Below are 57,671 nucleotides of genomic sequence, written 5' to 3'. Positions count from 1 at the left end.
CTCCGATTCCGACTACGACCGCGAGAAGCTGCAGGAGCGCCTGGCCAAGCTGGCCGGTGGCGTTGCAGTCATCAAGGCCGGTGCCGCAACCGAGGTAGAGCTCAAGGAGCGCAAGCACCGCATTGAGGACGCAGTCCGCAACGCGAAGGCTGCCGTTGAAGAAGGCATCGTCGCCGGTGGTGGCGTTGCCCTCATCCAGGCCGGTGCCAAGGCATTCGCCAACCTGCAGCTCGAAGGCGACGAAGCAACGGGCGCCAACATCGTCCGCGTTGCCATCGACGCTCCGCTCAAGCAGATCGCTTACAACGCGGGCCTTGAGCCGGGCGTTGTCATCGACAAGGTCCGCGGCCTGCCGTCGGGCCACGGCCTGAACGCTGCAACCGGCGTTTACGAGGACCTGCTGGCTGCCGGCGTCAACGACCCCGTAAAGGTCACCCGCTCGGCTCTCCAGAACGCTGCCTCCATCGCTGGTCTGTTCCTGACCACCGAGGCCGTTGTTGCCGACAAGCCGGAGAAGAACGCTCCGTCTATGGGTGGCGGCGACGACATGGGCGGCATGGGCGGCTTCTAGCCCCCGCTGTAGCTCACCAGCCACACGCACGACGGCGGTCCCCACTTCAGGTGGGGGCCGTCGTCGCCGTTTAACGACGCTCGCTCACGTATGTCGGGTTTTGGGCGGACGCTCGCTCACGTATGTCGGGTTTTGGACGGACGCTCGCTCACGTATGTCGGGTTTTGGGCGGACGCTCGCTCACGTATGTCGGGTTTTGGACGGACGCTCGCTCACGTATGTCGGGTTTTGGGCGGACGCTCGCTCACGTATGTCGGGTTTTGGACGGACGCTCGCTCACGTATGTCGGGTTTTGGGCGGACGCTCGCTCACGTATGTCGGGTTTTGGACGGACGCTCGCTCACGTATGTCGGGTTTTGGGCGGACGCTCGCTCACGTATGTCGGGTTTTGGACGGACGCTCGCTCACGTATGTCGGGTTTTGGGCGGACGCTCGCTCACGTATGTCGGGTTTTGGACGGACGCTCGCTCACGTATGTCGGGTTTTGGGCGGACGCTCGCTCACGTATGTCGGGTTTTGGACGGACGCTCGCTCACGTATGTCGGGTTTTGGGCGGACGCTCGCTCACGTATGTCGGGTTTTGGACGGACGCTCGCTCACGTATGTCGGGTTTTGGGCGGACGCTCGCTCACGTATGTCGGGTTTTGGACGGACGCTCGCTCACGTATGTCGGGTTTTGGGCGGACGCTCGCTCACGTATGTCGGGTTTTGGACGGACGCTCGCTCACGTATGTCGGGTTTTGGGCGGACGCTCGCTCACGTATGTCGGGTTTTGGACGGACGCTCGCTCACGTATGTCGGGTTTTGGGCGGACGCTCGCTCACGTATGTCGGGTTTTGGACGGACGCTCGCTCACGTATGTCGGGTTTTGGGCGGACGCTCGCTCACGTATGTCGGGTTTTGGACGGACGCTCGCTCACGTATGTCGGGTTTTGGGCGGTCGCTCGCTCACGTATGTCGGGTTTTGGACGGACGCTCGCTCACGTATGTCGGGTTTTGGGCGGACGCCCGCTCACGTATGTCGGGTTTTGGGCGGACGCCCGCTCACGTATGTCGGGTTTTGGGCGGACGCCCGCTCAGTTCTGGGGTCAAGGAGTGTCGGGGTGGTCTGGCAGGATGGAAACCATGACGATTATTGCTGCCGCCGATGGTTCTGCCCTCGGCAATCCCGGGCCTGCCGGTTGGGCCTGGTACGTGAACGACTCTTGCTGGAGGGCCGGGGGGTGGCCGCACGGAACCAACAACCAGGGCGAGCTCATGGCGGTGCTGGACCTCTTCCGGTCCACGGCACATGTTCCCGATGAAGAGCTGAAGATTCTCTGCGACAGCCAGTACGTCATCAATTGCATCACCAAGTGGATGCCGGGATGGAAGCGCAAGGGCTGGCGCAAAGCGGACGGGAAGCCCGTCTTGAACGTCGATCTCCTCAAGGACATCGACCAGGCTATTGTCGGCCGCAAGTACTCGTTCGAGTGGGTCAAAGGCCATGCCGGCCACGACCTCAACGAGGCGGCCGACGATCGCGCGCGTGCGGTCGCCACAGCGTTCCAGCAGGGAATAGCCGCGCCTGCCGGGCCGGGCTATCCGGGAGCTGAAGCCGCACGGTCCTTGTCCCGCACGCTGTCAGTCGGCACACCATCAGTCGGCACGCCGTCAGCCCGCACGTCGTCAGCCCGGACAGCGCCTATGGAGGCGCCCTCGCTTTTCGACGACGACCACGACGACGCGGATGCCCAGGATGAAGACCTCACGTTGTTCGGCGGTCAGGACCTCTCAACCGGATCGTCCTTGCCGAACGCGGCGGGGGCGTTCACGGAGCAGGAGACGTTCATCGAGCCCACTTTGTTCGCCGGCGACGACGAAGGGGTCCTTGGCCAGGCCGGAGGGCGCTCGGACGAAGAAACGGTCATTCTCCTTGAGAGGGAGCTCCTGAGGCCCGACGTCAGGGGAGACCTCGGGCGCACAGGGATCCTGCTGCACCCGGACTTTACCGAGATTGGCAGCTCCGGACGCGTCTGGTCCCGGGACGAACTCATGATGGCGTTGGAGGGCGATCCCGGGGAAAACGCGGAAGTAGAAATAATTTCCGCTGAACGCCTCTCCAGTAACACCATGCTGCTCAGTTATAGAAGTTATGGGCGAACAGGCTCCGCATTGCGGAGCTCGATCTGGTTGCTCGACGACGGCCGATGGCGGTTGCGCTTCCACCAGTCGACGCCGGAGAAGTAACGGCTCAGAAGCAACCGGACCCTGGAAAGCGGCTGGACCCCGGCGGGACGGCGGATTGGCCGCACCGCCGGGAACCCGGGCCCAGCTGTCAGTAACTGAACCGCTGGGTGTTGCCTTGCTCGGTTTGGAGGTAGCTTGCCGCCGCGGAGGACAGCGCGAGGTTGATGGATGCGAGCGAAGCCTCCACCTTGTTCTGGGTCAACGTCCACTCCGAGACGAGGGCCTGGAAGTTGTTGGCCGCTGATCCCTTCCACGTAGCTTGGAGCTCGTCCAGGCCCCGTTTCATCGCTTGGACGTCGGCGCTGATCCGATCCACGGTGGCCTTGACGTTGGCGGACTTGAGCTGGAGCAGTTCAGTATCGACGGAGATAACGCTCATGGGGCGTTGCCTTTCAATCAAAGAGATCCGCAGGTGCGGCTGGCTTGTGGTCCACACCACGAGCCTAGAAGCCGTCACATGGCCCGGACAGCGCCGAGTCTCCCTATGTGGACAACTCGCTCAATCAAGCCGCCAGGCATAGAAAACTGCTAGTCGGAGATCTCCGCCTCGGCGATGCCCGCATCTTCGGGCATCTCGGACAGCTCGTCCTGGAAGGGGAGGCTGACAACCAGGGTGGCTCCGCCGCCGTCGGTCTCTTCGACCCGGACGGTTCCGCGGTGGGATCCGACAATTGCAGCCACAATCGCGAGACCGAGCCCGCTGCCGCCCGTTTCCCGCGTGCGCGAAGTGTCCGCCCTGTAAAAGCGCTCGAAAATCCGGGGCAGTTCCTCGGCCGGAATGCCGCTGCCGTGGTCCCGCACCTCGAGAACGGACAACGGGCCGGCGGGCGTGTTCCGGACCCCGACGGCGAGCTCAATCGGCGTTCCTTCGGGGGTGTAGCGCAAGGCGTTACCCACCAGGTTCCCCAGGACCTGACGAAGCTTGGCCTCGTCACCCTGGACCGGGGCGGGCGCTGCCGCTCCGCCGTCGAGCCCTGTGAGCGAAATCTTCCGCTCGCCCGACGTTGCGAGTGAGTCTACGACGGCGTCATTCGCCAGTAGGTGCAGATCCACCGGCTTGAGCTGCAAAGGCCGTTGTTCGTCCAGGCGGGCCAGCAGCAGCAGGTCTTCCACCATGGATCCCATGCGCTTGGCTTCGCTCTCGATCCTGCCCATGGCGGTACCAACGTCTTCCGGCGTGGCAAGGGCGCCGTGGCGGTAAAGCTCGGAGAAGCCGCGGATGGTGACCAAGGGCGTGCGCAGCTCGTGGGAGGCGTCGGCGGCGAATCGCCGCATCCTTGCCTCGGAGGCGGCACGCGCCGCAAAGGACGATTCAATGTGCGCGAGCATGGCGTTGAGGGAGGCGCCCAGGCGGCCGACCTCGGTGACCGGATTCTCGATATCCACGCGACGCGAGAGATCACCGGCAGCGATTGCGGCCGCCGTCTTCTCAACGCGGGCGAGGGGGCGGAAGGAACGTGCAACGGTCCATGTCGCGATGAAGAACGCGAGCACCAGGGTCAAGAGTCCGACGCCGACCACCACGAGCGTGGCGTGTTCCATGACTCGGTCCACGGGGGACAGCGGCAGGCCTACGATCACCACCGCGTTCTGCCCGGTCCGGTTGTCCACTACGTTGACCGCCACCACACGCCAATCGCCGCCAGCGGTGCCGTTCACCTGGAAGGGTGCGTAATTGCGGTTCTTGGCCTCAACCGGGGTGATGTTGGCGATGCTCGGCCGATCCGTCTTGCTTCCGCCGAACGGATAGGGCGGCTGGCCCTGGACGTAGAGCGTCAGGGAATAGTCCGTGGGCACGGCGGGGCTCGCCTCAGACAGGTTGGCAAAGGATTGCTGCTGCTGGGCGATCTGGACGGCAGCCCTGAGTTTGTCATCCACTTGCCCTTGGAGGTAGCTCTTGACGAGCGTCAGCGTCCCGGCGCCAGTGGCGGCCAAGGCAAGGAGCAGCAGCCCCATGATGATGGCGACCAGCTGCGACCTGAGGGAGGCCGACTTCCAACGGTTGAACAAGGTCAGCGCTTCTCGGCCGTCCGCAATACGTAACCGACGCCGCGCTTGGTCTGGATCAAGGCAGTGGCATCCGGATCAATGTCCACCTTGCGCCGGAGGTAGGAAATGTAGGACTCAACAATCGAGGCGTCGCCATTGAAGTCGTATTCCCAGACGTGGTCCAGGATCTGCGCCTTGGAAAGCACCCGGTTGGGGTTCAGCATGAGATAGCGGAGCAGCTTGAACTCGGTGGGCGACAGCTCGATGATGGTGCCGCCGCGGCGGACCTCGTGCGCGTCGTCGTCGAGCTCCAGGTCATCCACGCGGATGACGGCGTCGTCGTCTTCCATCGGCTGCGTGCGGCGAAGCACGGCGCGGATCCGCGCCACCACTTCATCCAGGCTGAAAGGCTTGGTGACGTAGTCGTCGCCGCCCACGGTCAGGCCCGTGACCTTGTCCTCCGTGTCGTCCTTGGCAGTCAGGAACAGGACAGGGAAGTGCTTACCGGCGGCGCGAAGGCGGCGGGTGACAGTGAACCCGTCCATGTCGGGGAGCATGACATCCAGGACCGCGAGGTCCGGGGCGTGAAGATCGGCGGCAGCGAGCGCTTCGCGGCCGTTCGACGCCGCAACGACCTCAAAGCCAGCAAAGCGCAGCGAGGTGGAGAGCAGCTCACGGATGTTGGGTTCGTCGTCGACGACGAGGAGCTTGGCTTCGGGGCCGTTCTTTTTCATACCATTCATGATGCTCCCAGTTTCTGGGAGTTGACTGGACGCTTGTTGTGAGAATTATCGGGGTGTCGTGGTTGTGGGCCCGGGCTAACTGCCGAGAGCCAGCCCGACGCCGAGTCCCACCATGGTGACAGCAATTCCGCCGTCAAGGATTCGCCAGGACGCCGGTCGCGCAAAGAATCCGCGCAGCAGTTTCGCGCCGAAGCCGAGGGAACAGAACCATAGGATACTGCCCAGCATGGCTCCGGCGCCGAACCACCACTGCAGCCCGGGTCCTTGCGCGTTCGCCACGGATCCCAGGAGCAATACGGTGTCCAGGTAGACGTGGGGGTTGAGCCATGTCAGCGCCATGACAGTCGCCAGTGCTGACGCCAGTCCGCTTCGGCCGGCCCCCGACGGTCCAGGTTCCGCGGAGACGAGCGCTTGCGGCCTTAGGATGCGCCGTGCCGCCATCACGCCGTATGTCACCAGGAATGCCGCACCGACATAGCGGAGAACGACGACGGCGGCAGGCGCCGCGGCGAGCAGGGCGCCTGTGCCGAGTACCCCGGCCGCGATGAGCACGGCGTCCGAGATGGCGCACACGGCAACGACCGCACCGATATGCTCGCCGCGGATGCCCTGCCGGAGGACGAAGGCATTTTGGGCGCCAATCGCGACAATGAGGGCCAGGCCTGTGCCGAGGCCCAAGCCGGCGGCGTGGAAGACGTCGGGGGAGTTCATTCTTCGAGGCTAAGTTCCACCTTCGTCATTAGTCCAGCTAATTATTCTTAAGCATCGTAAGATTGTCTTATGGCCAGATTCTCCTCCGAACAGTTGCACACCTTCGCCGCCGTGCTCACGGAAGGCACGCTCGACGCCGCCGCCCGGTCACTGAACATCACGCCGTCGGCGGTCTCCCAGCGTCTCAAGGCGCTTGAACAAGCGTCCGGAAGGGTATTGCTGCAGCGCAGCAATCCGGTCCAGGCCACGGAGTCGGGACATGTGGTGCTCAGATTGGCGCGGCAGCTCGCCCAATTGGAGGCCGACGCCGAACTTGAACTGGGCCTGCCCGGCGAATCCCCGATGGTCTCGGTTCCGATCGTGGTCAACGCGGATTCCTTGTCCGTCTGGTTCCTCAAGGCCCTGACAAGGGTTCCCGCGGAGCTGCACGCCGTCTTCGATCTTCACCGCGACGACGAGCAATATTCCACGTCCATGCTGCGCGCCGGAACTGTCATGGCCGCAGTGACCGCGACTCCTGAGCCGGTGCAGGGATGCCGGGTGGAGCCGCTCGGGAGCATGCGATACCGTGCCGTCACCACTCCGGGCTTCAGGGCACGGTGGCTTCCCGACGGCGTCGATGTCGCCTCGCTCTGCGCTGCTCCCGCCGTCGACTTCGACCGCAAGGACGAGTACCAGCACCGCTTCCTGGAACTCCTGGGCGGTGCGGCTCGTGGGATGGAGCCTGCAGGCCCGCGCCACTTTGTTCCGTCCAGCCAGGAGTTTGCCGAGGCCATTCGTTTGGGGCTCGGGTGGGGATTGCTGCCTGAACCGCAATGCGGCCGGGACATAGCCGATGGATCCCTGGTGGAACTCGCGCCTGAGCGGCCATTGGACGTGCCTCTGTACTGGCAAAGGTGGCGGACACCGTCGCGCATATTGGACGCTGTGACCGAGGCGGTCCGGAGCACCGCCGCGGAAGTGCTGCGCAGGGCCTGAATGGTGCTGCGCAGGCCTCGGCAATCCGGCCAAAAGCCAACACGCCGCGGGCACAGTCCTAAATTGTCGGACCCCGGATTCACACTTGAGCCATGGAAAACAAACAAGAATCACGCGTTGAAATTCAAGACGTCGAATTCCATGTCAGCTACCTGGACACACTCTCCGGACGCATCGAGCACGAGGACTTCAGCGACCGCCGCGCCGCCGAACGCTTCGCGGATGCGCAGCTCAAGGACGAGGAGTCCTGGGCTGTGGTCGACGTCGTCGTGCGGCAAGGAGCGCAGCCCCAGGAACACGCACAACAGCTGGTTGCCTAGCCAGAAAAAATGACGCGCCTTACCCGGCGGGTACGTCCTTGGCGTCCATGATCCGGTAGGCGTAGCCCTGTTCGGCGAGGAAGCGCTGCCGTTTGGCCGCAAAATCCTGGTCGAGGGTGTCCCGGGCCACCAAGGAGTAGAAGCGTGCCGCGCGGCCGTCCTGCTTGGGCCGAAGCAGGCGCCCCAAGCGTTGAGCTTCCTCCTGGCGGGAACCGAAAGACCCCGACACTTGGATCGCCACGGATGCCTCGGGTAGGTCGATCGAGAAGTTGGCCACTTTGGACACCACGAGGGTCTTGATGTCACCGGCGCGGAAGGCGTCGAAGAGCTTCTGCCGCACCTTGACTGTCGTATCGCCCTTGATCACGGGAGCGTCCAGGCGCTCGCCGATCTCATCCAACTGGTCGATGTACTGGCCGATCACCAGCAGCGGCTCGCCTTGGTGCAGGGCAACGAGCTGCTCCACCAAGTGGGTCTTGGTCTCGGACGTCGCGCAGAGCCGGTACTTGTCCGCATCCTCAGCCATCGCGTAGGCCACGCGCTCGTCCCTAGGCAGGTCTACCCGGACCTCCACGCAGTCCGCCGGCGCAATGTAGCCCTGGGCTTCGATGTCCTTCCACGGTGCGTCGTAGCGTTTGGGACCGATCAAGCTGAAGACCTCGCCCTCGCGGCCATCCTCACGCACAAGCGTCGCCGTGAGTCCCAGGCGCCGCCGGGCCTGCAGGTCCGCGGTCATCCGGAAGATCGGGGCCGGGAGGAGATGGACCTCGTCGTAGATGATGAGTCCCCAATCGTGCCCGTCCACGAGTTCCAGGTGCGGGTAAAGGCCTCCGCGCTTGGTGGTCAGGACCTGGTAGGTGGCGATCGTGACGGGCCGGACTTCCTTGACCGCGCCCGAATACTCGCCGATCTCCTCCTCCGTCAGCGACGTCCGCTTGAGGAGTTCGTCCTTCCATTGCCGGGCCGCGACCGTGTTGGTCACCAGGATCAGCGTGGTGGTGGAGCTCGTAGCCATGGCTGCGGCCCCCACCAAGGTCTTGCCCGCGCCACAGGGCAGCACGACGACGCCGCTGCCGCCCGCCCAGAAGTTCTCCATGGCAAGCTTCTGGTACGGCCGCAGGTGCCAACCGTCCTCGTTCAAGGCGATCAGGTGCGGCGTGCCGTCCACGTAGCCGGCGAGGTCCTCGGCCGGCCATCCGAGCTTGAGCAGCAATTGCTTGAGCTGTCCCCGCTGGGAGGAATGCACCACGACGGTTTCGCCGTCGATCCTGGGCCCCAGCAACGGCGCGATTTTCTTGGCCCGGCTGACTTCCTCGAGTACGGGGTAGTCGGTGGTCCGCATGACCAATCCGTGTTGCGGGTCCTTTTCCAGACGCAAGCGGCCGTAGCGGGACATGGTCTCTTCGATGTCGATCAGCAAAGAGTGCGGCACCGGGAAACGGGAATAGCGCAGGAGAGTGTCGAGGACTTTTTCGGCGTCCAGTCCCGCCGCGCGCGCATTCCACAAGCCCAAAGGGGTGAGCCGGTAGCTGTGGACGTGTTCGGGGGCGCGCTCAAGCTCGGCGAACGCCGCGATCGCATGCCGTGCCTCGGTGGCGAGCTCGTGGTCGACTTCCAGCAGGATGGTTTTGTCGCTCTGTACGATCAGCGGACCGTCGCTCACTATTGCTTCCTCACTTGTGCGGCTCGCCCGCAGGTTCCACATCGATGATGCGATGGATGGACAAGACCCTTTCGGTGTCCCTGGCGGCGTCGAACACCCGGACGCGCCCTCCGGACACCGATACCGGAACAACGGTTTCGGTGTTGGAATTCCCCAAGCCGTCAACCACGTTCATGGTGACCGCTTGCTTCAGCCGGATGGCCCTCTGCAGGGTTTCGAGGCCCAGTTGCGTTGCCGCCTCGCCGGTCACCTCGCCGTGGACCGCCCGATGGTGCCTCAACACCGCGAGCTGGGCGTCGACGTCGTCGTCCGGTGGTGCGGTGCGGGGCGCCGTATACACGGGACGGGCGCCAGCGGCCACCGACGCCGTCCTCTTATAGCGCACGACGGCGGTCTCCGCCTCCTGCACGGCAGGCGAGAGTCCCAGCTCGCGCAGCACCCTCACGGTCTCCCGGGGGCTCGCGCTGGAGGTCAGTACCGTGGGGGCGATCCGGACAAGCCCCAGGCTTGCGGCCCCGGGCTCGCGGACGAGCTCGGCGATGGCGGCCTCGTCGTCACTTTGGATGAAACTGGGGCTGCTCGCGACCCGCAGCCGGCCGTGCCTCGAGGCAATGTCCTTGATCAAGTAGCGGAGCGGCTGCGGAACGTCAGTGGCAGAGTGGGTGCGCAGGAACGCGAGGATGGTTTCGGCGTCCTGGCCGGCGTCCAGCGCGCGCCGGATCGAATCTCCGGAGAAGCGGAAGATCGTGGCCGGGCCCTGGCCTTCGGCGTCGGCGATCAAGAGCAGTTTTTCGCTCAGTTCAGGTGCCAGGTACCCCGGCGCGACGGCGGTCAGGTCCGCTTGGAGCAGGACGTGGTTGACGGCGGCGGGCAGATGTTCGCCGAGGATGCTGAGGGCCAACTCGGGCTGTTCGGTGGCGATCGCCGAACCAAGCTGGGTCAGGGCGCCGGAGCCCATGAGCCCCAGGAGTTCGGCTTCGTGCAGGATCCCGCGGACAAGGGAGCTGAACCGCCGCGACATCCGGGGCTGGGACCATTCCGCGCGTTCCATGACGGCCTCGGCGTTCAGCACTGGAGCTTTGCCGTCCGGTGCTTCCACCTCGAGGGTGAGCTCTTCGAGGATCTCCAGGATCCGTTTGCGGACCAGCGGAGCGTCAGGGCGTTGGGCCTCGGCGGACAGGGCATTGATGGGGGTTGCCGGAGAGCCGGATCGCGGTGCCGTGGCGGCGGGCCCGGGAAGGGTTTGGCCCACAAGGGAGGGGGCGCGCTCGCTCGCGAGCCAGGCGTTGACAAGCCAGAGCCACTGTTCCTGGCGGGGGAGCGTGAGCCATTCCAGCGATGGCGGCTGCACCCAGGTGGAACTGTCCACATCGAGCCGCAGCAATCCGGACAACGCGCTGAGCTCGAGGATCAGGGCGGTCTCGGACAAGCCCAGGCGGAGGCTGTCGGCAAGGCGTTTGAGCTCGCGCACGCCCACCCCTCCGCTGCGCAGGGTGACCACGGGCTGCTCGCGGACCGCGTAGAGGAGTTCACCCACCAACCGGAGCGCTTCTGCGATGGCACCCATGGCGGCGTTCCGGCGCAACGCGGCACTCGTCTGGCCCAGTTCAGGAACGGGAGGCTTCAAGGTGAAGTGGTCCACGATTGCGCCGCCGCGCAGGGACAGGCCCACGCTGTGCGGGAGCTCAACGTGGCCGGCGTCCAAGGGGACAAGCAGACCGCGGGCCAGGAGCCAGTCCACGGGACCGACGTCGCGGCCTTCATGGAGCACGGAAGCCTTGCGCTGGGCCTGGGGAACGGCCCCCATGGCCCAACTGCCGAACTTGTTCAAAAGGGGACGCGTCCGTACGGGTGCCTCGGACAGGATGTGCTGAAGGTTCTCCGGCGTCGAGGTCCAACGTTGCAGCGCCAACGCAGCATCCATGGGCGTCGTGGCGGCCAGGATATCGGCGCCGCTCTGGTGGAGTTCGGCAACGAGATGCACCACGCGCTGGGCGAAGGCCGGTTGCAGCCGAACCAACTCGGTGTAGCTGCGGCCCAAACCGGCCGGATAGATGCCGATGACGTCCTTGAGGCTGCCCACCGGCAAGTAGAACCGCTGCCGCCCCGGATTGTGGACCGTGGCCGGCGGATCGGCCCGGTGGATGAGGGCGAGTTCCTGGAGCTTGTTCAGGATCGGCTCGAGCGCGGCAAGGGTGGCGCCATTGATGCACTTCTTGAGTCCCGCCGCCGACACGCTGTGGCCCGTGTCCGTGTTGGTGCATAGGTGGAGTGTCTCCAGTACCTGCATCTCCGGTTTGTTGAGCCGTTCCAAGGCGCGCTGCACGCTGACGCGGGCGCTTGCCCGCGCCGCGAGCGCAGCGAAGTCCGGGACCACCGGGGAGATGAGGTCCGGCCGCGCGGCAAACAAGGCCCGCAGCGAATCATCGCTGCGCGCTTCCAGTTCCTTGCTGAGCGCGCGAATAAGGGACATCAATTCAACGTTACAGCCAGCCGGGTCCGCCGTCGGGCTTTCCGGCTGCTCATTGCCGACGCCGCGCCCACACAGCGTCCACCACCAGCGCGGCCATCAAAATAAAGGCGAGCGGCAGCCCGTAGAGAGCGGCGGACGTGACCCACACCGGTGCCACTCCGTTGGCGAAAGCGATCCCCATGACGGCGGCTACGGAAGCCAGGGACAGGACTGCGACGACGGCGGCAACGATCGTGAGCGGGCGGCGGAAGTCGTGGGGAATCATGGAAGCAACGCTAACAGTCCCGGGCCGCATCCCCTGTTCCAGGCGAGGGTGCAGCCTGGCCGCGGGCAAAAGGCGGCGGGACCTGCCTGCGGGGTCTCAAAGCGCGAATCGGTGGCCGGGCAGGATAACCTTGAAGCAATAGACCAACATGGTCCAGGCAGTCACCCCTATTCCCGCAGTCTCCTGCGGATGCGGTGGCGTGCCGGCTGTGTCTCGCAAGTAAGAACGAAGAAGGTTGATTACGTGCCCACCGGCAAGGTCAAGTGGTATGACAAGGAAAAAGGCTTCGGATTCCTCGCAGCAGAGGACGGCCAGGAAGTGTTTCTGCCCAAATCCGCACTGCCCGAAGGCGTAGCGGATCTCAAGGCAGGAACCCGGGTTGAGTTCGGCGTCGCCGACGGTCGCCGGGGCGCCCAGGCGCTGGGCCTCCGGGTCCTGGACAAGTTGCCTTCCATCGCCAAGGCCAAGCGCATGAACGCCCGCGAGCTCGCTCCGGTAGTCCAGGATCTCGTATCTGTACTGGACAACCTCTCCGGCACGTTGTCCGCCGGCAAGTACCCTGAAGGCGCCAAGGGCAAAGCCATCGCAGCAGCCCTGCGCAAGGTTGCCGACGAGCTGGAAGCCTAAACCTGCCATGACATCAACGGCGAAACCCCGCACCGGCATTCCTGTGTGGCGCGTCGGCAAGCCGGACGCTTTCCTGGCGGCCGCCGTCGACGTCGCCCGCAATGCGGTGGAGACCATTGCCAAGCCGGCAGAAATCGGGCCGCATATTGCCGCGCGCTCGGAAGGCGAACGCGTCGTCACGCACCTGTTCGAATCGCGGCTGGCCGGGTACGGCGGGTGGCAGTGGTACGCCGTCGTGACCCGCAACTCGCGCTCCAAAGTGGTCACCGTCAGCGAGCTTGGCTTGCTGCCGTCCGAGGACTCCATCCTCGCTCCTGAATGGGTGCCGTGGGCAAAGCGCGTCCGTCCGGAGGACGAGGCTACCGCGGCAGAGGAGGCGGAGGAAGCCGGCGTCCCCGTTGACGCGGACGACGACGGCGACCCTTCCCGTGAGGACGTCGCCGCCCCGGGTGACGAACAAGAGAGCGACGACGCCGACGACATCGAGGCTGACTAGCCCTTGGCGGACCCGGCGAGTGAATTTCGTGAAGGTGGCAACTGATGTCCACCTTCAAATCGCTCGGTGTCCTTAACTACCGCATTTGGTTCATCGGTGCGCTCGTTTCCAATATCGGCACGTGGATGCAACGGACTGCCCAGGACTGGCTGGTCTTCGCCCATCTGAGCAACCACGATGCCGGTGCGATGGGCGTGACCTTGGCCCTCCAACTGGGTCCACAGCTTTTCCTGGCGCCGTGGGCCGGACTGCTTGCCGACCGCTACAGCCGGCGCAGGCTCCTCGTCATGACGCAATCGGCCATGGCGGTCCTGAGCACGGGCTTGGGACTCCTGGTCCTAAGCGGTGCGGCCCAGTTGTGGCATGTCTACGTGTTCGCGCTCTTGCTTGGCGTCGTCTCGGCACTTGACGCCCCCGTCCGCCAGACGTTCGTGTCCGAGCTGGTCAAGGACGACTATCTTTCCAACGCTGTCGCGTTGAACAGCGCATCCTTCAACGTCGCCCGCATGATCGGTCCCGCGGTGGCCGGCGTGTTGACGGTGGCCGTGGGGCCGGGCTGGGTATTCATGATCAATACCCTGACCTTCCTCGCGATGCTTGGCGCGATCCGGGCCATTCCGCTTTCCTCCTTGCGCGTCCAACCCCGCGCCGCCGCTGGCAAAGGCCGCATCCGTGAAGGGCTTCGCTACGTCCGCAACCGCCCGGACATTGTGGTTGTCCTCGTCGCGATCTTCATCATGGGCACGTTCGGACTGAACTTCGTCCTCTTCATCGCGGCCATGGTCGGCACGGAGTTCGGCATGGACGCGGGGGCATTCGGGCTGCTCAACTCGGTCATGGCGATCGGCTCCGTCGCAGGAGCATTGCTTTCCGCCCGGCGAGGGAGGCCACGCATGCGGCTCATCTTCGCGGCGGCAGGCGGGTTCGGCCTCGCGAGCGGGCTGGCCGCCCTCGCGCCGAATTACACCATGTTTGCCTTGGCGCTGATTCCCTGCGGACTGTTTGCCCTGACCATGATCACGAGCGCCAACGGCTACGTGCAGTCCACCACCGAACCTGTCATGCGCGGCAGGGTCATGGCACTCTACATGGCCATCTTCATGGGTGGAACGCCCATCGGTGCACCGTTCGTCGGCTGGGTGTCCAACGTCGCCGGACCCCGGTGGGCAGTGGGAGTGGCCGCTGCCGCGGGCGCCAGCACCGCCGTCGTCGGCATCGTGTGGATCATCCGCGCGCGCCAGTTGCGGCTCCGCTTCGACCGCAGCGCCGGCGGGATGCGGTTCTTCCGGATTGAGTCCCAAGGCGCGGGTCCAGCTAATAGGGACGCCGTTAAAAGGGACAGCGCCGCCCGGGATCCCCACCCGGACGACGCTGACCAGCCCTGACCGCGGGAATGCGGCAGGCCCTTACTTCTTCAGTTCGCCCACCACGAAGTCGATGCTGGCGAGCAATGCGGAGACGTCGTCCGGCTCGATGGCAACGAAGGTAGCGATGCGCAGCTGGTTGCGGCCCAGCTTGCGGTAGGGCTCCGTGTCCACGATCCCGTTGGCGCGGAGCACCTTGGCGATGGCCGCGGCGTCGATCGAGTCATCGAAATCGATCGTGGCAATGACGTTGGAGCGGTCCTCGGCCTTTGCCACGAACGGGGTGGCGTAGTCGGAAGCCTCTGCCCAGCTGTAGATACGGCTTGCGGAGTCCGCGGTGCGTCCGGAAGCGAAATCCAGGCCACCGTTCTTGTTGAGCCACTGGACCTGGGCATCCAATGTCACCAAGGTGGACAGGGACGGCGTGTTGTAGGTCTGGTTGAGCTTCGAGTTGTCGATGGCCGTCTGCAGGTCGAGGAAATCGGGGATCCAGCGGCCGCTTGCCTTGATACGGGCGGCGCGCTCCAAGGCGGCGGGGGAGAAGAGGCCGAGCCACAGGCCTCCGTCGGACGCAAAGTTCTTTTGCGGGGCGAAGTAGTAGACGTCGGCTTCGGCAACATCAACATCCAGGCCGCCGGCTGCGGACGTCGCATCCACCAGGACCAAGGCGCCGTCGTCGCTGCCTTGAACCCGCTTGACCGGAGCGGCGACACCCGTCGAGGTTTCGTTCTGTGGCCACGCGTACACGTCCACGCCTGCTTCGGCCTGGGAAACCGGCCGGGTACCAGGCTCGGACGTGATGATGGAGGAAGCTTCAAGGAAGGGTGCCTTGTTGGTCGCCGAAGCGAACTTGGAACCGAACTCACCGAAGGAGAGGTGCTGGGCCTTCTTCTCGACCAGGCCGAAGCTGGCGACGTCCCAGAACGCGGTGGAGCCTCCGACGCCGAGGATCACCTCGTAGCCCTCGGGCGCACGGAAGAACTGGCTAAGTCCCTCGCGGACGGAGCCCACCAGGTTTTTGACGGGTGCTTGGCGGTGGGAGGTGCCGAGGATCGTTGTCGAGGCGGCGGAGAGGGCCTCGATCTGCTCCGGGCGGACCTTGGAGGGCCCGGCGCCGAAGCGGCCGTCCTTGGGCAGCAAATCGGCGGGGATGGTGATGCTGTTGTCGCTCACGGGATGCTCCAATGGTGAAGTAGCGGCCTAGATGGGTCGTGGCAGGTGGCAAGCTGCCCCTTCGACTCCCCAATTCTGCCTGACACCGCAGGCGGGGGCAGAACCGAAGGTGTCATAGTCCGCCACGTGGAAACCATTGTTCGGCCGGCTCAGGAGAGGACGGCGGACCGGGCGGTGGACAAGCGCCGGAATTATCCGGAGTAATTCCAAATAAGCTAAGCTTGGAGCTGGCGAAAATACGCAAGATACTGCGCTCGAGGAGCTGAGCTGGATGACGGATCTGATCGATACCACTGAGATGTATCTTCGGACCATTTTGGAGCTTGAAGAAGAGAACATCGTGGCTCTTCGCGCCCGCATCGCCGAGCGCTTGCGGCACTCCGGCCCCACCGTTTCCCAGACGATCGGGCGGATGGAGCGCGACGGCCTGGTGATTGTGTCCAACGACCGGCACCTTGAGCTGACTGAAACGGGCCGGAAACGCGCCACCGAGGTCATGCGCAAGCACAGGCTCGCCGAACGGCTCCTGGCAGATGTCATTGGACTGGACTGGGCCTACGTGCACGATGAAGCGTGCCGTTGGGAGCATGTCATGAGTGAGCGCGTGGAACGGCGGCTCTATGAGTTGCTGGACCACCCCACGGAATCGCCCTATGGCAACCCCATTCCCGGACTCGAAGCGCTGGGTGGAGCCGCGTCTCACGCCTTTACGGATGGCGTGGTCAACCTTCTTGACGCGATGAACGAATATTCACCTGAAAACCGGGTCACCGTCAGCCGGCTGGCTGAACCGATCCAGGTGGAACCGGAACTTCTGGTCCAGTTGGACGAGGGCGGAATCCGCCCGGGCGCCAGGGTGTCCCTGGAGCGCGTAGGGGAGTACATCTCCGTTCGCGTGCCCAATATCGAGGGCGCGCTGGAGCTGCCGCCTGAGGTCGCCTCGCACGTGTTTGTCACGGTCGCCTAGCCGGCCCGGCGGGGTCGCCCGCAAAGATAACGAAATTATTACCGTGGGGCTTAATCCCCTATAGTTAAATACTGGCGCCGATACCAAAGCGTTACCTGATCCGAAGCCGAGTTCTGCCAGCGGATCAGGTGGATTAGTCCATTCACTGGCAGAAACGGAGGAACCACCATCGGCTGTCGAAAGACGGCCTTGGGGTGAAGTCCGTAGCGGAAGTGCAAACAACGCAAGGCCCCTCCGGGTACCTTGCGTTTCGTGCGCTTCGCGCGGACCGGGTCCACGATCTCTCTGGCCCGAATCCGACAGCTAACTTCGCAGGCTTGCCAGAGAGGAAAACCTTGACCACGCAGAACACCAGGGGCCGCAGGCGCGCGTCCGGTCCTACTGCTGAGCTGCGGAGCACAAGCGCCGTCGAGCACGAGCGGCCGCGCGATCCCCATCGCGAACTTCGCCGCCGCAAGGGTCCTTTGCGGCAGATGGCCGAATTCGCCGCCGCGAGCGGAGCGGGACAGAAGGCCGGAGTGGCCCTCGCCACGACGGGCCTCATCCTGACAGTCGCCATGCCGGGCACCGGCGCCATGACGGCCACGGCGGATTCAAGCCAGGCCGCCTCGGCTGTGGGCACCCAGCCCGAGATTCCGGCCGCGGCAAGCGCCACGATCGACTTCAGCCGTGCCGCAGTGTCAACCACTGCGGATCCGGACAGCAAGCTCAAGCAGCTCTTGAGCGCACAGTCCGTCGGCACCATCAAGACCTCGTCCTCCAAGGGCACCCTGGGGGCGCCCCTGGACACCCTGACCACGGCCTCGCCTTTCGGCTACCGCGTGAATCCCATCACGGGCGGTTTGGGGGAGTTCCACCGCGGCCAGGACTTCGTGGCCCAGTGCGGCACCCAGGTCCATGCTGCCGCGGCCGGCAAGGTCACCTTCGCCGGCTGGCATCCGTATGGCGGCGGAAACCGCATTGTGGTGGACCATGGCAACGGCCTGGAAACCACGTACAACCATTTGTCGTCGTTCAACGTCCAGGTGGGCCAAACGGTTGGCCGAGGCGATGTCATCGCATTGAGCGGCACTACGGGCGCCTCCACGGGCTGCCACCTCCACTTTGAAGTCATGGTCAACGGCGACGTCGTTGACCCCCTGGGCTGGCTGTAGCCGATCCGATGGAAGTCTCTCGCATGCTTGTCACGCTCCGTGACCTGAATGTGACATTCAGCCAAAACTCATGTACCGTCTAACTCGCATCAACTTTTAGAGAGTTGATGCACTCGGGTGGATTGCCTAGCTCTGCCACTGCCCGAGGTTCCGTTCGCAAAACATCGTCTGGCAGAGGCGGGGGACCCACTTTTGGTCATCTTCACCGATGGCCTTGGGGTTAAGTCGCACGACTTCCGAGAGGGAGGAGTGTGGCCGGATGACTCCCATCCGAATCCGACAGCTTACCTCGCGGGCATAGGGAGAGGCCTCTTAACGTGTCTTCACGCTCTACTGTTGCGCGCCACCGTGCCGCGGTCACCAAGACCAACTCGCTTGCCGTTATCGCTAAGACTGTCGGCAGCAACGCCGGTGGCGTAGGCCGTCAGGCAGCCGTTATCGCAGCTGCTTCCGGTCTGGTGCTCACTAGCGGTATCGCAGCCAACGCTGCAGAAACCAACGTTCCCCGCGAGTCCACTTCGACCTCCGCCCTGGAAGTCCAGTCCATCGCCCAAGCCAGCATTTCGGCCGACTCCTCCGTCGCCATCAAGTACGAACGCCCGGTGGTTTCCACCGAAGCTGCTCCGGTTGTCGCAGCTCCGGTTGCCACCCAGGAAGCCGCTCCGGCTTCGCAGGCTGCCACGGGTGCCGCTACCGGCTCCTCGACGCTTTCTGTGACCGCTGCTGTTTCGCCCGCCACGAAGGTTGCCAGCGGCAAGGGCGCAGCGATTGCTGCCGCAGCTTACGCTCAGCTTGGCGTTGCCCAGGACTGCACTGCCCTGGCCTCGAACTCCCTGGCCGCTGTTGGCATCAACTTCCACGGCTGGCCGGCAGACTACCTCTCCCTTGGCCGTACGGTCAGCGCTGCTGAAGCGCAGCCGGGAGACCTGGTCTACTACCAGAACGGTGGCATGGGCATGGCCCACATCGCTGTTTACGTCGGCAACGGCATGGCAGTCCACGGCGGCTGGAACGGTGGCACCACCGCCCTTTACAGCGTCAATGTCGGCTCCGGCCCGGTCTTCATCCGCGTTGGTGGCTAAATAGCCCCGGTTACATAGCTTCACTGGAACATCCCCGCTGGTCCGCCGGTGGGGATGTCCTGTTTTAACGAGCGTGCGCTTACGTGTCCGGCACATGAACTTTGACCGACACTGCGCTGGAACCCCCGCATGGATTCGTTGATCTGGCCTTCTGGTGTTTACTCTTAGGTTGTCGATCCACAGCCCGTACATGCAGAGGGCAGCCGGCCCTCGCGCCCCTGACGGGTGCGGCCGTGAAGAGGTACGTGCATGCGCACACTCGTTCTGAATGCTGGATATGAACCGCTGGCGGTAGTAACCTTCCGCCGGGCGCTGGTCCTTGTGCTCACCGGAAAAGCGAGCGTAGTGGCCGAAGGCGACGAGCCTGTCGTCGGGCCACAAGAGATTCTCGGACGTCCTTCCGTGATTCTGCTCAATCGCTACATCCGGCCAAGGTACAACACCATCACGGCGGTCACACGCCGCGGCGTCTTGCGCCGTGACGGTCACCGTTGCGCCTACTGCGGGAAAGCAGCGCACACCATTGACCACGTCCACCCCAAATCCAGGGGCGGCGCGGATTCCTGGGAAAACCTGGTGGCAGCGTGCTTGCGCTGCAACAACGCCAAGAGTGACCACACCCCAGCCGAGATGGGCTGGAAACTGAGGTTCACTCCGGCGGCGCCCACCGGGACTATCTGGCAAATCAAGGAGCTTGAGAAACCTGCGCCCGCATGGGATCCCTTCCTCCTGCCCGAGTCGGCGGCCTGAACCGGAATTGAGCCCGCTTCCCGGGTAATCTGGGCGGGTGGACTTTGATGCGGTGATATTGGCGGGTGGCAAGTCCTCCCGCCTCGGCGGCGTGCCCAAAGCCCAGTTGAGATACGACGGCGCCACACTCCTTGAGCGCGCCGTGGCGGCCGCACGCGGTGCGGGAAGCGTCGTCGTCGTCGGCCCGGATCCCGGCACTCTGCCGGACGGCACATTGACCGCGCGGGAGGAGCCGCCCTTCGCCGGACCCGCAGCCGCGATCGCCGCCGGACTCCTCGCCCTGGGGCACGGAGGCGAAACGCAAAACGGCAAGGAGCCGTCCACGAAGCACGCGCCCTGGGTTCTCGTCCTGGCCTGCGATATGCCCCTGGCCGCCGCCGCGGTTCCGGTCCTGCTCCGGGAAGTTGCAGGCCACCAGGACACGGATGGGGCCATGTCCGTATCCGGCGACGGTAGGAAGCAGCCGCTGCTCGGGATCTACCGCGTATCTGCTTTGCAGCGCGAAGTGCAAGCTGCCGGAGAAGAACGTGGCCTGGTCAACGCCGCGGTTTTCCGCCTGCTTGCTAGGCTTGATCTGCTGGCCGTGCCTGTCCCCGCAGGGTCCACCGATGACGTGGATACCTGGGATGACGCCGCGGCGCTTGGAGTGGACGGCGACCTGCCGTGACAACAGCTGTACCGGACAGTGGAGGCGGATCGTGAAGAGCCAGGAAGAAACGCTCGAGGAATGGTGCAGGAGCCTGCTGCAAGCGTATGAGTTGGACGACGTCGAGATCGACATCAACGAGATCCTGTCCCTGGCGGGCGTTGCAGCCCATTCGGTGGTCCGGCCGGCGGCTCCTTTGACAACCTTCATTGCGGGCTTTGCGGCCGGGCTTGCCGCGGGGTCCGGACAAGCCACTCAATCTGAGTCGATGGATGCAGCCCTGGGCCTGGCACGCACGCTCGCGAAGGACTATACGAACCCCGGAACTGACGCCGGATGACGGAAGCCCCCGAGCATGTCCCGCATGCCGACCACTTGTGGGCCGAGGCGCGGCAACTTGCCTTCGATAGCGCCACGCCCATTCCCGCCGCACCCGTTGCCCTGAAGGACGCCATCGGCAGGACCCTGGCCTCGGATGTCCACGCCTTGCAGGACCTGCCGCACTACGCGTCCTCCGCGATGGATGGCTGGGCAGTCAACGGCAGCGGTCCATGGATCCTCGCCGAACCCGGCCATCGGCTGGCACCGCACCAAGCCAGCCCGATCGCCACGGGTGGCCTGATCCCGCCCGGGGCCAAGGCCGTTCTGCGGAGGGAGAGCGGGGTCCTGACCACGGACGAAGACGGCTTACCACTGCTCGCGCTCGGCGGGAACGCGAAGCCCGGCGAACCGCGCAACGGGCAACACATCCGCGACGCTGGAGAAGAAGCCGCGGCGGGCGAGCTGCTGATCAAATCAGGCGTCGTCCTGAACCCGGCCCATCTCGCCCTGGCCGCCCTGGCCGGACGTGATGAACTGGACGTCCTGGGCAAGCCCCTCGTGAAAATGGTGCTGACCGGCGCCGAGGTAGTGACCGCGGGTGTCCCGGCCCCCGGGCGCGTGAGGGATACTTTCGGTCCCCAGCTTGGCGCCGTCGTCGAGCTCCTTGGCGGGATCCGCGGCGAGCAAATCAAGGTGGGCGACTCCTATGACGAATGGCTCTCGGCCCTTGAGGAAGGTGAGCTGTCGCCGGACGCGCCACCCGCCGACGTCGTCATCACCACCGGGGGTACCGGCCGTTCGGGGACGGACCACTTCCGTCGGGCCATTGCGGAGCTGGGTGGCCGCTTGCTGATTGATGGAATTGCGATGCGGCCGGGACATCCCGGCGTTTTGGCCGAGTTGCCGGACGGTCGCTTCGTGCTGGGCCTCCCAGGCAATCCGCTCGCGGCCATGATGGTCCTCTTCACGATCGGCGCGCCGCTCCTCGCGGGTCTGGGTCACGGAACACTGCCCGAGGTGGGCGAGGTTCCTTGCGGTGCAATGCTCGACGCCGACCCCGGGCGCACGCGCTTGTTTCCCTTCAGGTTTGTGTACGGCTTGGCGTCGCCGGCCCAGCACGCGGGGCCCGGGATGATGCGCGGCCTCGCCAGTGCGGACGGAATCATGGTGGTGCCGCCGCACGGCGTACAACTTGGAGAGGCAGTGCCAGCTTTTCCATTGCCGTGGGGGCCGCCGCTTCCCCGGCCGAAGCCACCGGAGGACAAGGCCAAGAAGACTCCTGCCAAGCCAGCACGGAAGGTTTCGTCCGGTCCGGTGGACTGGAGCGCCCTGACGGGCTGAGAGTTTCAGGTGCGGGATGGACGCGGGTGGATTAGAGAGTCAGGCCTTGCAATGATGGGGACATGAACAGGCATGCTCCCGAGCAGGACATCAATGAAGATGACCTCCAGATCCACCCACCCAAGCGCTCCGCGGCGGGCGTCAAAGCTGTCACTGTGGCATTGGAACGGGGCTGGTCCCAAGCGGGTGTCAGCCGGACCGTCAAGTCAATGCTCCGCGTCAACCAGCGGGACGGTTTCGATTGTCCCGGCTGCGCCTGGCCGGAGTCCATCACGGGCAAACGCAGTCCCGCCGAGTTCTGCGAAAACGGGGCCAAGGCAATCGCCGAGGAGAGCACCACACGCGTGGTCGACGCGGAGTTCTGGGCCCGGCACTCCCTGGCCGAGCTTGGGGACAAGACCGAATACTGGCTCGGCAGCCAAGGCCGCATTGCCGAGCCCGTCGTCATCCGCCCTGGCGAGACGCACTATTCGCCGATCAGCTGGACGGATGCTTTCGCCCTGATCGGCGAGCACGTGAATGCCACCACGCCGGACCGCTGCGTTTTTTACACCTCGGGGCGCACGGCCAACGAGACAGCCTTCATGTACCAGCTGTTCGCCCGCAGCCTGGGCACGAACAACCTGCCCGATTGTTCGAACATGTGCCACGAGTCTTCCGGAAGCGCCCTCAACCCGACCATCGGCATCGGCAAGGGCACTGTCTCCCTGGAAGACATCCATGAAGCTCAGTTGGTGTTCGTTGTGGGGCAGAACCCCGGCACGAACCATCCGCGCATGCTCTCAGCCCTGCGTGATTGCAAGAACAACGGCGGCAAGGTCGTAGCCGTCAATCCATTGCCGGAAGCCGGGCTCCTGAACTTCAAGGACCCCCAGTCGCTCAACGGCGTGGTAGGCGGCGGCACGGACATCGCCGATGAATTCCTCCAGATCAAGGTGGGTGGCGACCTTGCCTTGTTCCAAGCGCTGGGCCATCTCCTGTTGGAGGAGGAGAAGCGGAAGCCTGGAACCGTGGTTGATCGCGCCTTCATCGAGGCGCAGACCAACGGTTTCGAGGCCTACGCCGAAGCCCGGGCTACCCTGGACTGGGCAGAGACGGAACGCGCCACGGGCCTGAGCCGTATCGAAATCACCAAGGTGGCCGGCATGCTCGCCGCGTCAAAGGGCACCATCATTTGCTGGGCGCTGGGCCTCACCCAGCAGCCGCACTCCGTGGACACCTTGCGGGAAATCATCAACCTGCTGCTCTTGCAGGGGAACTTCGGCAAACGCGGTGCCGGCGCCTGTCCCGTGCGCGGCCACTCCAACGTACAGGGCGACCGCACGATGGGCATCTGGGAGAAACCGTCCGAAGGCTTCCTGGCAGCCTTGGACAAAGAGTTTGGATTCACCACACCGCGGGTCCACGGATACGACTCCGTGGAAACCCAGCACGCCTTGGAGAAGGGCGAGGTGGACGTCTTCGTTTCCATGGGCGGCAACTTCGCCGCGGCAGGTTCGGACACCGTCGCCCTGGAGGAAGGGCTCAAGAAAGCCGGGCTGACGGTCCATATCTCCACCAAGCCCAACCGCGCCCATGTTGTACACGGCAAGACCTCCCTGATCCTGCCCACCCTGGGCCGCACGGACACGGACGACAAACACCCGGGCGGACGGCAGATCCTCTCCGTTGAAGACTCCATGTCCGTCATCCACTCCACGCAGGGCCGGTTGACTCCGATCTCGGAGCATTTGCTTAGCGAACCCGTCATCGTCGCACGCATGGCGCAGGCGGTCCTCGGGGACAACCACCCCGTTGATTGGCGGGCCATGGCCGAAGACTACGACGTCATTCGCGACCACATCTCCAGGGTGATCCCCGGCTTCGAGGACTTCAACGCGCGGGTGCGGACCAAGAACGGCTTCGTGCTGCCGAACCCGCCACGCGACACCCGCACGTTCGCCACGGACATCGGCAAGGCACGATTCACCGTGAGCCCACTGGAGTACCTCGAAGCCCCTGCCGGCCACCTGATCCTGCAGACAGTCCGCAGCCATGACCAGTACAACACCACGTTTTACGGGCTCGACGACCGATACAGGGGCATTTCCGAAGGCCGCCGCGTGATCCTGGTCCACGAGGACGATCTCGGCGAACTCGGCTTCGAAGACAGGGACATGGTGGACGTCATCTCCACTTTCCGCGGAACGGAGCGCCGGGCGGACAAGTTCCGGCTGGTTGCCTACCCAACGGCCAAGGGTTGCGCCGCCGCGTACTTCCCCGAGGCCAACGCCCTGGTCCACCGGGAGCTCGTTGCCCGTGAATCCAATACCCCCGGCTACAAGGCCATGACGGTGCGGTTCGTCAGACACGGGGAAGCCGCCGGGCATGCGGAACCCGCCGGGAAGGTGGGTAGCTGAGATGGGACGGGTGACCCAGCGCCGCAAGGTGCACAAATTCGTCCTGGACGGCTCCGCCCAGGCCCTGGAGCACCCGGTCCGCTACCGCGAGGACTTCCTGGCCGTCGAGGAACCGCTCGAGGTGCGTTTGGGGCACATGTCCTTCTCGGTGACCATGCGGACCCCTGGCGACGACTTCGACCTCGTGGCGGGCTTCCTGGTCTCCGAAGGTGTTATTTGGGACCCGGCCCAGCTCATTTCCCTGCGCTTCTGTGCCGGCGAGGACGAGAACGGCGTTCAGACCTTCAACGTGGTGGAAGCCCAGTTGCGTCCCGACGTCGTCCTGCCGGAGACCGGGCGCAACGTCTACACCTCCAGCTCGTGCGGGATCTGCGGCACCGACTCCATCGAGGCAGTGCGTAAATCCTCACACTTCAGCCCCGAGGACGACCCCCTGAATGTCCCGGTGGAGGTTCTGGCCGCGCTGCCTGACCGTCTCCGTGAAGCACAGGCGGTCTTCGACAAAACCGGGGGAGTACACGCCGCCGGACTCTTCCGGATCCACGACGACGGTGCTGCCGAGCTGCTGTGCCTGCGGGAAGACGTGGGGAGGCACAATGCGGTGGACAAAGTGGTGGGCTGGGCGCTGCGCGAAGGAATGCTGCCCCTGCGCGGCACCGTCCTGCAGGTCTCCGGGAGGGCATCCTTCGAGCTGGTCCAGAAGGCGGCGCTCGCAGGGATCCCGGTCCTGGCCGCCGTCAGCGCACCCTCCAGCCTCGCAGTGGAGCTCGCACAGGAGACCGGCCTGACGCTGGTGGGCTTCAGCCGGGGGACCAGCTTGAACGTCTACGCGGGCAGCGACCGGGTCGGAGTTCCGGCGGGAGCCGGCGAGGAATAGGGACCTGCAGGGATAGCCGCCAATCACTTGGCTATTGTTCGGGAACGACGTAGATTTTATCCATCGAATGGAATCTGGTTCCTCCGGACAGTGACCTGCCTACTAGGCTGCTCATAACGGTAAGGAAGCAATCAACCTAGCCCACCGCCAAAGGGGACTTCAATTGCACGACGACCGCCGGATCACTGAGAAGCGGCTCGAACGTTTTGTCCGGGAGCGGATAGCTCCCGCCATCTATGGCCGTGCGCTGCCTCTTGAACTGAGCAGCTGGGATGCCCCGGGGGAGCCGGTTCCGGTCTCGGAAGCACTCCGCCAGGTCTTTGAGCCCCAGGAACACGGTGCCGCTTGGGGCAAGGCCTGGAGCACCAAGTGGCTGCGGCTTCGGGGCGAAGTCCCGGAGGGATGGGGAGTCGCCGATGGCACCACGGTGGAGATCGTCGTCGATCTCGGGTTCAGCATCGACGCACCCGGATTCCAGTGCGAAGGCATCGCCTGGCGCCCGGACGGCACTATCATCAAGGCCATCTCTCCGCGCAACCAGCATGTCCCGTTGAAGCTTCTGGGTGGCGGACTCTCGGTGGACTTCTACGTGGAAGCCGCCGCCAATCCGGATCTCAGCCAAAGCTGGACCTTCGCGGCAACCCCGCTCGGGGACAAGTCCACCTCCGGAGACGAGCCCCGCTACCGGCTCGGACGCATAGCCATCGCCGAACTCAACGAGGTGGTCTGGGAGCTCCACCAGGACATCTGGACCCTTAGCGGGCTGATGCACGAACTGCCCTTCGAACTGCCGCGGCGGCATGAGATCCTCCGCGCCTTCGAGCGCATGCTGGACATCATGGACCCGGACGATGTTGCCGGTACCGCAGCCGCCGGCAGGGAAGCCCTCGCCGAGGTCTTGAGCCGGCCCGCTTACGCCTCGGCCCACGAACTTCTGGCTACTGGCCACGCCCACATCGACTCGGCTTGGCTATGGCCGGTCCGGGAAACCATCCGCAAATGCGCCCGCACCTTCTCCAACGTTGTCGCCCTCATGGATGAGAACCCCGATTTCGTCTTCTCCTGCTCCTCGGCGCAGCAATTGGCGTGGATGCAGGAGTTCTATCCTGAGCTGTTCATCCGGATCCGGGAGAAGGTGAAGGCCGGGCAATTCGTGCCGGTTGGCGGCATGTGGGTGGAATCGGACACCAATATGCCCGGTGGCGAGGCAATGGCCCGCCAATTCGTGGAGGGCAAGAGCTTCTTCCTGCAGGAGTTCGGCATCGACTGCCAGGAGGCCTGGCTGCCTGACTCCTTCGGATATTCCGGGGCCCTCCCGCAGATCGTCAAGTCCGCTGGTTCCCGGTGGTTCCTGACCCAGAAGATCTCCTGGAACCAGGTCAACAAGATGCCGCACCACACCTTCAACTGGGAGGGCATCGACGGCACGCGGCTTTTCACCCACTTCCCGCCGGTGGACACCTACAACTCAGAGCTCCACGGCCGCGAACTGGCTCATGCCCAGCGCAACTACCGGGAGCATGGCCGCGGCACCATTTCGCTGGTCCCCTTCGGTTACGGCGACGGCGGTGGCGGACCCACGCGCGAAATGGTTGCCGCCGCCCACCGGACGGCGGACCTCGAAGGCTCGCCGAAGGTGCGCATGGGAACCGCGAAGGAGTTCTTCACCCAGGCCGAGGCCGAGTACCACAACCTCCCGGTCTGGGTAGGGGAGATGTACCTTGAGCTGCACAGGGGGACGTACACGAGCCAGGCCAATACCAAACAAGGCAACCGCCGCTCGGAACACCTGCTGCGCGAGGCCGAGCTTTGGTGCTCGACGGCGGCAGTACGGACTGCGGGTTCGTTCACCTATCCCGCGGCGGACCTCAAGCGGTTGTGGCGGCTTGTACTCCTGCAGCAGTTCCACGATATCCTGCCGGGCAGTTCCATCGCGTGGGTCCACCAGGATGCGGAGCGGAACTATGCCGCGATCGCCCGGGAGTTGGAAGGCATCATAGCGGGTGCCGCGTCAGCCGTTCTGGGCGAGGGAGACACCACGTTCCTGCTCAATGCCGCGCCGCACGAGCGCAACGGTGTTCCGGCGCTCGCCGCTGCCGAGCCGGTCCACTCGGATAGTCCAGTCAGTGTCACAGAGCGCGCCGGCGGTTATGTTTTGGACAACGGCATCATCCGGGCGGTGCTGGACGCCAATGGATTGCTGACCTCCCTCTCCGATTACGCAACGGGCCGGGAAGCCATTGCGCCCGGGACGTTCGGCAACCACCTTGAGCTCCACCGGGATACGCCGAACGAATGGGATGCCTGGGACATCGACGAGTTCTATCGCCGGAACGTCGTCCCGGTGGTCGACGCGCGATCGGTGACGCTGGAACGTGCAGGCTGGGACGTCGTCGTCGTGGTGGAGCGGACGGTGGGCTCCTCCACCATCACGCAGCGCATTTCCCTCGAAGCGGGCGCGGAATCCCTCGGCATTTCCACCACGGTGGACTGGCAGGAACACGAGAAACTGCTCAAGATCGGTTTCCCGCTGGATGTCCGTGCGGACCGTTCCGCCTCGGAGACCCAATTCGGGCATGTCTTCCGGGCTACGCATACGAACACGTCCTGGGAAGCCGCCAAGTTCGAATTCTGCGCCCACCGCTGGATCCACGTGGCGGAGCCGGGTTATGGAGTCGCAATCTCCAATGCCTCAAGTTACGGGCACGACGTCACCCGGACCATCCGTGACGACGGCGGGACCACCACCAATGTGCGTGTGTCACTGCTGCGGGCGCCCAAGTTCCCGGACCCCCAAGCCGACCTTGGGGTTCACGTCCTGGATCTGAGCATCCGGCCCGGCGCCAGCATCGGCGGGGCCGTGGAAGAGGGCTACCGGACCAACCTCAAACCGAGGTTGCTGGCAGGGGCGAACCCCGTTGAGCCGCTTTTCACGGTGTTCAACCAAGCGCTGGTCATCGAGGCCGTCAAGCTTGCCGAGGACGGCTCCGGAGACGTCATCGTGCGGCTTTATGAATCTCTGGGAGAACGCTCCACGGGCCTCATCACAGCCAACTTCGACTCCCGGATGGTGCAATCCGTGGACCTGTTGGAACGTCCCGTCGAGGCTCCCGGAGTGAAGCCCGGAGTGGGAGCTGCCGAACTGACCCTGCGCCCGTTCCAGCTGGTGACCTTGCGTTTCAGCCGCTAGACGGTTGCGTGCCCGGCCCACCCAACTGACTCCCAGTCAATGTCGTTTTGGAGGCCCAAAACGACAACAAATGCTGGGCCCACGCCGCCAGGGTTCCCTGGCCGTGGGGCCACACCGGCGAGGGTCCCTGCCTGAGCTTGCGAAGGCTGGGAGCCGGTGGGGACTTGCGAGGCGAGGGTGGTGGTGGGGATCAGTTGGGGGTCAGACGTCGTGCTGGAGGCGCTTGACGAATTGCCTGGTGCGTTCCTCCCGCGGCTCGCGCAAGACATCCGCTGCTGGTCCGCGCTCCACCACTACGCCGCCGTCCATGAAGATGACTTCGTCGGCAACATGGCGGGCGAAGGCGAGCTCGTGCGTCACGATCACCATGGTCCATCCTTCGTCGGCAAGTTCCTTGATGACACCGAGCACTTCGCCCACGAGTTCCGGGTCCAGGGCAGAGGTTGGCTCGTCGAAGAGCAGCAGTTGGGGTTTGAGGGCCAAGGCGCGCACGATTCCCACCCGTTGTTGCTGGCCGCCTGACAGCTCGAAGGGGTAGGCGTCTCGTTTGTCCGCGAGGCCCACCCGGGCCAGGAGCCGCTCGGCCTCCGCGACCACTTCCGCCCGTGGACGCTTCTGGACCTGGAGCGGTCCCTCGATGATGTTCTTGAGCACCGTCATGTGCGGGAACAGGTTGTAGTGCTGGAACACCATGGCACTGCGATCCCGGAGGGCGGCGATCTCCCGCTTGCCCACGCTGCCCGCGAAATCGAGGGTCAGTCCTGCGCCGGAGCCCCGGACCGTCCCCGCGTCGGCGTCACCGAAGGTGACCGTTCCGGCGTCGGGCACTTCGAGGCCGTTGAGTGAGCGCAGGACGGTGGTCTTTCCCGAACCGGACGGCCCGATCAACGCGACCACCTGGCCGCGCCTGACGTCGATGTCGATTCCGCGCAGCACCTTGTTGCTGCCGAAGGCTTTGGCGAGGTCCCGGGCAGACAGCACCAGCCCGGAGTTCCCGTGGGGGGCGTTGCTGGGCTCAGTGGGCGACATAACGGTCCAATCTGCGCTCCAGGGCGGACTGGCCCGTGGAGAGGACGAGGCAAATGACCCAGTAAACCAGGGCGGACTCGAGGTACAGGATCATGAATTCCTGGCTGAATGCGGCGATCTGCTGGGCGTTGCGGAAAAGCTCGGTGACCAGGATGAGCGAAGCCAGCGAGGTGTCCTTCACGAGGGAAATGAAGGTGTTGGACAGTGGAGGTACCGAGACCCTGGCCGCTTGCGGGAGGATGATCCGCACGAGCGTCTGCGGACGCGACATTCCGATGGTGTGCCCGGCCTCCCACTGGCCCTTGGGCACCGACAGGATCGCGGCTCGGATGACCTCGGCCGCGTAGCCGCCCACATTGAGCGAAAACGCGATGATGGCGCTCGGCCACGGCTCCAGCTTCACGCCGATGCTCGGGAGACCGTAGAAGATCACGAACAACTGCACCAACAGGGGAGTCCCACGGATCACGGAGACATAGAAGCGTGCGACGCCGGAGAGCAACCTGTTGGGGCTCAAGCGCAAGAGGGCAACGAGGAGCGCCAACGCCAGGCCAATGGCGAACGAAGCCAGGGTGAGGGGGATGGTTCCTGTGACGGCGCCCCCGACGATTGGCCCGAAGGAACTCCAGACGAGGTCCCAGTTGAAGGTCATCTGTTTGGCCGCCGGCTACTTGGTAACGTCTGCGCCGAAGTACTTCTGGGAGATCTTGGCGAGGGTGCCATCGGCCTGAAGGTCCGTGAGCGCTTTGTCGACCGCGGCTTTGAGTTCGGCGGATCCCTTGCGGAAGACCATGGCGCTTTGCGTCTTGTCGGTGGTCTCCGCGGCGATCTTCAAGCCGGAGTCCGGAGTGCTCTTGGCGTAGTCGAGGTAGGTCAGCTTGTCGTTGACGGTTGCGTCGACGCGGCCTTGGCGGACCAGGGTTGCGGCTTGTGCCCAGCCTTCGACGGACTGCACGTTGGCGCCTGCGTCAACTGCCATCTTGTAGAAGTTGCTGGTCAGCGACTGCGCGGTGGTCTTGCCTTTGAGATCGGCGAAGCTGTTGATGGAGTTGTTGTCCGACTTGGTCACGACGACGCCATTGGAGATCGTGTACGGCGCCGAGAAATCGTACTTGGCCGTGCGTTCGGGGTTGATGGAGATCTGGTTGGCGATCATGTCGAAGCGCTTGGAATCAAGACCCGCGAAGATGCCATCGAACTGGGTTTCCTGGAAGGTCGCCTTCACTCCGAGCTTGGCAGCGACGGCCTGGGCGATCTCGACGTCGAAGCCCGTGAGGGGACCGGCCCCGTTCTCGTGGAAGCTGAACGGCCGGTAGGTGCCTTCCGTGGCAATAACGATCTCGCCCTTGGACTTGATGGCGGACAGCGAGGTATCTCCACCCGACGTCGACGACGGCGAGGAACCACCGCCGCAAGCGGTCAGTGCCAGCGCGACGGCGGCCAGGGTTGCGGACAGTGCTGTGCGGCGGGTGGGCAGGCTCTTCATGAAAGCCATCTTAGTCACGGGACCGGACTGGGGTGCTTCGGGCGGTGTCCGGCGTACACGGGAGGACGCTTAAAAAGGCTGAGTGGGGGCGGTCCCCAACAGCCCGCCACCACTCATCCCCCCAAAAGTGCTCCCGCACGCGCCACGAACCTTGGAAACCCGTTCATTGATTCAAAGGTCAGGCTGCGTCGCCTTCACACATTCATAATTATGGCACGATATAATGGATTTATGAAAGAGGTTACGCGGTATGTTTTTAAATTACCGTGCGGCTAGTCCGGCTGGCAACGGTTTTGGACAGCCAGATGCCTCCCAGGCCAAGTGCAGTGGCCAAAGCGGCAGAGTAATTGATGAGCGGCCGCAGCCACGTATTCGTTGGCGGGATGAGCGGAAAGACCTGTGAAACCGTTAGCAAGGCAAGGCCCAGGAGCAGTGTCGCTGAGGCGGCCCGGAGCAGAACGGGACCCGAACCTCGGACCGATCGCCAGATGCCCGGGATGAGGCATACGGCAACGTAGCCCGGGTAGAACCTGCCCAAGGCCGCATACAGATCAAGGGCCGGCCCAGGGTCAAGGTCATTCAGGCCAACCGTGGAGTCCCGGGTGTCCATCGAGAAGAAGAAGAAGGCCGTGAGGATCGCGGTTGCTCCCAAAACGGCCAAGCCAATCGGCCCGCGGATGGCGCGTTCTCCGCCAGCTGAGCCAAAGGCCCTGGCCACCTTGATGCCCATGAGCAGGAACGTTCCGTAGAGCAGGAACCGGAGCAGCAGGTTGCCGAGGTTGAAGTTGCCCAGCCACCCGTCAATCAGCACATAGGGACCCTCGATGCTGAGAAGGATGTCGAGGGAAATCAGTGCGAACAAGACGAACATCATGCGGTTCTCGCCCCGAACGGCGCTGGGGATGCGAATGGCCGTCAAAATGAGGCAAATGGAGAGCGTAGCCCACGCCAACACGGTGGTCATCCCAGGTTCTCCCAGATTCTGTTGCTGTGGTCGAGCTCGTGCTCATGGCGGCGCAGGGCCTTGCCCAGGGCCTGCAGCCGCTCTCCGGCCAGCAGGGCCAGTTCGCCGTCCGTCATCCTGTCCAGGGCGTCCCGCCGCGCCCCGGGGGGCCATCCTGCCTCGGCCTCGGTGACGAGGCCGCTGGCCACGAGGCCTCCGGCCGGTCCGACGCCGGCCGCCCGGGACGTTGCCAAGGCCAGTTCCGGGGGCAGCCGGTTGGCGGTCAGGTGCGCGGAGAAGTTCTGCGGTGCGATCCCGGTGGAGCCGCTCACCCGGTGGCGCAGCTCGCCGTCGTCGATCGCGTCCACCCAGTTCCTGACTGAACTACCGTGCGGGGTCTCCGCCAGGACCAGGGGCGGGACGCCCTCGCCGGGATCGGAGCGCTCGACGACCGCACGCAGCAGATCCATGGTGGACACCTGACTGACGAGTTCCGCATCAGTGGGGGGAACCGGGGTTCCGCGAAGCGCCGCGTAGGCCTCGAATTGTGCCAAAGCATCGAAGGGATTCATGTCGAAGGCCCGGCTGATGCTCACGAGCGAACTCTCGGCCACCTTGCCGCGAACCAATTGCTGGGCCAGTGTGGTGCGTTTCACTCCCGAAAAGCGGCAGACATCGGCCGTGCTGGTGTTCGGGGCGATCCCGTGCAGCCAGCGTTGGAACGCCTTGGAGGGGAGGGACATGAACCACTTTCTGCTAGACGGTTTCAGGTCTGCGAAGTCGATTTTACGATGCAGGCACATTGAATTATGCTTGATTCTCGAACCCGCTGGTCCGCACACCCCCCAAGTACGGACCAGCGGGTTCTTCCATGCCCCGGTCTTTCGGACGGCATGGTATTCGCACGGCCGCCCTTTCGCGTGGCCGGCCTTTCCGCTCAGGAGCGGAGCAGTGAGAGGATAGACCAATGACTGCAACGCTTGTCGCCAAAGAGCTCTCCGGCGGCCACGGTCACCGCACCTTGTTCTCGAAGCTCTCCCTCACCGTCGCGCCAGGAGACGTCGTGGGCGTCGTCGGCGCCAACGGCGCCGGGAAATCCACCCTGCTGCGCATCCTCGCGGGAGCCGACCGTCCCCAGGAGGGCACGGTCAGCCTCGCTCCGAGCGACGCCTTTGTCGGCTGGCTGCCCCAGGAACACGAACGCACCCCGGGCGAAACCGTCGCCGCCTACATTGCCCGCCGCACTGGTTGTGCCCAGGCCACTGAGGAGATGGAGTCCGGAGCCGAGGGGCTCGCAGCCGGAACCGCGGAGGCCGACAACGCGTACTCCCTGGCTTTTGACCGCTGGATGGCATCGGGTGCCGCGGACCTGGAAGACCGGATCCCCGCGGTGCTGGCGGAACTTGGCCTCGAATCGGGTCCCGATGCGCTTATGACGGGCCTGTCCGGCGGGCAAGCCGCCCGCGTTGCCTTGGCTGCGCTCCTGCTGAGCCGCTTCGACGTCGTGCTGCTCGACGAACCCACCAATGACCTGGACCTCGACGGACTGGCCCGGCTTGAATCGTTCGTCCAAGGCCTTCGAGGCGGCGCGGTGCTGGTCTCGCATGACCGCGAGTTCCTGGCGCGCTGCATCACCAAGGTGCTGGAACTGGACCTGGCCCAGAACAGCGTGGCCGTCTACGACGGCGGTTACGATTCCTTCCTCGAAGAGCGGGCGGTGGCAAAGCGGCACGCCCGCGAACGCTACGAGGAATTCGCCAACACCAAGGCGGATCTCGTGTCCCGGGCCCGGACGCAGCGCGAATGGAGCTCGCAGGGCGTCCGCAACGCCATGAAGAAGAGCCCGGACAACGACAAAATCCGCAGGGCCGCGAGCGTTGAGTCTTCGGAAAAGCAGGCCCAGAAAGTCCGGCAGATGGAATCCCGCATCGCCCGGCTCGACGAGGTGGAAGAGCCGCGCAAGGAATGGCAGCTGCAGTTCAGCATCGGCCAGGCTCCGCGCTCCAGCTCCGTCGTCGCAACCTTGCGCGACGTCGTGGCACACCAGGGCGACTTCACGCTGGGACCCGTCAACCTCCAGCTCAACGCCGGCGAACGGATTGGCATCACGGGACCCAACGGCGCGGGAAAGTCCACCCTCCTGCGGCTCCTGCTCGGGATTCAACAGCCCAACGCCGGAGATGCCTCCATGGGTGCATCTGTGGCGATCGGCGAGATCGACCAAGCCCGCGGACTGTTGGCCGGGCACCTCACCTTGGCAGACGCCGTCGAAGCCGTCCTGGTCGACTGGAACTCCGCCGATGTCCGCACCCTGCTGGCCAAGTTCGGCCTCAAGGCGGACCACACCTCCAGGACCGTGGATTCCTTGTCCCCGGGCGAACGCACGCGCGCGGCGCTCGCTCTGCTGCAGGCCCGCGGCGTCAACCTGCTGGTCCTGGACGAACCCACCAACCACCTCGACCTGCCCGCGATCGAACAGCTTGAGGATGCTCTCGACGGCTACGACGGCGCGCTCCTGCTGGTCACGCACGACCGCCGCTTGCTCGAAAACGTCCGGCTCGATTCCCGCTGGCACCTTGACAACGGCACCGTGACCGAACTGCACCACACTTCCGGAATGGGGAATCACAAGCCATGAGCATGGATGGCGTCGCCTGGCGCTCGCTCTACAACATCACCCGCGCCAAGAGCGGCTCCCAGCCGTTCTCGCGGGAAACCATCCGGCGCGTGCTCGCTTTCGCGAAACCGCACCGCAACAAGCTGATCGCCTTCGTGCTGGCCTCCATCGCTGGTGCGTTCCTTGCCGTGGCCACCCCGGTGCTGGCCGGCAAAGTGGTGAACGCGATCATCGCCCATGCGGGCGTGGACGTCGTGGTCGGGCTGGCCGCGCTCATCGCTGCCGTGGCCGTCGCCGACGCCGGAGTGGGACTACTGACCCGGTGGCTGTCTTCCGTGATCGGCGAAGGCGTGATCGTCGACCTGCGGACGCGGGTATTCGACCATGTGCAGCGCATGCCCATCGCCTTCTTTACCCGGACCCGTACCGGAGCCCTCGTCAGCCGGCTCAACAACGACGTCATCGGAGCCCAGTCGGCGTTCGCGGGCACTCTCTCCGGTGTAGTCAGCAACGTCGTGTCCTTGGCGCTGACCCTCATTGTCATGCTCAACACGTCCTGGCTCGTCACCGTCCTCGCGATGGTGCTGCTGCCGATCTTCCTCATTCCCGCACGCCGCATGGGCTCCAAGCTGGCCGACCTCCGTCGTGAAGCCGCGTCCCACAACGCGGCCATGGGAACCCAAATGACGGAGCGGTTCTCCGCACCCGGCGCCACGCTCGTCAAACTGTTCGGCCGCCCGGACGAAGAGTCGGCCGAGTTCGCCCTGCGCGCCGGCCGTGTGCGTGACATCGGCGTCCGCACCGCCATGTTGCAGTTCACGTTCATCACCGCACTGACCCTCGTTTCCGCCCTGGCCCTCGCACTCGTTTACGGACTGGGCGGTTGGCTTGCGCTGAGCGGGCAACTGGCCGCGGGCGACGTCGTCGTACTGGCGCTGCTGCTTACCCGCCTGTATGCGCCGCTTACCGCACTGTCCAGTGCCCACGTTGAGGTCATGAGCGCGCTGGTCAGCTTCGAGCGGGTCTTCGAGATCCTGGACCTCAAGCCGCTCATCCAGGAGAAGCCCGACGCCGTCGCGGTGCCTTCGGGCCCTGTTGCGGTGGAGTTCGACGACGTCCGCTTCGCCTACCCGTCCGCAGACAAGGTGTCCCTTGCCTCGCTGGAGGAAGTGGCGACGCTTGACACCCGCGGCGGCGAGGAGGTCCTGCACGGAATCAGCTTCCGCGTGGAGCCCGGGCAGACCGTTGCGCTCGTGGGGTCCTCCGGCGCGGGCAAGTCCACCGTGGCCCAGCTGCTGTCCCGGCTGTACGACGTCGACTCCGGCGCCGTGCGATTGGGCGGGCATGGGCGAGGTACCGGCCTGGATATCCGGGACGCAACGTTCGATTCCCTCCGGGCGACCCTGGGCATGGTCACGCAGGACGGCCACCTCTTCCATGAAAGCATCGCCTCCAACTTGCGGTTGGCCCGGCCGGGAGCGACGGACGAGGAAATGTGGGACGTGCTCCGGCGCGCCAGGCTCGAAGCGATGGTCCGTTCCTTGCCGGATGGCCTGGAGACCGTGGTGGGGGAGCGCGGCTACCGCCTTTCCGGAGGAGAACGCCAGCGGCTCACCATCGCACGCCTCCTCATCGCCCAACCCAGGGTCGTCATCCTCGACGAAGCAACGGCAGCCTTGGATTCCACCAGCGAAGCCGCGGTCCAGGCGGCCTTGGGCGAGGCACTCGAGGGACGCACCGCCGTCGTGATCGCCCACCGGCTCTCCACCATCCGGGCCGCCGACGTGATCCTGGTGGTGGAGGACGGATCGATCATTGAGCGCGGCACGCACGCAGAGCTCCTCGCCGCAGACGGGCGCTACGCAGAGTTGTACAACACTCAGTTCGCTGAGGCGACGGCTGTGGCACAGGAAGCTGTTCCGGAGCTGTAGGCGCGGTGCCGGGCTTCAGCTCCTGGTGTGTTGACGGACTTCCGGGGCCACTTCCACGCGGTTCCTGCCGGCGGACTTGGCGGCGTACAGCGCCATATCGGCCTCTTTGAGGAGCCGCTCGCTGCTGACTCGATGGCCGGGCACAAAGGCCGAGAGACCGGCGCTCAAGGTCAGGGTACCCGAGGGGTTACCTGAGTGCGCGATGCCCAGCTCCCGCACGGCCTCCAGAGCGCGGACGAGCCTGGCTTCTGCGCCGGATACCGTCTGGCCCGGCAGCAGGAAGAGGAATTCCTCCCCGCCGAAGCGGTAGATTCCGTCGCTTTCGCGCCCTTGGGCGGCAAGGGAGGCCGCAACCGACTGCAATGCGAGATCTCCGGCCTGGTGGCCATAAAGATCGTTATATCTCTTGAAGTTGTCCACGTCGCAGATCGCCAGGCTGTAGTCCGTTCCGTAACGGGCGCATCTGTGGTGCAGCTGTTCCAGGTCCTCCGAGAGCTTCAGCCGGTTGTGGAGCTTCGTCAGGGGATCGGTGCGCGCTTGCTCCGCGAGCGCGGCACGGTAGCGTGCAAGATCGGTGTGCAGCGAAGTCACCCTCTGAGCCACGAGCAGCCTGGTATGCAGGGCGAACGGGTCAAGCGGCTTGGCCACGTAGTCGTCAGCACCGGCCTGCATGCCCGCGACGACGTCCTCGCGTGAATCTTTCGAGGTGACAAGGACAAGGTAGGTGTAGGAGTCCTCTTCCGCGCTGCGGATGGCGCGGCAGAGTTCCAGTCCGTTGAGCCCGGGCATCATCAGGTCAGTCACCACAACTTGCGGCCGGTGTTGCCTGTACAGCTCCCAAGCGGAGTTGCCGTCCGCGGCCACGATGCATTCGTGGCCGGACTGCTCCACTGCCGCCTTCGCCACGAGACGCGAACCGAAATCGTCGTCCGCCACCAGGACCTTCACGAGGCCACCGACAGGGCGTGGTCCAACGCTTTGTCAACAAGTCCCAGTTCGGCCTCAAGGCCGGCCAGGAGCGCGGGATCGACGGGCCCGCCGCTTGATGAGCTGCGTTCCAATTCCTCGCACATCCGTGCCGCGCGCGCGGCCCCGATGTTGGCTGCGGCTCCTTTTAGCTTGTGGGCAACGTGCCTGAAAGTGTCTCGGCTTCCGTTGTCCAAAGCGTGGCGGAGTGCCTCCAGGCTCGGTTGGATGTCTTGCCTGAAGGCCTGGGCGGCGGCGGGCAGCAACCCGAGCCCGTCTGCCGGACCGAGGTCACGCAACGTTTCCAGCCTCGCGGGGTCGAGGACAGTGCCGCCGCCTTCCTTCGATGTTTCCGGGATCCATCGCGAGAGAACCCGCTCCAATTTGTCCACGTCCACCGGTTTGGTCAGATAATCGTCCATGCCGGCCGCAAGGCAGCGCTCACGATCCTCATCGAGTGCGCCTGCCGTCATCGCAATGACCGGCAGCCGCCTGCGCCCATCGTGCCGTGCCCGGATGGCTTTGGTGGCCTCGAATCCGTCCATGACGGGCATATGGCAGTCCATCAGGACCGCGGCATACTCGGTGGCCGCAGTGGCGGCGACTGCTTCGCTGCCATCGGCGACGACGTCGGCCTCGTACCCGAGCTTCGCAACCATGCTGCGGGCCACGAGCTGGTTGACCTCGTTGTCCTCGACGACGAGAATCAGGCCGCGCGAAGGCTGGCTGATGGTCACCGGGATGGCTGGAAGGACCACGGGAGCCGCGAGCGGGCGGGCCGCGACAAGACGCATGAGGCGGTCGTAGAACTCGGAGCTGCGCACCGGCTTGGTCAGCCATTCCTGGACCCCGGCGGCCACGAGTTCGGCTTTGTCCACATTCATGGTGGACGTCAGCATGATGATCCGGGTGGATGCGAGCGCGACGTCGGTGCTCAGCTGGTGTGCCAGCTCCAAGCCGTTCATGTCCGGCATGCACATGTCGAGCACCGCAATGTCGAAGGGACGTCCGGCGGCGGCCTCTTCGCGGCAGCGGTCCAGGCCCTGTTGGGCGTCGCTGACAGCTTCCGGTTTCATCCGCCAGCCAGCCAATTGCCCCTCGAGCACCAATCGGTTGGTCGAGTTGTCATCCACCACAAGGACCCGGAGTCCCGTGAGCTGGTCGGGCGAGATCGACGCCGGAGCTGCCGCAGCTTCGCTCACTGCCAAGGGAAGGGTGGCCCAGAAGGTGCTCCCGTTGCCCAAGGAACTGTCCACCCCGATTTCGCCGCCCATTACCTCTGTAAGCCTCCGTGAGATCGCCAGTCCAAGGCCGGTCCCGCCGTACCGCCGGGTAGTGGAGGCATCGGCCTGCGAGAACGACTCAAAGAGCCTGTGGTGGTCTGCCGCATCGATCCCGATCCCGGTGTCGCGGACCTCGAAGCGTACACGAACGTTCGCGGATTCTTGCTTCACGAGCTTCACGCTGATGACAACTTCCCCTGAGGGAGTGAACTTCACGGCGTTCGAGGCCAGGTTGAGCAGGATCTGCTTGATGCGGCCGGCGTCGCCCACCAGCATCGCCGGAACCTCCGGGCGGCAGTACGCAATCAGCTCCAGGCCTTTGGCCTGTGCGGCCTCGGCAAGGAGGACCGCGAGTTCCTCCACCAAGGTGCGTGGATTGAAGGGAGCAGGGTCCAGATCGACCTTGCCTGCTTCGAGTTTCGAGAAGTCCAGGATGTCATTGATCAAGGACAGCAGGGATTCGCCCGCGCCCTTGACGCCTTCGGCATATTGGCGCTGGGTTTCCTCCAAGGGGGTGTCCAGCAACAATCCGGTCAGCCCGATCACTCCGTTCATCGGCGTGCGTATCTCATGGCTCATCGTCGCGAGGAACTCCGACTTCAAGCGGCTGGCTTCCTCGGCGGCTTCCCGGGCGGTCACCAACTCGGCCTGGGCGATCCTGCGTTCGGTGATGTCCTGGGCGATCGTGGCGACTCCGCGGATGCCGCCGGTGCCGCGGATCGGAGACATCGTCAGGGAAACGGGAACGATGGAGCCGTCGATGCGGACCCGTGCTGTTTCGTAGCTGTGGGTTTCCCCGCCGGCCCGGATGCCCGCCAAGAGCTCTTCTTCCTCCTCCTGAAGTTCGTCCGGAATGATGAAGGAAACATGCCTGCCGATTGCCTCGGCGGCGCTGTATCCGTAGATCCGTTCGGCTCCGGGATTCCAGCTGGTGATGACACCGTCCAGTGACTTGCCCACGATTGCATCCGCTGAGGAGTTGACGATCGCGCCGAGACCTTCAAGTTCCGCTGTGCGCTCGGCAACCTTGGATTCGAGATCCCGCGTGAGGTTGATGTTCTCGAGGATGATCAGAATCTGGCGGGTGATGGCCAGGGCCAGGGCAGTGAGCCCCACGGCCTGCAGGAAGGGGTCCCCGGGACGCCCGACCCGTATGGGCGCCACCATCACGGCACCCAGGACAGGGACGTAGGGGAGCAGTTCCAGGGCCAAGGTGTAGAGGCGCCGCTCCGTCCGGGGACGCGGGGCGTAGGGGACCAGCGGGGCGAGGGCTATCAGCAGGAACGCCGTGATCCAGCCTGCCGCCAGGGGAGTTCCGGTGAGACCTGTGACGCCCTCGGACGTCAGGTCCACGTACGTACTGTCAGTGATCGCAAGGACGAGGAGTCCGCCACCCAGGCAGACCCACCTGAGGCGTTCCCCTGGTGCCCTCCGCATGGTGAGCATGAGGACGATGGAGACCATCGCAATGTCGGCAACCGGATACGCGAGGCCGGTGAGGTGGACGAGGGTCTCCTGCCCTTCGGCCTTGTACATGGAGCCGAGGACGGTAGCCCAGCTCATGAACAGCACTGCGGACGCAATCACTGCCGAATCCAGGAGTGCACGCAGGAAAGCAACCGAGGAGACCCGGGGACGAGGGAACAAGTAGAGGGCTATGGCGGCAGGGATCGAATAGCCGACGAAAGCGGCGTCGGCCACGGAGGGGTAGGGGTAGTCGTGATCGAGCGTCAAGCCGTAGAAGGTCCAGATCGCTTGTCCGGTGGTCCAGATCAGCGTGGCTAGGCCCATGACCCGCCACGCACGGGCGCTTTCATCCTTGCGCCGCCCCGCCCAGGCACAACTGGCTGTGGCGAGCAGCGATGCTGCCAGGATGGCGAGGTCACCGGCTGACTGGGCCCCGGACGTCCCTTGGTTTGCGCCGAGGATCGCCGCCAGGATGGCCACTGCCCCAGCGGTGACGATAACAGTCCAGGCGAGGGCGGGCCTACGCAAGGCGTGGCCGTTCATGCCGACTCGCGGGTTGCGACGGCAGGGACCCCAGGAGGAAAGCCGGGCAGTGCGTTATCGGGAGTATGAAACAGCCAGAGCGAGAGCCTGCGGTACGCCTCCCAGTCGCGGTCACGAACCCGTAGCGAAGCAGTGTATTCTCCCTTCGAACTAGACCACACCCGGACGATATCCAGGGGGATCCGTGCGTCTCCCGGGAGTTCCAAGAGTACGCGGCCTGATTCCGGTAGCGCGTCCGCCCCGACCCGGACTGCGGCGCCTCCCATGGAAATGTCCAGCAGTTGGCCCGGGACCCCGGAAACCGTGACAGGTACCTTGACGGTGACCCGGTGGGCGCTCCTGCGTGATGTGGCGAATTCGGCGGCCCTGATCCGGAGCGTCCCCAGCACCAAGACAACCCCCGCCAGCACCAGCCAGACTCCGGCGGCAATCGTGGAGCCAGGACTCGTCCGCCAGGGCACCCAACCGAGGACTCCGGCCGTCGCATAGAGAATAATCGCGCCCACGATGACAATCAGCACAATGAGGATCCGCGGGGCCCTTCCGCGGAGTCGAAGTTCCGCGGCGCCTTTCGGGGTGACTTGAAACTCCAAGGACTTCCGGGAAACGAGCCACCAAAGGCAGGCCATCCCGACAGGAACCCGGAAAATCCGCAGGGCGAACGCCGTCGGCCAGTGGATCTGGTGGCGCATGAGCCTCTTGGCGCCCCACAAACGCACCCAGAACATGGCGGCGAAGGCAAGGGTGAACTCAACGGGCCCGGCGGTGGAGGTCTGCGCGCCGGAGACCATGACCGCCATGGGGATGATGAAGGCAATCAAGGTGGCAATGCCCTCAAGCCACCATAAGGTTCCGTTGATGTATTCGTGGAAGTTCCGCCAGGTCATCCAGCTCTTGGCCGCCCAAAGGCGCTCGTAGGTCAGGATCTGCATCGCGCCCATGCCCCAGCGTCTGCGCTGCAGCAGGTATTGATCGGCCGTTGCCGGGGCCAGGCCAACCGCCAGGGTCTGGTGGTGGTACACGGTCTTCCACCCGAGCCGGATGAGCTTGAGGGTGGTGTGCATGTCTTCTGTGATGGTCTCGGTGGCTACTCCACCTACCTCGCGAAGCGCCTTGATCCGGAGCAGCGAGGTTGAACCGCACCAGAAAGGTCCTGCACCGGGAACATTGCGTGAAGGCATCAGGACGTTGAAGAACAACCCCTGTTCGCCGGAGATGCCGTCGTCGTCGAAGGCTCCTGAGTTGTAGAACGCCTGCGGCCCCTGGATGAGGGCGATTTCCTCGTCGGCGAACCAACCCAAGGTGGCCGTCAGGAATGTTGGGAGGGGCACGTGATCGCAGTCGAGCACGGCAATGATGTCTATTGGGTCTTTTCCGGCTGCTTCCTCCGCAGCCATCAAATCCAATGCATGGTTCATGTTGCCCGCCTTGGCATGGTCGTGCTCGGCGCGGGTGACCACTCTTGCACCGAAGGATGCGCACATCTCGGCAACCCACGGGCGGCTTCCATCATCCAATACCCACGTTTCGTGGCGCGGTTGAAGCGCGCAGGCCGCTGCGATGGTGGGCGCAAGGACTTCGACCGGCTCGTTATACGTGGGGATCAGCACGGCAACCTTCATGCCCTTGGGAGCTTGGGCAACCGGCTCAGGCGCATAACAGTCGATGTTCCACAGAGTGATGGATTTCAGAACCAGCCCTATCAGCGGAAGGGCCTCAAACGTCACCAGCGTCCACGCGATGAAAAGATCCCCGCCACCAAGCGGCATGGTGAATGCGATCCGCCACGTCAGGTAGAGCAACAACGCTGCTATCGCAGCTATCCCGCCGGTCCTGGCCATTCTGCGGGAACGCGGAGCTTCGGGCGCGGGAGAACCCAGTTGCGCCGCCCAGCCGGCCATTCCCGCCGTCGAGTACGCCTTGACCTCCACAGGAGTGTCACGGAACTGCGGACGTTCTCCGCCGACGTCCCCCCGGACGCGTCGGCGCTGTTCAAGAGATTGCATGCGATCCCCCAGCTGGATCTGACAATGCAGCCTGTATCAAGTTAAAACAAACTGTGCGATCACTATAGCCAGTTCTCACCGGAATTTCATGGCAAAACAGGGAAGTTCAGGCCCCGACACGCATGGCTTTTCCGGGAGCGGGAAGGCCTACTTTTTCGCGAGCAGGGGCAGGACGTGGTCCGTCAGGAGCGGAGCCAAATCGTCCGGAAGTTCAGCAGAGAGATCCAACCACCGGATCTCTGCGATCTCGGCCGAAGGGCGGGCTTCCCACGTGCCCGGTGCGGTGAAGACGGTGGCCTCGATGTCAGTCGCGGCCTCATTGGCGGCGACGGCGAGCCAACTCCCCAAGGCCTCAAGGTCGGCCGGGTCGATCTCGATTCCGACTTCCTCGGCCAGCTCGCGGGATGCCGTCTCCGCCGCGGTTTCACCTGGCTCGGGCTTGCCGCCGGGGTGCATGAACTTGTCCGTGCCGCGCTTGCGCACGGTCAGCAGCCGTCCGGCGTCGTCGTACACGCAGACCGCGCTGACGACTATCAGGTCCTTGGCTGGACTGTTGCTGGTCATGTCTCTCTCCTTAGCCGGGATTCGAGCAGCAAGTCCTTGGCTGGTCCGTGCACGTCCCAGGCGTACCTGAAGGCATCCGGCCCGCCCCAGAGGTAATTGACTTTGTAGTCATCGGGATCGCACCAGTGGGTGTCCTGGTTGGCGTGGTCGCGGAAGCTCATGCGGTGGAACGGTTTCCCATCAGGGAAGTAGACATCCATGGCTTCGGGGGAGTCGGAAGGCCGCAGGAGGTATTCGCGGAAGGCGGGGCCGGTGTGGGTGGGCCAGGTCATGGTGCCGTCTTCGCGAAGGAAGAGACCGCCGTCGGGGGTTTCCGAATAGCGCACGACGCCGGCAAAGGTACCGCGGGTGCCGCCCGCCCGGTCCCACAGGGACCGTTCCACGGTCCAGCTGCCCAGCAGGTAAGCCCGCAGGTCTTGCGTCGGAGACGATTCGCGCAGCTGGTCTTTCAAGTGCCCTCGATTGGAATCGAACCAACGACACCGGCTTTAGGAGAGCCGTGCTCTATCCACTGAGCTACGAGGGCCTGTGCGCGTGCTGGAAGCTCCTGGGAGCCGCTCGCCGGGCACGCATACAAGCATACAAGCTGCCGGGGCGGCCCTCGAACACCGACGCCGGCAACACGCGCTGCCCGGCAACACCGGCGGCGGCGCACGCGGCACCGCATGCGGGTGCTGGCGTTAGGCTGGCCCGCATGAGAGAGCAAATGACCGTGGCGGCCGCCCACGGCGGCCACCTCCCGGAGCTCGGCACCATCCGCTCGAACATCGGCGGTTGGGCCCAGTTGAGCGTGGTGCAGTATTTCGTGGCCGAATCGGCGGTGATCGAAGCCTGGCGGGGCCCCGGACCCTACGACCGCCGGACCGGGTTCATCAGTGATCTTGGCGCGCTCAAGTGCGGGGTCTACGAGCACCGCGACGTCTGTTCGCCCCTGCATCTGCTCATGAATGCCTCCTTCGTAGTGCAGGGCCTGGGCATGCTTTTCGGGGCGATCCTGCTGAGTTCGGCGCTCCTTTGCATTGCGGCCCGTCCCGGCGTGCGGATCCTGCAGGGTGCCGCCTACCGCAAAGCGCGGCCCACCGCCGTCGCGGTCCGGTTCCTGGCGGGTGTCTCCGGGCTGGGAACTGTGGTTGTTGGGTTTGTGCCGGAAGACCTGGGTTCACCCTTCCATCTTGCGGGCGCCCTGATGTTCTTTATCGGTGGAGCATTCGCACTGTTGCTCCTCGGGCTGCTCTGGCTGCCGCATACAGCGATGAGCTGGTTCATCCTGGCGTGCGGGACGTTGACGCTGGGCGCCTTGGTGGTCGGCGGCCTGACACGGATGGATGTCCCCGAACCGGGAACCCTGGAACGACTGATGGCCTATCCGGTCACGATCGGATTTTCCGCCGCGGGACTTGTGGTGGCGCAACGGGTCCGGGAAGTACGGCGAACGGCGGCGCGGCTTGCGAAACGATGAGTTTTCGCGGGTAGCCTCATGTCAGCGGGTGGGCAATCTTTGCATTATCATGAGTGCACTCACCGGAATGGCGCCGGGCTGAGGGTTCCATGCAGTCTTGGCGCAGATTAGATTGACCGACACGGCAGAACATAGGACCCATGACTCATCAGCTTGTTCTGCGTCGTCCGGGACACGCAGGCGATACATCCCCCATAAAGGCAGCATCCCACCCCTCGGGTAATGGCCTTCGGGACCTCCGCGGGCCGATCGCCCGACGGCGGCAGGTGGCGCGGCGATGAGCTCCCAGACACTCCCCGCCCGGGATTCGCGGATTCCCGATGATGCCCTGGATGCTTCGCCTGAAGACGTGATGGTCCCTGCCGATCAGATCACCGTTGACTTGGCGGAGGACGGCATTATCGAGGTCACCCTGCCACCGAACAGCGTGGTCCGCTCACCCGAAGCCCAGGCGGCCGCGGCGGCTGTTCGTATGTTTGCGGACGGACGGCGGCTCCCGCTTCTGCTCAGGGTGACCGGAGTACTGTCCGTCACCGACGACGCGCGCCTGACCTACACGAATTCCGTGGCTATTTCGGCCTGCGCCCTCTTGGGGGAGAGCCCGGTGGACCGGGTGATTGCACACTTTCTCCTTCGCGCGAAGCCAGGCTCCCTTCCGGGACGGTTCTTCACGTCCGAGGCGGAAGCCCGTGACTGGTTGAGAGAGCACCACCGTGAATCATGAGCCCCAGGACCCGCGGCTGCTTGCCCTCGTTGAAGGGGTGGTCCGGATCGCGGACGGAGACCTCAGCACGAGGATCCCGGTCTCCGGCCCGCGGGACGAAGTGGCTGCAGTCATCACCGGGATCAACCTCATGGCCGACGATCTTCAAGCCATTTACCAGGAGCTCGAGGAGCGGGTCGAAAGCCGGACTGCCATGCTGCGCGAGGCCCAGATCGAACTCGAAAGGATGGCGCTCACTGATCCGCTGACCCAGTTGGCGAATCGCACGGCACTCGAAAGGGCGCTGAACCATGAACTCGTCGAATCCGAGCGGGGTGAGCTCCCGCCCGCGTTGCTCGTTTTGGACTTGAACTCATTCAAGGGGATCAACGACACTCTGGGGCATGGCGCCGGGGATACCGTCTTGAAGGTTACCGCCAGGCGCTTGCTCGCAGCGGTCCGCGACACTGACATGGTGGCGAGGCTCGGCGGGGACGAATTTGCCGTGATGCTGCCCAAATCCAATGCGGCGCATGCGCGTGGCGTTGCCAAGCGGATCCTTCGGGCCGTGGGTGAGAGCATCGACATCGGCGAAGTCCGGATCATCTGTGGAACGAGCATCGGGCTCCGGGTCGCCGAACCAGGGCAGTCCGTGGACGACCTCGTCATGGAAGCCGACACGGCCATGTATGCGGCAAAGGCCGAGCAGGGGAGCAGCGTCAGGGTTTTCGAACCGGCTTTGTTGTACGCGCGCCGGCTCCAGGGACTCATGATCTCGGAACTGCGTGAAGCCATCCGGACAGATCAGCTGGTCCTCCATTTCCAGCCTGTTGTCGAGTTGGCCTCGGGGCGGATTGAAGGCGCCGAAGCGCTGGTGCGGTGGAACCACCCCGATAGGGGATTGTTGATGCCGGATGCATTCATCCCGTTGGCCGAGGAAACCGGCATCATCATCGATCTTGGCTATTGGGTTCTCCGGCGGGCGATGCAGCAATTGCGCGAGTGGCAGGACGGTCCGGGCATGGACGAAGACTTCAGCATGCGGGTCAATATTTCCACCACCGAATTGCAAAGCCTGGAATTGATCGAGCATGTGCGGGAAGTGCTCGCCGAAACCGGGGTGGAGGCATCCAAGCTGGTCATCGAGCTCACGGAGTCAATGGCCGTGAACGGAAGCGACATCGACAAATACTCTCTGACCGGCCTCCGGCGACTCGGTATCCGGCTGGAAATCGACGACTTCGGGACTGGCTATTCGTCCATCAGCTACCTGCGCAGCCTTCCCGTCAACGTGGTCAAGATTGACCGCTCCCTCATCCAAGGGCTGGGCACGGACGACAAGGAGCGGGCCTTTGTGGCGGCTGTTCTCCAGCTCATTCACGCCTGCGGGATGCAGGCTGTTGCCGAGGGTATCGAAACGGCGGAGCAGGCGGCTGAGCTTGCCCGCCTGGGCTGCGCGAGTGGCCAAGGGTATTACTTTGGCCGGCCCATGGCGGCGGATAAATTCGCGGAACTGTTGCGAGGCACCTGAGCATGCCTCCTCCCGGCAACGGAAGACGGGCAGCGGAAAGGCACCGGACCTTAGGTCCGGTGCCTTTCAGGTATTGCTAGTTGGAGGGAGTGGAGTTGGTGGCGGAGTTCGGCCACCAGCCAGTCGCCTGAGGCGAACCCTGAGTGGTGGAGTTCGGCCACCAGCCAGTGGCCTCTGCCGAGTTCTGGGTGGTGGCGTTGGGCCACCAGCCGGTGGCCTGGGCCGAATCCTGTGCGAAGTTGGGCCACCAGCCGGTAGCCTCCGCCGAGTTCTGTGCGAAGTTCGGCCACCAGCCCGTGGCTATGGACGAATCCTGTGAGGGGCTCTGGCTGCTGGCGGACACAGCTGCCGAGCCGGTAATTCCTGCGAGCAAGATTGCTGCTGCCGCGAGGAGCGCGGCGAGAGTTCTTTTCATGCGAAAGCTCCTGATGATATGTGACTGATGCGACTGGAGTGAACGAAGTGAAGCACGCTCATTATAAGAGTAACGACACGCCGTGTCATCAGTGTCCGTCCGGACGGTGGAGAAACATGCTAAACGCTCGCCCGAATCATGGGCGGAGTGTCTCAGGGACATAATGGAGCCATGGGAGAAAAGAAGGTTGCGCCGTCGTACGCCGCTGCGGAACTGCAAGCGAGGGGTCACCGGGCCAGCCATGACTTCGCCAAGGCTGCCGATGGTGCGCGCTCGGCCGCCGATATTGCCCTCGATGAGGGCGATTCCGCCGGATGGTGGAACATGACTTTCCTTCAAGCAGAGAATCTTCTCGACGCAGGTGATTTCGCTGCCAGCACTGCGCTGGCGAGATCCCTTTCCGAGGCATCGTTGGCCGAGGCCTCACCCCAGCACCGGGCCCGGGCACTCATCTTGATGGCGAACTCCCTTCGGGGTGAAGGGCTGTTGGAGATGGCCACCTCGGCTGCGGCGTCGGCAGTTGGACTGGTCGATGATGACGCAGACATGGAAATCGACGTCCATGCGCGGCAGGCACTGATCGCCGCGTTTGGCGAGTCCGGCAAACTGGAGGAGGCGTGGGAGGAGTGCCTGTCCCTCTCGGCGAGAATTTCTGATGAAATGGATGACCAGTTGGCCGGCAAGGCGTACTGGGTCATCGGGAATGTGGCGTTCCTCTGCGACAAGGTAGCTGAAGGCCTCCACTACCATGAGCTTGCCGCGGAAACCTTTTCCCCTTCGCGGAACCTTGATGTCTGGGCCAAGTTCAACAAAGCCTCGGCCGCGATGAGGCTGGCCGCTGAAGTGGCCGATGCGGCCACCCTTCGGTGCATTGAACGGGCGGAGCTTGCCACGGATGTCGTCGGCGGCAGCGAAGAGGAAATTCTCCTGCTTCGCCTCAACCGCGCGCATTGGAACTACCTGGCAGGAGACGCCGGGGCGGCGCTTGAGCTGCTGAACGAAATCAGTCGCAGCGCTGACCAACTGCCCGCGCAGATGGCAGGCGAGGTATTCCTCTTGATGGCGCGGGCCCAAGCCGGTACCGGGAACAAGCAGGCGGCGAAAGAAAGCCTGGTCGAAGCGGCCGATCGCTTCGAGAAAGCCGGCGCCCACCAGCGTGCCCTCCAAGCCCGGGAGATGCTTGAGCCGGGGGCCTGATTCGGAGGCCCGATTCTGGGCCGGGTTAGCGCGTGCGGGCGTTGGCTGCGTTCGGCGCTTCTGCTAGGCGCTCTTCGAACGCCGCCGCCCCACAAACACAGCCGCGCCGCCGGCCGCAAGGCTCAGCAGGAACAGTACCCAGCCCACAACGGTGAGCGTGGAAGCCAAAGCCACCTGGCCGGCGTCGGGCGTTGCCGATCCCAGCGCGGCGTCGACCGCCACGTTGCTCCACAAACGGACCACGGCGAACAGCAGGGGAGCAGCCCACAGCGTCCAGCGCAGTGCCTTTCCGGCCACATTGGTGCCGATGAGCAGAAGCCACGTGAAACCGAAGATCAGCGGAGACAGGGTTCCGGCGGTCTTGTGGATGTAGCTGAGCTGTCCGCGGGCGTCGTCCGTCATGGCGCCATGCAATTGGTGGACGTAATCGGTGGAGAACCCGCCGATGAGGGAATCGGGCATGGCCATGCCGCCGGACAACTGGGTCATCTGGTTCAGGGTCAGCAGGTGCACATACCAAAACAGGAAAAGGCTGGCCACGACCCCGGCAATCACTATGAGGCGGCCGTTGTTCTGGGCCTTCTCGGGCGACCGCTGGGTGGTGGGATTGATCACCGACGGCAAGTGGTGCTGGGGGACAGCGGCATTGGCGCCGTGCTTCTTGATGCGTTGGGCTGGGGTCTTGGCCATGTCATTCATTATCCCGCCACATAAGCTGGACCCATGACCACTGGCAGGCACTCCGCCACAGAACTTGATCCATCGCTCGACGACTACGAACTCGCTGCCGCCCTGGTCCGGGAAGCCGGGCAGCTTGCCCTGCTGATGCGGATGGGCGGCCTGCAAGGGGAACGGAAGACCTCGGTTTCGGACGTGGTGACCGCCGCGGACCATGCGGCCGAGGCCTACGTCCTTGAGCAACTGCGCCGTTGCCGCCCCGACGACGGCATCCTGGGTGAAGAAGGAAGCTCGGTGGCTGGAAGAAGCGGCCGCACCTGGGTGATCGATCCCGTGGACGGTACCTACAATTTCCTGCACGGCTCCACCTATTGGTGCTCCGCGATCGCCTTGAAACGCGAGGGCACGGCATCACCCGGGACCGCCTCGGATGCCGACGTTATTCTCGGGGCCATCTATCAACCGGAGCTCGACAAGCTTTGGACCGGCGGCGAAGGGCATCCCGCGACCCTCAACGACGAACGGATTCCGGGACCGTCGGGTGCTGCCCTACGTGAACTCGGTGCCGCGACCTACATCCACCCCACGTGGCTCGCCGATCCCCGAGCCGCCATGCCCTGGCATGCTGCAGCGGTGTCGGCAGCTTCATTGCGCATGTTCGGTTCCGGCTCCTGCGATCTCGGCCGGGTGGCCGACGGCGAACTGGGCTGCTGGTTCCAACACAGCTGCCCCGAGTGGGACTGGCTCCCCGGCAAGGCGATCGTCCGCGCGGCCGGCGGGGACACCGACGTCGTGCGCGTCAACGGCCTGGACTGGTTCCTCGCGGGGGGCCCGACGGCGGTCCGGGAGTTGCGTGCGGCGCTCACCTCGGTGCCGCAATTCGCTTGAGGATGCGCCTCCCTTGGCAACCGCACTGTCCTGCTCGTTTACGGGACCCGTCCGGAGGCCATCAAGATGGCGCCGCTGGTCCAGGCCTTGCGTGCAACCGGCCGTTACAAGGCGCCAGTAGCAGTGACCGGGCAGCATGCCGCGGGGCTGGCGGCGTTCTACCAGGGAATTCCGGTGGTCCACCTCAAGGCCGGACTGCGTAGCGGCAACCTGAATTCACCCTTTCCAGAGGAAGCCGGCGAGCCAGCGAACTTGTAGCTCCTAAGAAGCATCATTGGGAGGGCACTTCGGAGCCGCGGTATTTTCCGACCGAACACTTTTTTGACGCAGCCCGGGGAAGGGCATGCGGGTCCATCAGTGTCAGGGCCACCGCCTAGACTGGTAAACACCATGGATATGTTGTTTGACCCGTACGCTGATGGCCCCTTCAAAGCGGCAAGCCGAGCTGCCACCAAGGCCGCTCCGGCCATGCTTTCACGCGCCGGAAGCGGCGCTGCGCCCGGTGGTAGTGCGCCCGGTGGGGGTGCGTCCTGGGCCGGCAAGCCCGGCGGTGGGCAAGACGGCGGCCACTCGGGCCTGCCGTCTGCGGAGGCGTTGCTCGAAGGGTTGAACCCCCAGCAGGAGGAAGCCGTCAAACATGCCGGCAGCCCTTTGCTGATCGTGGCCGGGGCCGGTTCGGGCAAAACCCGCGTGCTGTCGAACCGCATTGCGTACCTGATCGCCACCAGGCGGGCCCATCACGGCGAGATCCTGGCTATCACCTTCACCAACAAGGCGGCCGCGGAAATGCGGGAACGCATCGAAGCCCTGGTGGGTGCCCGTGCCAAGTCCATGTGGATCTCGACGTTCCACTCCTCCTGCGTGCGTATCCTGCGCCGTGAAGCTACCAACGTGGGGCTGAACTCCAACTTCTCCATCTACGATTCCGCAGACTCCCTGCGGCTCATCACGCTCGTAGCGAAGAACCTGGACCTCGATCCCAAAAAGTTCGCGCCCAAAGCGATCCAGCACAAGATCTCGGCCCTCAAGAACGAGCTCATTGACGACGACGCGTTCGCCTCGAGCGCCAACTACAACGAACCCTTCGAGCAGGCCGTTGCCGAGGTCTTCAAGGGCTACACCCAGCGCTTACGCCAGGCCAACGCCATGGACTTCGACGACCTCATTGCGCAGACCGTCTACATGTTCCGGGCCTTCCCCGCGCTCGCGGAGTCCTACCGCCGTCGATTCCGCCACGTCCTCGTGGACGAATACCAGGACACCAACCACGCACAGTACGCATTGGTCCGCGAAATCGTCGGTGAGGGTCCCCAGGCGAGCGAGCTGACCGTCGTCGGCGACTCCGACCAATCCATCTACGCGTTCCGCGGTGCGGACATCCGCAACATCGTCGAATTCGAGAAGGACTACCCGGAAGCCCGCACCATCAAGTTGGAGCAGAACTACCGCTCCACCCAGAACATCCTGAGCGCGGCGAACTCCGTTATTTCGCGAAACCCCAACCGCCCGGACAAGAAACTCTGGACGGCCGAGGGCGACGGCGAGAAGATCATCGGCTACGTAGGCGAGAACGAGCACGACGAAGCCCAGTTCATCGCCAAGGAGATTGACCGGCTCCAGGACGAGGAAGGCCTGCGTCCCGGCGACGTCGCCATTTTCTACCGCACCAACGCCCAGTCCCGCTCCATTGAAGACGTCCTGGTCCGCGTCGGACTGCCGTACAAAGTGGTGGGCGGCACCCGCTTCTACGAGCGCAAGGAAATCAAGGACGCCCTCGCGTACCTTCGCGTCCTGGTGAACCCGGACGACGACGTCAATTTGCGTCGCGTCCTCAACGAACCCAAGCGGGGAATCGGTGATCGTGCCGAAGGCGCCGTCGCGGCGCTCGCCGAGCGCGAACGCACGTCGTTCATGACTGCGGCGCGCAAGGCGGACCAGGCTCCCGGCATGGCCACCCGCTCCGTGAACGCGGTCCTAGGCTTTGTGAAACTCCTGGATGACCTGGCCGAAGTGGCTTCGGGTTCCGGGGCTGCGGCAGCTTTGGAAGCAGTACTGGAACAGACCGGGTACCTTGCCGGGCTCCGCGCCAGCACCGATCCGCAGGACGAATCCCGCGTGGAAAACCTCGCCGAACTGGTGGCGGTGGTGCGGGAATACGAGCGCGACAACCCCGAAGGCTCACTGGGTGAATTCCTGGAGCAAGTCTCCCTCGTAGCCGACGCCGACCAGATCCCGGACGCTCCCGAAGGATCCTCCGAGGACGCAGCCGCCGCCGTCGCAGAGGCCAAGCGGATGGGCGTCGTCACGCTCATGACGCTCCACACGGCCAAGGGCTTGGAATTCCCCGTTGTCTTCCTGACCGGTATGGAACACGGACTTTTCCCGCATCAGCGGTCCGCAACCGATCCCAAGGAACTGGCGGAAGAGCGTCGCCTGGCCTATGTGGGCCTCACCCGTGCACGGAAGCGCCTTTACGTGACCCGCTCGGAAGTTCGCAGCATGTGGGGCCAGAGCCAATACAACCCTGCCAGCCAGTTCCTCGAGGAGATCCCTACCGGTCTCGTGGAGTGGAAACGCGAGGGCACCTCCCGCCAAGTGAGCGGCTGGGGGAACGCCCCCATCGGTTCCGGGCGTTACGGGGGCTCCTTCTGGGGTGCCGGAACCTCGGGCGGGGCCGCAGCCAGCGATACGGCGGGCTTCAACGCGGACGTGCCGGCCGCCGTCGTACGCAACCGTGTCCAGCCGCAAAAGGAAGTGGTCGCCGTCGTCGTGGGGGACAAAGTGAACCACACGAGCTTCGGCAACGGCACCGTGATCGGCGTCGAAGGCGCCGGGGACAAGACCGTGGCGAAGGTGAAGTTCGACGTCGGCGAGAAACGGCTGCTCTTGCGTTACGCGCCGCTGACCAAACTGGATTCGTAGCGGCTCTTGAAGCCGGAAAACCGCGTCATATAGGGGTTTTTCTACGGTCGATAGAAGTGTGTGCTTACTCACTTAACAGGTACTGTAGAACCGGCTGGCCTCCCCGGGGGGCTAAAGTTCGAGAGGAACTTGCGCAATGTGACCGGCTGCTTGGCAGCCGTTCGATGCGCACCTATCCGCAGCCGGTTTTCGCGGTCACCGTGGTTTCCGGCTGTACAGAAACTACTTCGACGTAGAAGGACACTAAACCGTGGACCTGTTTGAATATCAGGCGCGCGATATGTTCGAAGCGCACGGTGTACCCGTGCTCGCCGGCATCGTGGCGCACACTCCTGAAGAAGCAAAGGCTGCTGCCGAGAGCATCGGCGGCGTAACCGTCGTCAAGGCGCAGGTAAAGGTCGGTGGCCGTGGCAAGGCCGGCGGTGTCAAGGTCGCAAAGTCCGCTGACGAAGCGCTTGAACACGCCACCAACATCCTTGGCATGGACATCAAGGGCCACACCGTCAACAAGGTCATGATCGCCCAGGGCGCCGACATTGCTGAGGAATACTACTTCTCCGTCCTGCTGGACCGGGCCAACCGCAACTACCTGGCCATGTGCTCGGTTGAAGGCGGCATGGAAATCGAGCAGCTTGCTGTTGAGCGCCCCGAGGCTCTCGCCAAGGTCGCCATCGATCCCGCCGTCGGTATCGACCAGGCCAAGGCCGACGAAATCGTCGCCGCTGCCGGTTTCTCCGAAGAACTGCGTGGCAAGGTTGCTTCCGTCATCCTGAAGCTCTGGGACGTCTTCAAGAAGGAAGATGCAACCCTTGTCGAGGTGAACCCCTTGGTCAAGACCGGCGCTGGCGACATCGTTGCCCTTGACGGCAAGGTCTCGCTCGACGAGAACGCCGGCTTCCGCCACGTTCACCACGGCGAACTTGAGGACAAGGACGCAGCCGACCCGCTCGAGGCCAAGGCCAAGGCTCAGGACCTCAACTACGTGAAGCTTGACGGCTCGGTCGGCATCATCGGCAACGGCGCCGGTCTTGTGATGTCCACCCTCGACGTCGTCGCTTACGCAGGCGAGAACCACGGCAACGTCAAGCCGGCCAACTTCCTGGACATCGGCGGTGGAGCTTCCGCTGAGGTCATGGCCGCTGGCCTGGACGTCATCCTTGGTGACGAGCAGGTCAAGAGCGTATTCGTGAACGTCTTCGGTGGCATCACCGCGTGCGACGCTGTGGCAAAGGGCATCGTCGGTGCACTGGCCGAGCTTGGCTCCAACGCCAACAAGCCGCTGGTTGTCCGCCTCGATGGCAACAACGTCGAAGAGGGCCGCCGCATCCTGGCCGAGGCCAACCACCCGCTGGTTACCCTGGCAGCCACCATGGACGAGGGCGCCGACAAGGCCGCCGAGCTCGCCAACGCAGCTAAGTAAAGGGACGCAAGACTATGTCTATCTACCTCAACAAGGACTCCAAGGTCATCGTCCAGGGCATCACCGGCGGCGAAGGCACCAAGCACACCGCCCTGATGCTCAAGGCCGGCACCAACATCGTCGGCGGCGTCAACGCCCGCAAGGCCGGCACCACGGTGCTGCACGGCAACAAGGAAATCACCGTCTTCGGCACCGTCAAGGAAGCCATTGCGGAGACCGGCGCCGACGTCTCGATCGTCTTCGTTCCGCCGGCATTCACCAAGGCCGCCGTAGTTGAAGCCATCGAAGCAGGAATCGGCCTGGTTGTTGTCATCACCGAAGGCGTGCCGGTTCAGGACTCCGCCGAGTTCTGGGCACTCGCCCAGGCCACGGTGGACGCTGACGGCAAGCAGATCACCCGCATCATCGGCCCGAACTGCCCCGGCATCATCACCCCGGGCGAAGCCCTGGTTGGCATCACCCCGGCAAACATCACGGGCAAGGGCCCCATCGGCTTGGTCTCCAAGTCCGGTACCTTGACCTACCAGATGATGTACGAACTGCGTGACCTCGGTTTCTCCACCGCGATCGGCATCGGTGGCGACCCCGTCATCGGCACCACCCACATCGACGCCCTGGCCGCGTTCGAGGCTGACCCGGAGACCAAGGCAATCGTCATGATCGGCGAAATCGGTGGCGACGCCGAAGAGCGCGCAGCCGACTTCATCAAGGCAAACGTCACCAAGCCGGTTGTCGGCTACGTTGCAGGCTTCACCGCCCCCGAGGGCAAGACCATGGGCCACGCAGGCGCCATCGTCTCCGGCTCCGCGGGTACGGCACAGGCCAAGAAGGAAGCTCTCGAAGCTGCAGGCGTGAAGGTCGGCAAGACGCCGTCCGAGACCGCCAAGCTCCTCCGCGAGGTCTTCGCAGCCCTCTAGCAATGCCCCGCGCAGGGTTTCCGCGCGATTGAAGTACGGCGGCGCCCGTCACCTTCCACGTGAAGGTGACGGGCGCCGTCGTTGTTTAACCGTTGGGGTCCGGGCGGGTCGGTGGGGAGGGGCGTCATTGTCGCTAGAGCTTGTGGCGCGATTCGATAGTTTGTTAGTATGTCAGGACAAACTATCGAAGGAGAGCAGATGCCCCTCGTCCGCATTGACGTCAACGAAGGCCGTACGCCGGAGCAGCTCGGTGAACTCAGTAAGCGAATCCACGACGCCATCCTCGCCGAGTACGGCATCCCCGAGCGCGACTACTTCCACATCATCACCGAGCATCCCGTGGGTCAGATCGTTGCGCAGGATGCCGGACTCGGCTTCGAGCGAAGTTCCGGCGTGGTCATGATCCAGATCTTCACCCAGGTCGGTCGAAGTCGCGAAGCCAAGCAGTCCTTGTTCGCTGCCATCGCCGCCCAGCTCGGCGAGATCGGCGTCCCTGGGGAGGATGTCTTCCTGGGGTACGTCGAAAACACTGCCGATGACTGGTCCTTTGGCTTCGGCAGGGCCCAGTATGTCACCGGCGAACTTGCCGTTCCCGCGCGGTAACTCAGTGTTTTGGAGCGGACTCAAGCCCACATTACCGCGTAATTTAGGCCATTACGTTTCGTTGTAAATATGTCAGTACAAACCTTTGACAGGACATGAATTCTGGTGCAAAGTAGTGGTTGTGGCCCCGCTCACTGCGGGCCGGCAAAAGCACTGGAGCTCTCACCGTCCCGCAAGAAGAGTTCACTACAGAAAGGTCCGCGATCACCGTGACCCACGAACTGCTCACCATCGGGCGCATCAGCGTTGATATCTACCCGAACGACATCGGTGTGGGACTGGAGGATGTGCAGTCCTTCGGCAAGTATCTTGGCGGCTCGCCCTCCAACGTGGCTGTTGCCGCTGCCCGCCACGGCCGCTGTTCCGGCGTGATTACGCGCACCGGTGATGACCCCTTCGGCATTTACCTGCACCGCGAACTGCGCAAGTTCAAGGTCGACGACGTGTTCGTCACCCCGGTGCCGGGCCTTCAGACCCCGGCCACGTTCTGCGCGATCCAGCCTCCGCACGATTTCCCGCTCTACTTCTACGGCCGTTTCCCGACGGCGCCGGACCTGCAGATCAAGGCCGAGGAACTGGACCTGGAGGCCATCAAGGACGCCGGCATCTTCTGGTCCACCGTGACCGGTCTCTGCCAGGAACCGAGCCGCTCGGCCCACCTCGCGGCCCACGAAGCGCGCCCCCGCACCGGACTCAAAGAGGGCCAATACACCATCCTGGACCTGGACTACCGGCCGATGTTCTGGGCTTCCGAGGACGAGGCCCGGGCCGAGGTCGCCAAGATCCTGCCGCACGTCACGGTGGCCATCGGCAATGACAAGGAATGCGCTGTCGCCGTAGGTGAAGGAACCCCGGACGAGCAGGCTGATCGCCTCCTCGCGGCCGGCGTCGAGATCGCGGTCGTCAAGCTCGGCCCCGAAGGCGTCATGGCCAAGACCCGTACCGAACGCGTCGTTTCCGCGCCGGTCCCGGTGGAGACCGTCAACGGCCTGGGCGCGGGCGACTCCTTCGGCGGGGCCTTCTGCCACGGATTGTTGTCCGGCTGGCCTTTGGCCCAGGTCCTGGACTACGCGAACGCCGCCGGCGCGATTGTCGCCTCACGCCTCTCGTGCGCGGACGCGATGCCGACGCCGGAGGAGGTCACCTCGTTGCTCGCCGAACGCGGCCGCCTGACGCCCGCCGGCACCGACGCAGCAGCTTCCCACGCGCCAGTTTCCGAAGGAGCAACACGTTGAGCTTCAATGACGACCCCCGCCGTTACGAGCACCTGAGTGCCATCCGGCTTGAAGATCCCGACGCCGTTGCCCGCGCCGCCGCCGCACGTCGCCGCCACCCGGGGCTGAAGTACGGGACCCAGAACTTCATCGTCGCGGCCGACCACCCGGCCCGCGGCGCCCTCTCCGTCGGCTCGGACCCGGTGGCCATGGCTGACCGCCGGGAACTACTGGACCGCTTGCAGATCGCTTTGGCGAATCCCGCCGTCGACGGTGTGCTCGCGAGCCCGGACATCATGGACGACCTGCTCCTGCTGGGGGCACTTGAGGGCAAGCTTGTCTTCGGTTCGATGAACCGAGGCGGGCTGGCCGGACTGGTCAACGAAATCGACGACCGTTTCACGGGCCATACCGCAGCGGCCCTGGACGCCCTGGGCGCCGACGGCGGGAAGATGCTGACCCGGATCTGCCTCGGGGATCCGGACACCGCCAACATCCTGGAAGCCACGGCCAAGGCGGTGGACTCCCTCGCCGCGCGCAAGCTGATCGCCATGGTGGAG

The 57,671-nt window shown here is 64.5% G+C and carries 50 protein-coding genes, 1 tRNA gene, 1 pseudogene and 2 riboswitches (2 of these 54 only partly in view); of the genes and pseudogenes, 31 read left to right on the top strand and 21 right to left on the bottom strand.

Features of this window, described 5'->3' with window-relative positions; genetic code table 11:
• Together groL and VLA65_RS02700 are read left to right on the top strand one after the other, a co-directional pair.
• On the top strand, positions 1 to 571 hold the end of the coding sequence (gene groL, locus VLA65_RS02705; protein ID WP_059388204.1) for a chaperonin GroEL. Its footprint begins 1,058 nt before the window's first position; the window shows 571 of its 1,629 coding nt (coding positions 1,059–1,629); its start codon lies beyond the left edge, outside the window; it ends in the stop codon at positions 569 to 571.
• Between the two features lie 1,125 nt (positions 572 to 1,696).
• Entirely contained in the window at positions 1,697 to 2,800 is a 1,104-nt protein-coding gene (locus VLA65_RS02700) for a ribonuclease HI family protein (protein WP_332601722.1), read from the top strand.
• Positions 2,801 to 2,888: 88 nt separating this feature from the next.
• Here VLA65_RS02700 and VLA65_RS02695 read toward each other — a convergent pair whose 3' ends face one another.
• The 4 genes from VLA65_RS02695 to VLA65_RS02680 form a co-directional block, all read right to left on the bottom strand.
• Positions 2,889 to 3,179 (bottom strand): WXG100 family type VII secretion target, encoded by a 291-nt coding sequence (locus tag VLA65_RS02695; protein ID WP_059388207.1) that lies wholly within the window; start codon positions 3,177 to 3,179, stop codon positions 2,889 to 2,891.
• Between the two features lie 149 nt (positions 3,180 to 3,328).
• Positions 3,329 to 4,810, bottom strand: coding sequence for a sensor histidine kinase (locus tag VLA65_RS02690; protein WP_332601721.1), 1,482 nt, complete (start codon positions 4,808 to 4,810; stop codon positions 3,329 to 3,331).
• Positions 4,811 to 4,812: 2 nt separating this feature from the next.
• On the bottom strand, positions 4,813 to 5,523 hold the full coding sequence (locus tag VLA65_RS02685; RefSeq protein WP_059388206.1) for a response regulator transcription factor: 711 nt from the start codon (positions 5,521 to 5,523) through the stop codon (positions 4,813 to 4,815).
• Positions 5,524 to 5,607: 84 nt separating this feature from the next.
• Positions 5,608 to 6,243 (bottom strand): LysE/ArgO family amino acid transporter, encoded by a 636-nt coding sequence (locus tag VLA65_RS02680; RefSeq protein WP_284989616.1) that lies wholly within the window; start codon positions 6,241 to 6,243, stop codon positions 5,608 to 5,610.
• Between the two features lie 69 nt (positions 6,244 to 6,312).
• Here VLA65_RS02680 and VLA65_RS02675 point away from each other — a divergent pair, with 69 nt between their 5' ends.
• Positions 6,313 to 7,221: a LysR family transcriptional regulator ArgP gene (locus tag VLA65_RS02675; protein ID WP_332601720.1), complete on the top strand. Its 909-nt coding sequence runs from the start codon at positions 6,313 to 6,315 to the stop codon at positions 7,219 to 7,221.
• A 92-nt stretch (positions 7,222 to 7,313) separates the two neighbouring features.
• Complete coding sequence (locus VLA65_RS02670) at positions 7,314 to 7,541, top strand: hypothetical protein (protein ID WP_059388202.1); 228 nt, start codon at positions 7,314 to 7,316, stop codon at positions 7,539 to 7,541.
• A 19-nt stretch (positions 7,542 to 7,560) separates the two neighbouring features.
• Here VLA65_RS02670 and VLA65_RS02665 read toward each other — a convergent pair whose 3' ends face one another.
• Genes VLA65_RS02665 through VLA65_RS02655 form a run of 3 tightly spaced genes read right to left on the bottom strand, consistent with a single transcriptional unit; the run spans position 7,561 to position 11,942 of the window.
• On the bottom strand, positions 7,561 to 9,204 hold the full coding sequence (locus VLA65_RS02665; protein WP_332601719.1) for a DNA repair helicase XPB: 1,644 nt from the start codon (positions 9,202 to 9,204) through the stop codon (positions 7,561 to 7,563).
• A gap of 10 nt (positions 9,205 to 9,214) precedes the next feature.
• Complete coding sequence (locus VLA65_RS02660) at positions 9,215 to 11,677, bottom strand: helicase-associated domain-containing protein (protein ID WP_332601718.1); 2,463 nt, start codon at positions 11,675 to 11,677, stop codon at positions 9,215 to 9,217.
• 49 nt (positions 11,678 to 11,726) lie between these two features.
• A complete protein-coding gene (locus tag VLA65_RS02655) occupies positions 11,727 to 11,942 on the bottom strand; it encodes a hypothetical protein (protein WP_332601717.1) in 216 nt (71 codons plus the stop codon).
• Positions 11,943 to 12,185: 243 nt separating this feature from the next.
• Between VLA65_RS02655 and VLA65_RS02650 the strand changes: the two genes are divergently transcribed.
• The 3 genes from VLA65_RS02650 to VLA65_RS02640 are packed head-to-tail and all read left to right on the top strand — an operon-like array spanning position 12,186 to position 14,450.
• Positions 12,186 to 12,569: a cold-shock protein gene (locus tag VLA65_RS02650; RefSeq protein ID WP_059388199.1), complete on the top strand. Its 384-nt coding sequence runs from the start codon at positions 12,186 to 12,188 to the stop codon at positions 12,567 to 12,569.
• A 7-nt stretch (positions 12,570 to 12,576) separates the two neighbouring features.
• Positions 12,577 to 13,065 carry a DUF3027 domain-containing protein gene (locus tag VLA65_RS02645; RefSeq protein ID WP_084784410.1) on the top strand — a complete coding sequence of 163 codons (489 nt, stop codon included), beginning with the start codon at positions 12,577 to 12,579 and terminating at the stop codon, positions 13,063 to 13,065.
• A 44-nt stretch (positions 13,066 to 13,109) separates the two neighbouring features.
• Positions 13,110 to 14,450, top strand: a complete 1,341-nt coding sequence (locus VLA65_RS02640; RefSeq protein WP_332601716.1) for an MFS transporter — start codon at positions 13,110 to 13,112, stop codon at positions 14,448 to 14,450.
• Positions 14,451 to 14,471: 21 nt separating this feature from the next.
• Here the strand turns inward: VLA65_RS02640 and serC are convergent, their stop codons facing one another.
• Complete coding sequence (gene serC, locus VLA65_RS02635; RefSeq protein WP_332601715.1) at positions 14,472 to 15,602, bottom strand: phosphoserine transaminase; 1,131 nt, start codon at positions 15,600 to 15,602, stop codon at positions 14,472 to 14,474.
• Positions 15,603 to 15,873: 271 nt separating this feature from the next.
• Between serC and VLA65_RS02630 the strand changes: the two genes are divergently transcribed.
• The 10 genes from VLA65_RS02630 (at position 15,874) to VLA65_RS02585 (ending at position 28,329) form a co-directional block, all read left to right on the top strand.
• Entirely contained in the window at positions 15,874 to 16,569 is a 696-nt protein-coding gene (locus VLA65_RS02630) for a metal-dependent transcriptional regulator (RefSeq protein WP_059388195.1), read from the top strand.
• A 125-nt stretch (positions 16,570 to 16,694) separates the two neighbouring features.
• Positions 16,695 to 16,902, top strand: a riboswitch (cyclic di-AMP (ydaO/yuaA leader).
• Between the two features lie 2 nt (positions 16,903 to 16,904).
• A complete protein-coding gene (locus VLA65_RS02625; protein ID WP_306962992.1) occupies positions 16,905 to 17,723 on the top strand; it encodes a M23 family metallopeptidase in 819 nt (272 codons plus the stop codon).
• A 145-nt stretch (positions 17,724 to 17,868) separates the two neighbouring features.
• Positions 17,869 to 18,035: riboswitch (cyclic di-AMP (ydaO/yuaA leader) on the top strand.
• 5 nt (positions 18,036 to 18,040) lie between these two features.
• Positions 18,041 to 18,805: an NlpC/P60 family protein gene (locus tag VLA65_RS02620; RefSeq protein ID WP_059388194.1), complete on the top strand. Its 765-nt coding sequence runs from the start codon at positions 18,041 to 18,043 to the stop codon at positions 18,803 to 18,805.
• Between the two features lie 249 nt (positions 18,806 to 19,054).
• Positions 19,055 to 19,555: an HNH endonuclease gene (locus VLA65_RS02615; protein ID WP_028266173.1), complete on the top strand. Its 501-nt coding sequence runs from the start codon at positions 19,055 to 19,057 to the stop codon at positions 19,553 to 19,555.
• 37 nt (positions 19,556 to 19,592) lie between these two features.
• Positions 19,593 to 20,222 carry a molybdenum cofactor guanylyltransferase gene (gene mobA, locus VLA65_RS02610; protein WP_332601714.1) on the top strand — a complete coding sequence of 210 codons (630 nt, stop codon included), beginning with the start codon at positions 19,593 to 19,595 and terminating at the stop codon, positions 20,220 to 20,222.
• Positions 20,223 to 20,253: 31 nt separating this feature from the next.
• Entirely contained in the window at positions 20,254 to 20,541 is a 288-nt protein-coding gene (locus tag VLA65_RS02605; RefSeq protein ID WP_332601713.1) for a DUF6457 domain-containing protein, read from the top strand.
• Positions 20,538 to 21,863: a molybdopterin molybdotransferase MoeA gene (locus VLA65_RS02600; RefSeq protein WP_332601712.1), complete on the top strand. Its 1,326-nt coding sequence runs from the start codon at positions 20,538 to 20,540 to the stop codon at positions 21,861 to 21,863. Before VLA65_RS02605 ends, VLA65_RS02600 begins: the two co-directional genes overlap by 4 nt.
• A gap of 62 nt (positions 21,864 to 21,925) precedes the next feature.
• On the top strand, positions 21,926 to 24,262 hold the full coding sequence (locus VLA65_RS02595; protein ID WP_332601711.1) for an FdhF/YdeP family oxidoreductase: 2,337 nt from the start codon (positions 21,926 to 21,928) through the stop codon (positions 24,260 to 24,262).
• A 1-nt stretch (position 24,263) separates the two neighbouring features.
• Complete coding sequence (gene fdhD, locus VLA65_RS02590) at positions 24,264 to 25,139, top strand: formate dehydrogenase accessory sulfurtransferase FdhD (protein WP_332601710.1); 876 nt, start codon at positions 24,264 to 24,266, stop codon at positions 25,137 to 25,139.
• 163 nt (positions 25,140 to 25,302) lie between these two features.
• Positions 25,303 to 28,329 carry an alpha-mannosidase gene (locus tag VLA65_RS02585; RefSeq protein WP_332601709.1) on the top strand — a complete coding sequence of 1,009 codons (3,027 nt, stop codon included), beginning with the start codon at positions 25,303 to 25,305 and terminating at the stop codon, positions 28,327 to 28,329.
• A 201-nt stretch (positions 28,330 to 28,530) separates the two neighbouring features.
• Here the strand turns inward: VLA65_RS02585 and VLA65_RS02580 are convergent, their stop codons facing one another.
• From VLA65_RS02580 to VLA65_RS02560, 5 genes are all read right to left on the bottom strand, one after another.
• Positions 28,531 to 29,358, bottom strand: a complete 828-nt coding sequence (locus tag VLA65_RS02580) for an amino acid ABC transporter ATP-binding protein (RefSeq protein ID WP_332601708.1) — start codon at positions 29,356 to 29,358, stop codon at positions 28,531 to 28,533.
• On the bottom strand, positions 29,345 to 30,010 hold the full coding sequence (locus tag VLA65_RS02575) for an amino acid ABC transporter permease (RefSeq protein WP_059388188.1): 666 nt from the start codon (positions 30,008 to 30,010) through the stop codon (positions 29,345 to 29,347). The genes VLA65_RS02580 and VLA65_RS02575 overlap by 14 nt, the downstream gene beginning before the upstream one ends.
• Positions 30,011 to 30,025: 15 nt before the next feature.
• On the bottom strand, positions 30,026 to 30,844 hold the full coding sequence (locus VLA65_RS02570; RefSeq protein WP_059388190.1) for an amino acid ABC transporter substrate-binding protein: 819 nt from the start codon (positions 30,842 to 30,844) through the stop codon (positions 30,026 to 30,028).
• A 256-nt stretch (positions 30,845 to 31,100) separates the two neighbouring features.
• The gene (locus tag VLA65_RS02565; protein ID WP_332601707.1) at positions 31,101 to 31,808 is read right to left on the bottom strand and encodes a hypothetical protein; all 708 of its coding nucleotides are present in this window, start codon (positions 31,806 to 31,808) and stop codon (positions 31,101 to 31,103) included.
• Positions 31,805 to 32,530 (bottom strand): hypothetical protein, encoded by a 726-nt coding sequence (locus VLA65_RS02560; RefSeq protein WP_307052777.1) that lies wholly within the window; start codon positions 32,528 to 32,530, stop codon positions 31,805 to 31,807. Before VLA65_RS02560 ends, VLA65_RS02565 begins: the two co-directional genes overlap by 4 nt.
• A gap of 224 nt (positions 32,531 to 32,754) precedes the next feature.
• On the opposite strand from VLA65_RS02560, the gene VLA65_RS02555 reads away from it, so the two are divergent.
• Complete coding sequence (locus tag VLA65_RS02555) at positions 32,755 to 34,425, top strand: ABC-F family ATP-binding cassette domain-containing protein (RefSeq protein ID WP_332601706.1); 1,671 nt, start codon at positions 32,755 to 32,757, stop codon at positions 34,423 to 34,425.
• Entirely contained in the window at positions 34,422 to 36,335 is a 1,914-nt protein-coding gene (locus VLA65_RS02550) for an ABC transporter ATP-binding protein (RefSeq protein WP_284989633.1), read from the top strand. Before VLA65_RS02555 ends, VLA65_RS02550 begins: the two co-directional genes overlap by 4 nt.
• A gap of 15 nt (positions 36,336 to 36,350) precedes the next feature.
• Here VLA65_RS02550 and VLA65_RS02545 read toward each other — a convergent pair whose 3' ends face one another.
• From VLA65_RS02545 to VLA65_RS02520, 6 genes are all read right to left on the bottom strand, one after another.
• On the bottom strand, positions 36,351 to 37,283 hold the full coding sequence (locus VLA65_RS02545; RefSeq protein WP_332601705.1) for a GGDEF domain-containing response regulator: 933 nt from the start codon (positions 37,281 to 37,283) through the stop codon (positions 36,351 to 36,353).
• Positions 37,280 to 40,594, bottom strand: coding sequence for a PAS domain-containing hybrid sensor histidine kinase/response regulator (locus VLA65_RS02540; RefSeq protein ID WP_332601704.1), 3,315 nt, complete (start codon positions 40,592 to 40,594; stop codon positions 37,280 to 37,282). Before VLA65_RS02540 ends, VLA65_RS02545 begins: the two co-directional genes overlap by 4 nt.
• Complete coding sequence (locus VLA65_RS02535; protein ID WP_332601703.1) at positions 40,591 to 42,600, bottom strand: glycosyltransferase family 2 protein; 2,010 nt, start codon at positions 42,598 to 42,600, stop codon at positions 40,591 to 40,593. The genes VLA65_RS02540 and VLA65_RS02535 overlap by 4 nt, the downstream gene beginning before the upstream one ends.
• A 147-nt stretch (positions 42,601 to 42,747) precedes the next feature.
• On the bottom strand, positions 42,748 to 43,164 hold the full coding sequence (locus tag VLA65_RS02530) for an NUDIX hydrolase (RefSeq protein ID WP_059388181.1): 417 nt from the start codon (positions 43,162 to 43,164) through the stop codon (positions 42,748 to 42,750).
• Entirely contained in the window at positions 43,161 to 43,616 is a 456-nt protein-coding gene (locus VLA65_RS02525; RefSeq protein WP_332601702.1) for a DUF6314 family protein, read from the bottom strand. The genes VLA65_RS02530 and VLA65_RS02525 overlap by 4 nt, the downstream gene beginning before the upstream one ends.
• A gap of 1 nt (position 43,617) precedes the next feature.
• Positions 43,618 to 43,690 (bottom strand) — tRNA-Arg (locus tag VLA65_RS02520).
• Positions 43,691 to 43,858: 168 nt separating this feature from the next.
• Here VLA65_RS02520 and VLA65_RS02515 point away from each other — a divergent pair.
• From VLA65_RS02515 to VLA65_RS02505, 3 genes are all read left to right on the top strand, one after another.
• The gene (locus tag VLA65_RS02515; RefSeq protein ID WP_332601701.1) at positions 43,859 to 44,623 is read left to right on the top strand and encodes a DUF998 domain-containing protein; all 765 of its coding nucleotides are present in this window, start codon (positions 43,859 to 43,861) and stop codon (positions 44,621 to 44,623) included.
• A 277-nt stretch (positions 44,624 to 44,900) separates the two neighbouring features.
• On the top strand, positions 44,901 to 45,347 hold the full coding sequence (locus VLA65_RS02510; protein ID WP_059388180.1) for a DUF7793 family protein: 447 nt from the start codon (positions 44,901 to 44,903) through the stop codon (positions 45,345 to 45,347).
• Positions 45,337 to 46,857, top strand: a complete 1,521-nt coding sequence (locus tag VLA65_RS02505; protein ID WP_284989638.1) for a putative bifunctional diguanylate cyclase/phosphodiesterase — start codon at positions 45,337 to 45,339, stop codon at positions 46,855 to 46,857. The genes VLA65_RS02510 and VLA65_RS02505 overlap by 11 nt, the downstream gene beginning before the upstream one ends.
• A 76-nt stretch (positions 46,858 to 46,933) precedes the next feature.
• On the opposite strand, the gene VLA65_RS02500 is transcribed toward VLA65_RS02505, so the two are convergent.
• Complete coding sequence (locus tag VLA65_RS02500) at positions 46,934 to 47,272, bottom strand: hypothetical protein (RefSeq protein ID WP_306962957.1); 339 nt, start codon at positions 47,270 to 47,272, stop codon at positions 46,934 to 46,936.
• A gap of 171 nt (positions 47,273 to 47,443) precedes the next feature.
• Between VLA65_RS02500 and VLA65_RS02495 the strand changes: the two genes are divergently transcribed.
• Positions 47,444 to 48,469, top strand: a complete 1,026-nt coding sequence (locus tag VLA65_RS02495; protein WP_332601700.1) for a hypothetical protein — start codon at positions 47,444 to 47,446, stop codon at positions 48,467 to 48,469.
• 63 nt (positions 48,470 to 48,532) lie between these two features.
• Here the strand turns inward: VLA65_RS02495 and VLA65_RS02490 are convergent, their stop codons facing one another.
• Positions 48,533 to 49,159: a hypothetical protein gene (locus tag VLA65_RS02490; protein ID WP_332601699.1), complete on the bottom strand. Its 627-nt coding sequence runs from the start codon at positions 49,157 to 49,159 to the stop codon at positions 48,533 to 48,535.
• 33 nt (positions 49,160 to 49,192) lie between these two features.
• Between VLA65_RS02490 and VLA65_RS02485 the strand changes: the two genes are divergently transcribed.
• The 8 genes and pseudogenes from VLA65_RS02485 to VLA65_RS02450 form a co-directional block, all read left to right on the top strand.
• Positions 49,193 to 50,035 carry an inositol monophosphatase family protein gene (locus VLA65_RS02485; protein WP_332601698.1) on the top strand — a complete coding sequence of 281 codons (843 nt, stop codon included), beginning with the start codon at positions 49,193 to 49,195 and terminating at the stop codon, positions 50,033 to 50,035.
• Positions 50,036 to 50,101: 66 nt separating this feature from the next.
• Positions 50,102 to 50,272 (top strand): annotated as a pseudogene (locus VLA65_RS02480) (UDP-N-acetylglucosamine 2-epimerase); the annotation flags it as partial.
• Between the two features lie 153 nt (positions 50,273 to 50,425).
• On the top strand, positions 50,426 to 52,957 hold the full coding sequence (pcrA, locus tag VLA65_RS02475) for a DNA helicase PcrA (RefSeq protein ID WP_332601697.1): 2,532 nt from the start codon (positions 50,426 to 50,428) through the stop codon (positions 52,955 to 52,957).
• A gap of 250 nt (positions 52,958 to 53,207) precedes the next feature.
• On the top strand, positions 53,208 to 54,377 hold the full coding sequence (gene sucC / locus VLA65_RS02470; protein ID WP_284989644.1) for an ADP-forming succinate--CoA ligase subunit beta: 1,170 nt from the start codon (positions 53,208 to 53,210) through the stop codon (positions 54,375 to 54,377).
• A 14-nt stretch (positions 54,378 to 54,391) separates the two neighbouring features.
• Positions 54,392 to 55,294, top strand: coding sequence for a succinate--CoA ligase subunit alpha (gene sucD, locus VLA65_RS02465; RefSeq protein WP_284989645.1), 903 nt, complete (start codon positions 54,392 to 54,394; stop codon positions 55,292 to 55,294).
• A 198-nt stretch (positions 55,295 to 55,492) separates the two neighbouring features.
• Positions 55,493 to 55,897, top strand: a complete 405-nt coding sequence (locus VLA65_RS02460; RefSeq protein WP_284989732.1) for a tautomerase family protein — start codon at positions 55,493 to 55,495, stop codon at positions 55,895 to 55,897.
• 209 nt (positions 55,898 to 56,106) lie between these two features.
• On the top strand, positions 56,107 to 57,132 hold the full coding sequence (gene iolC, locus VLA65_RS02455) for a 5-dehydro-2-deoxygluconokinase (RefSeq protein WP_284989646.1): 1,026 nt from the start codon (positions 56,107 to 56,109) through the stop codon (positions 57,130 to 57,132).
• Positions 57,129 to 57,671 carry the 5' portion of a Cgl0159 family (beta/alpha)8-fold protein gene (locus VLA65_RS02450; RefSeq protein ID WP_306962947.1) on the top strand. The gene runs 387 nt beyond the window's last position, so only the first 543 of its 930 coding nucleotides appear in the window; its start codon is at positions 57,129 to 57,131; its stop codon lies beyond the right edge, outside the window. The genes iolC and VLA65_RS02450 overlap by 4 nt, the downstream gene beginning before the upstream one ends.

Source organism: Arthrobacter sp. S2(2024), from assembly GCF_036662515.1.
In the GTDB taxonomy this organism is placed as follows: Bacteria; Actinomycetota; Actinomycetes; order Actinomycetales; family Micrococcaceae; genus Arthrobacter.
The sequence above is the reverse complement of the archived record's forward strand: the minus strand, read 5'-3'. Positions and strand labels throughout refer to the sequence as shown.

Coding starts and splice junctions, on each gene's coding strand:
- sucD (WP_284989645.1), top strand. CDS start 54,392: ATGTCTATCTACCTCAACAAGGACTCCAAGGTCATCGTCCAGGGCATC.
- VLA65_RS02530 (WP_059388181.1), bottom strand. CDS start 43,164: ATGACCAGCAACAGTCCAGCCAAGGACCTGATAGTCGTCAGCGCGGTC.
- VLA65_RS02615 (WP_028266173.1), top strand. CDS start 19,055: ATGCGCACACTCGTTCTGAATGCTGGATATGAACCGCTGGCGGTAGTA.
- VLA65_RS02600 (WP_332601712.1), top strand. CDS start 20,538: ATGACGGAAGCCCCCGAGCATGTCCCGCATGCCGACCACTTGTGGGCC.
- VLA65_RS02680 (WP_284989616.1), bottom strand. CDS start 6,243: ATGAACTCCCCCGACGTCTTCCACGCCGCCGGCTTGGGCCTCGGCACA.
- VLA65_RS02670 (WP_059388202.1), top strand. CDS start 7,314: ATGGAAAACAAACAAGAATCACGCGTTGAAATTCAAGACGTCGAATTC.
- VLA65_RS02570 (WP_059388190.1), bottom strand. CDS start 30,844: ATGAAGAGCCTGCCCACCCGCCGCACAGCACTGTCCGCAACCCTGGCC.
- VLA65_RS02485 (WP_332601698.1), top strand. CDS start 49,193: ATGACCACTGGCAGGCACTCCGCCACAGAACTTGATCCATCGCTCGAC.
- VLA65_RS02500 (WP_306962957.1), bottom strand. CDS start 47,272: ATGAAAAGAACTCTCGCCGCGCTCCTCGCGGCAGCAGCAATCTTGCTC.
- VLA65_RS02675 (WP_332601720.1), top strand. CDS start 6,313: ATGGCCAGATTCTCCTCCGAACAGTTGCACACCTTCGCCGCCGTGCTC.
- VLA65_RS02645 (WP_084784410.1), top strand. CDS start 12,577: ATGACATCAACGGCGAAACCCCGCACCGGCATTCCTGTGTGGCGCGTC.
- VLA65_RS02565 (WP_332601707.1), bottom strand. CDS start 31,808: ATGACCACCGTGTTGGCGTGGGCTACGCTCTCCATTTGCCTCATTTTG.
- VLA65_RS02460 (WP_284989732.1), top strand. CDS start 55,493: ATGCCCCTCGTCCGCATTGACGTCAACGAAGGCCGTACGCCGGAGCAG.
- VLA65_RS02630 (WP_059388195.1), top strand. CDS start 15,874: ATGACGGATCTGATCGATACCACTGAGATGTATCTTCGGACCATTTTG.
- VLA65_RS02550 (WP_284989633.1), top strand. CDS start 34,422: ATGAGCATGGATGGCGTCGCCTGGCGCTCGCTCTACAACATCACCCGC.
- VLA65_RS02655 (WP_332601717.1), bottom strand. CDS start 11,942: ATGATTCCCCACGACTTCCGCCGCCCGCTCACGATCGTTGCCGCCGTC.
- VLA65_RS02495 (WP_332601700.1), top strand. CDS start 47,444: ATGGGAGAAAAGAAGGTTGCGCCGTCGTACGCCGCTGCGGAACTGCAA.
- VLA65_RS02510 (WP_059388180.1), top strand. CDS start 44,901: ATGAGCTCCCAGACACTCCCCGCCCGGGATTCGCGGATTCCCGATGAT.
- VLA65_RS02660 (WP_332601718.1), bottom strand. CDS start 11,677: ATGTCCCTTATTCGCGCGCTCAGCAAGGAACTGGAAGCGCGCAGCGAT.
- VLA65_RS02640 (WP_332601716.1), top strand. CDS start 13,110: ATGTCCACCTTCAAATCGCTCGGTGTCCTTAACTACCGCATTTGGTTC.
- VLA65_RS02515 (WP_332601701.1), top strand. CDS start 43,859: ATGAGAGAGCAAATGACCGTGGCGGCCGCCCACGGCGGCCACCTCCCG.
- VLA65_RS02535 (WP_332601703.1), bottom strand. CDS start 42,600: ATGCAATCTCTTGAACAGCGCCGACGCGTCCGGGGGGACGTCGGCGGA.
- VLA65_RS02575 (WP_059388188.1), bottom strand. CDS start 30,010: ATGACCTTCAACTGGGACCTCGTCTGGAGTTCCTTCGGGCCAATCGTC.
- VLA65_RS02595 (WP_332601711.1), top strand. CDS start 21,926: ATGAACAGGCATGCTCCCGAGCAGGACATCAATGAAGATGACCTCCAG.
- VLA65_RS02695 (WP_059388207.1), bottom strand. CDS start 3,179: ATGAGCGTTATCTCCGTCGATACTGAACTGCTCCAGCTCAAGTCCGCC.
- VLA65_RS02685 (WP_059388206.1), bottom strand. CDS start 5,523: ATGAAAAAGAACGGCCCCGAAGCCAAGCTCCTCGTCGTCGACGACGAA.
- VLA65_RS02540 (WP_332601704.1), bottom strand. CDS start 40,594: ATGAACGGCCACGCCTTGCGTAGGCCCGCCCTCGCCTGGACTGTTATC.
- fdhD (WP_332601710.1), top strand. CDS start 24,264: ATGGGACGGGTGACCCAGCGCCGCAAGGTGCACAAATTCGTCCTGGAC.
- VLA65_RS02555 (WP_332601706.1), top strand. CDS start 32,755: ATGACTGCAACGCTTGTCGCCAAAGAGCTCTCCGGCGGCCACGGTCAC.
- VLA65_RS02580 (WP_332601708.1), bottom strand. CDS start 29,358: ATGTCGCCCACTGAGCCCAGCAACGCCCCCCACGGGAACTCCGGGCTG.
- VLA65_RS02560 (WP_307052777.1), bottom strand. CDS start 32,530: ATGTCCCTCCCCTCCAAGGCGTTCCAACGCTGGCTGCACGGGATCGCC.
- VLA65_RS02700 (WP_332601722.1), top strand. CDS start 1,697: ATGACGATTATTGCTGCCGCCGATGGTTCTGCCCTCGGCAATCCCGGG.
- pcrA (WP_332601697.1), top strand. CDS start 50,426: ATGGATATGTTGTTTGACCCGTACGCTGATGGCCCCTTCAAAGCGGCA.
- VLA65_RS02490 (WP_332601699.1), bottom strand. CDS start 49,159: ATGGCCAAGACCCCAGCCCAACGCATCAAGAAGCACGGCGCCAATGCC.